Genomic DNA, 55,311 nt, shown 5'->3' with positions numbered 1-55,311 from the left:
GGTGGCGCCAATAATGCAGAGAGTCGGGGCGTTGAGTTTAGCGGGTTAGAGCGGGCGTCTGGCGCGAGTGATCTGCTAACGGGTTCGGCGCTTGCGGATAATTTTGAATTACTAGCCGATGGTACGATTTCGGGTAATGGGATTTTGTTCAATGGCATTGTCGGCGTCAATGCTGGGGCCGGTAATGACAGCGCGGTTGGGCGATCTGGAGTTAGTTGGGCCGTTAACGGCTTAAACAGCGCCGTTAATGGTGGTGTGGTGTTTAACGGGATCGACGCGCTGACGGGTGACTCGCAGTCACTGCTGGTTACTACCGGCGATGACGAGCTGCAGGTCACGGGGCTAGGTAGCGTTAACGTATGGGGGATGGACATTACCTCCACCACCGGGGATGGTTTAACACTGGTTGATATGTCTACGGGTGTCGATACGGTCAGGGCCCGTGCCGGTGAAGATTTTGAATTGTTAGCCGGCGGCCTTGGCGTGCGCACTGATGGCATTGATTTTATCAATGTTGAAAACGCTGATAATGGCGGGATTTACAGCGGCGATAGTGATGGCGTGTTTGAGATTATTGGTACCAAAAGGATTCGATCAGGCGAGATTTATTTTAATAATGTAGAGGAGTTCAATGCCGAGGGTGGTTACGACGTTATCATTGGCTATGCGGGTGAAGCGTGGCAAATTTTGTCGGAAAATTCAGCAAAAAATTACGAAATCGTATTTATCAATATAGAAGAAATTCGAAGTTCCTCAGACCAAATTTATGGATCAACAGGGGCCGATGATTTTGTGTTTATAAATGGCTCACAGCTGCAAGTGGCGGGTATGGAGGTGCTTTTCACTGCAGGCCTCTCGAGCATTGATGGCGTAGCGGGAGAGGATAGCTTTCAAGGCCTTTCCGGCACCCATTACCTATTAAATGAAGATTACAGCGCTGTCTCTGCCGATGGTATAGATCTCCTTAATATCAATGATTTGCAATTAGGTAGTAGTTTGACCGGTCGGGCTGCGACGGATGAATTTTCGGTGTCCAATAGCGGGCAGGTTGCCGTGGCTGGATATACCTTTAGCGCGCTCGACAGCGTCGCCGGAAACGGCGGAAGCGATAGTGTAATTTTTTCTGACGCCAATACGGTGTCAGTCGACAGCACTGGCGCAGTGACTTATACAACTTCTAAAGACCTGCTGTTTTCAGGAATGCAAGCCTATACGGGATCCATTGATACCCTGGTGCTGGGTGCCGATGTGGCCAACGTCGATATTTCCACCGTGGGCCAACTCTCTTTAGCCGGTGTTACGTTTGATTCATCCTCTAGTGCGCCGCTGGCACTCAATGTAGGCTCGACGGCAACATTGCTGAATTACGGTGCCGCGCCAATCACCATTAGCGACGTGTCTGGACAAATAGAATCCGCAGGAGTGGTTGCTAATGGTGTAGGCCGAGCTGATGCGAATTTTGTGCAGGGTGAAGGTGTTGTTTCACTAACAGTTACAGGTAGCGGTACGCTAGAGGCTGCTGGGATTGATTTCACCAGTGTTGCTAGTTATGACGGTTCAAGCAGCAGTGACGATGTATTCGGCGGTGATATTGCGTTGGTGGGCAGTGCAGGGCAGCTGGCGTTTGAAGGGATTGAGTTTACCGCCATTGAGCAAGCGACAACTACTACCGGCCAGGTGTTTGGTTCGAATCAGTCGGATGTGGTTATCTTTAGTGCGGATGGATCAATCACCGCAAATGGTATTTCCTTAACGTCAACCGCGGCCAGTGGCTTCAGCACAGTCGAGCTAGGTGACGGACTGGATCGAGTCACAGTGTCGAATGGTTCTGCGTCACTGACCGGTAATGACAATGAATTTTATGTGGGATCAGTATTTGTCAGCGATGTTGACATCGCCACTTCGGCGGCGATAGAAAGCAGTGTCGATGTAGCATTCGACTACCTTTCAACGCAGAGTTTGCGCGCGCAGAATATTGTCTTTGATGGTCTGTCTTCGGTGACTACCAACAATGCTGAGGGTAGCCTTGCTGGCGCAGGTCATATTCAAGAAAACATTGATGGTTCACTGACAGCGGGGTCTATGAACTTCGTTGGTCTGGATTTCGTGCAAGCTAACAGCCTTCAACTGTCGAGTGCGGACAATGTTATTGATGTTGATGCCAGTGGGAATGTTACCGCCTCAGCCGTTCGCTTTTCTGGCTTGTCGGCGTTAAATACCGGTGGTGGCACCGATCGTATTCATGCCACCTCGACTAATTCCTGGAGCATAAGTGATGACGCACACGATGTTTCCCTCGGCAGTCTAGGCATATCGGGAGCAGAGGTGCTTTCGGGTGTGACGACATTAGAAAGTTCTAGTGCGGGTCAGCGGGTAACGGTTACAGGTGCTGGCGAAGTAAATATAGGGGCTATGTCGATTCGTGATCTTGTCGAAGTCAGTGCCACCGGCAGTGGTTCAATTGTGCAAGAACGTCAGGGCACCGTTTGGCAATTGAAAGACGCGCTATCACAAGTCGTGTCTGACAGCATCGCGTTTAGCGGGTTTTCTGAATTCCTAGCTGATGATTCCACGTTAGTTGCCGATGGCGCTGCTGCCGAAACCTTTGCGGTTAATTCTGATGGCTCGCAGCTGGCGGCGGGCAATGTAGTGTTTGGTGGGGTAACGCAGCTCAATGGTCAAGCAAACGATCAGCTGCGCGTTGCAGACAACACCGCCATTGCACTAACTGGGCAGTCGGCTGTAGTAACGATAAATGAACTGAAATCACAGGGCATCAAACAAATTACCGGCGAAGGCATTGCCATAATCGGGACTGCTGCCGTTGATAACGTAGCGCTAGAATCAGGCGCCAATAATATCTACGCAGACGGAATTCACTTCGAGGGCGTGACACAGTTTGACGCGGGCGGCGGTAGTGATCAGCTATCCGGTGATAACGCCAGTCGAAGCTATGTGTTGGACAGTGCCGCTCAGGTGAGCGTTGCGGGTATTACATTTAAAGGCATCGAAACCGTTAATGCGTTGGGTGCTGAGGATGTGGTGTCCTCGAGTGGCGCAGACTGGTATGCGCAGGCCCAAGGTGGTGCGCTGACAAGCAAAGCGAGCCAAGCGGTTGTTGGCGATGTATCTGTGTTGTTTACGGGTATCGAAACTATCGAAGGGGTAGGTTCGCTCTATGGTGCGGATGTGGGTTCACATTACCAATTGACGGACTTAAATTCCCTCGTCTATGGCGACATTACTTACAAAAATGTCAGCCAGCTGGTGGCCGGGGCCGCCAACGACACCTTGCGTGCGGGTGACACATCGACAAATTGGAGTTTGCAAGCGGCCGGCAATACCGCTGTTAGCGGCAGCCAAACCTTGGCGTTCAGTGGTTTTGAATCGTTACAGTTAGGTAGCGGTGCAGACACGGTTGTGTTTGGCGGGGGCAGTGTTAATCGTATCGATACAGGGGCTGGCTCAGACAATGTAAAACTGATCGGTGGCTCACTGGGGTCATTGCACCTAGGTGCTGGCAATGACCATTTGGTGGTGGTGAATAATGCCTTAGCACCGGCGAGTTTCTTTGGCGGAGCCGGGGAGGATTCACTGTTATCTGAAAGCGGTTTGGCTTGGTCGTTGATCGCCACCGATGCCAACAATGGCTTGGGTGACTACCGCTTTACGGGCTTCGAAACCTTGTTGGATTCGGGCGCTGCAGTGCAAGTCGCCACACAAACGTCGAATTACTTAAACGGTAAGACGCTGGCGTCGGGCGGCATGTCGCTTTCATTTGATTCGGCAAACAGTCTGGATCTCACGGCCGGCGCGCTCGGTGCAGAATCTGTGACCGGTAATCTTGCCATTGATTCGCTGGTGCTTGCTGCTGCTGGCGATGTCAACCTTGGAGTAACAGCGAATAATCTTAGCGTTACTAATCTGTCAGACGCCATTGATGTTCAGTTGGCTATTCAAGGCGATGCTACCGTTAAGAGCATTAACGCGGGTAACGGCGATATTCTGTTAACGAGCAGTCAGGCCGGTTCACTTTACTTTGAAGCCGGCCAAGAAAATTTGACTGCGTCGAATGTACAGCTAGGTACTGAAGCTCAGCCATTTATCGCCATTGGTGATGAATTAAATCCCGCTGTAATCCGCGCTAGCGATAGCGTTAAGTTCGTGTCGTTGAGCTATGTGGAACCACTCTATGTTGGATTTATTCCGACTGTGACAAGTTTTGCGGGTAATCGAATCGAATCAGTTTATGGCGCACAAGCGGCGCAGGGCGTTAAAAGTGCGGTGCAAACTGCGGTTGAAGATTTCGCTCAAGTTGACCCGGCAATTTTTGAAGCGGTGAGTCCTTACAGCACCAGTGCCAACGCTTTGGGCGGCGGAGAGTTCCGCCTGGTGGCAGGGGTCTTACTGCCAGCCGATGCAACGGCCGCAGGTAACGACGAAGAGCTGGAGGATAACGCAGAGCGGGAACAAGCGCCCACCCAGTTAATAGAGTTGCCTGAAGATGCCGTTAAGCCAGAGTTGAAGGAGGGTTTTGAATCCACCTATCAGATCAAAAAAGGTGACACATTTTGGGATATCGCGGAGAAGTTCCTGAAAAATCCCTATAAATGGCAGGACCTTTGGAAGCAAAATCCCAATGTGAAAAACCCCCATAAAATTTTCCCCGGCGATGTCATTAAGGTCATTCTCATCAGGGGCAATGCGTATTTAACCATTCAGGCTGCGCCTCAATCTGAAGATGCACTGTGTACCGCAGGGTGGCCTATGCGTGCAGTTGCGTGGGTGCCAATGGTTACAAATAATGAAAGGTCCTAACCTGCTGCCATAATTCAGTCTGGATGGGAGTAGCCAAAAGAGTGATTCTAAAGAGGCGTGTATGGGAGTTTGTGGGCTTTTCCAAACGTAGAAGATGGTAGATGGTGCTGATTCGTTTTCCCTACAGGCAATCCTAGAGTGCAATTACTAGGTGTTGTGGGTCTGTTCAGGGCGTCCGCGAGCGGTTAGCATGGGCGCCTTAGTTTATTGGACGGCGGCATCATGAAGCGCACTTTCAAATATTTTTTAGTAACACTTGGGCTTCTGGCCGCTGTATACGGTGTGCTGCGTTTCGCTGTGCCCGTATCGCAGGTGAGTCATCCGTATTTTGACAATACGGACTTCGAGGTAATTGCCCACGGCGCGGGGCAGGGCTTACAACCCAAAAATACCTTGGCGGCCGCCATGATGGCCGATCAGGTGGAAGCCGATATTATCGAGATAGATATTCACGCCAGTAGCGACGGTGTGTTGGTGATGAGCCATGATGAAACCGTGGATGACATGACCAATGGTACCGGTTTAATTCGAGAGAAAACCTTTGCTGAGCTGGCCGCGCTAGACGCCGCCACCGGTTTTCGAAAAAGCGACGGTGCGCCGCTGGTCGGTACCGGTATCGGCATTCCCGCGCTAGCCGATGTGTTCACGGCGCTACCCGAGGCCCGCTACATTATCGAAATTAAACAGCTATCTCCCAGCATTGCCAAACCTTTGTGTAGCTTGGTGCGCGAGCGGAAATTGACTGAGCGGGTGTTGATTGGTTCGTTTTTCACTAAGCCTCTGCAGGAGTTTCGAGCAGCCTGCCCCGAGGTGGCTACATCCATGTCACAACCCGAAGTGACTAAATTGGTGGTGTTGCAGAAATTGCGCTTGGCGCATTTGTACGATGTGCCGGGTGTCGCACTGCAGGTGCCCGTTGCCTCGGACGGCATCCACATTGTCAGTCAAAGTTTTGTGGACGACATGCAGGCGCGCGGGTTGAAGGTGCATGTATGGACAATTAACAACGTGGATGAAATGCGCGAGTTAATTGAAATGGGCGTCGATGGCATTATCACCGATTACCCAGATCGACTTAAGGCCGTGTTGCGCACGGCCAATGAATGATCCGCTAGCCGTTTTTTACGCGCGCAACAAATTCCGGGACCTTCATTGTGGCCGGTCCATACCAGCCCTCATCAAAATGTGCCGCATTTGCTGAGGGCTCTAGGTTAATTTCAACGGTTTTGGCACCGTAGGCTTTGGCCTGTTCGCAAAAGCCGGCGGCTGGGTAGACATTGCCTGACGTACCGATGGATACGAACACATCGCAGGCCGCCAGCGCTTGATAAATCTCATCCATGTACAAAGGCATTTCGCCAAACCATACGATGTGTGGTCGCAGCCGTCCGTGAGTGTGGCATTGACCGCACACGTCGGCTGCGTCTAGCGATTGCAGCCAGCGCACCACGGTGCCACAGCGAGTGCAGCGCGCTTGCGTGAGCTCGCCGTGCATGTGCAACAATTGGCGACTGCCGGCCTGCTCATGCAAATTGTCGACGTTTTGGGTTACCAAAAGAAAATTCTGAGCGAGGTGGTGTTCGAGTTCCACCAAGGCCACGTGTGCCGCATTAGGCTGCGTATCTAACAGGGCGCTACGGCGCAAATTATAAAATCGATACACCAATTCAGGGTTTGCAGCAAAGGCCTCGGGTGTGGCCACGTCCTCAATGCGGTGATTCTCCCAAAGACCATCGTTGTCGCGAAAAGTTTTTAACCCGGACTCGGCCGATATGCCAGCACCGGTCAAGACCACCATCTTAGGCGTTGCCACTGAGAACCTCCCGCGTGTCCTGCGCCCACGCCAACCAATTTTGTTCGCTACTAATGCCTAGCTTTAGGGTGAGGTAGGGCAGTTCGAAAAGTTGCTGCTGATCTTTGGTGAGGGCTTGGTATTCTTGTTCAATCCCTTGCAGCTTGCTCAAGCTCTTGCGGTGCAATGCGATGTGCTCATCTAATTCCTTAATCAGTTCAGTGCGGGGCAGGTGGCGACCGCCGTAGAGCTTGATCAGAAACGCATCCTTATACTTGTTGGGTTTAGCGGGCTGAGACAGCCACCGTGTGAGGGCGCCGCGGCCGGCATCAGTGATGGTGTAAACCTTTTTGTCGGGGCGGTCACTTTGAATTTCGGTGTCGCAATCTAGCCAACCTGCGCTGGCCATAGTTTTGAGCTCTTTATAGACCTGCTGGTGGCTGGCATTCCAGAAAAACCCCACAGAACCCTTAAATTGTTGACTAAGGTCGTACCCCGATGCTGGATTGTCGGCCAGTAAAACTAATAAGCTGTGTTTAAGTGACATAGAATCGGTGTCTCAAGCGCTTTTAGTAGTTAGTAGCTACTAGCGCTAATCATTATGGGAATAGCGTCTCATGTGGCTATGCAAATTCTTGCATATTGCTGGGCGCGGCGCTATCTTATGCAAAAAGTTGCATAGCAATGGCGCCCAACATCGGAGACTGGTATGAACGCTCACCCTCAGCCCGCAAAACGCACGGTCCGCACCGGCCGTCGATACCGAACCGGTCGCGCAGCTAATGATTACGACGTTGTGGTTGTTGGCTCGGGCATCGGCGGACTGTGTACTGCGGCGCTCTTGTCTAAATTGGGGCGCAAGGTGTGCGTGCTAGAGCAGCACTACACGGCGGGCGGTTACACCCATAGCTATGAAAATGCTGGATATGAGTGGGATGTGGGCGTGCATTACATCGGCGAAGTGCACAAGCGTAAATCCATTCTGCGACGAATTTTCGATGTAATCAGTGATCGCGGCATACGGTGGCAGGCAATGGATGAGTGCTATGACCGCATCATCCTCGATAATGAAGCCTTTGATTTTAGGGCCGGGCGGGAAAATTTTGTGGCCGATTTAAAGGCCCGTTTTCCCGAGGACACCGCGGCAATCGACGCGTATATGGCGCTGTTATTGCAACTGAGCCGCAAGGTGCCGTTTTTCTTTGCCGCGCAAGCACTGCCGCGCTGGTTTGCACGGCTGTATCGCCCGCTGCGCAAATTCATGCTGCCCGCGTGCGCATTTCAGACAACCCAAGAAGTGCTCAGTGGGCTTACCGACAATCAACAGTTAATCGGCGTGCTGACAGGGCAGTGGGGCGATTACGGCTTGCCGCCGGCGGAGTCAAGTTTCTTAATGCATGCGATGGTGGCCAAGCACTATTTAGCGGGCGCGGCTTATCCGGTGGGCGGCAGTTGGAAAATTGCCGATGCCATCGTGCCGGTGATTCGACGCGCGGGCGGCGAGGTATTCACCTATGCGGGCGTCGATAAAATCATTATTGAGGGCAAGCGCGCGGTGGGTGTTCGACTGCAAAATGGCGATGAAATTCGCGCCCCACAAATTGTGAGCAATGTCGGTTTTGTGCCCACCGTCAAGCAACTGCTTAATAAAAGTGTGCAGTCGGATTTTAAACTGGATACATTGGCTGTACCCCTGTCGTCGGCGCACCTGTGCGTCTACGCTGGATTTAAAGGAGACGCACAATCACTCAATCTAGACTCCACCAACTTGTGGGTTTACCCCGATGCCAATCACGATTTAAATGTGCACGCGCATCGGCAAGATATGAATGCCGACTTTCCATTGGTCTACATATCCTTCCCATCGACCAAGGATCCACAATGGTCACAGCTATTCCCCAATAAAAGCACGGTAGAAATCGTCACCATCGGCAGCTTAAAGCAATTTACCCCCTGGCTTGGCAGCCAGTGGAACAAGCGCGGTCAGGATTACGATGCGCTCAAAAAGGAAATCGCCGAACGGCTGCTGGAAGTGCTTTATAAGCACCGCCCGCAATTGCGCGAGGCGCTGGATTTCTATGAGCTTTCAACCCCCCTGTCCACGCAATGGTTTCAATGGAACGATGCCGGCGAAATCTACGGTTTAGATCACACGCCCAAACGTTTCGAACAACCCCAGCTGCACACAGAAACCCCGGTAAAGGGGCTCTACCTCACTGGCGCTGACGTCGTAACCGCTGGCGTGGGTGGTGCGCTCATGGGTGGCGTCATGGCCGCAGCGCGGATGATGGGGTGGCGTGGATATCAAGTGTTTGGATTGTTGAAGCGGTAGTTGTTTACTAGCAGTGCAAACGAGTTTGCACTGCTGCGGCAACATAGTGATTGCTTCGTGTGCTCAACCTCGATGGTCTCAACTACTAAGAACGATGCCCTGATCAGATAGCGTACCCAGCATAGATAGCAAAACCAGTAGGGCCAATACCGTATGGGCTTTAATGTTTTTCACAAACACCATCGCAAGTAGGCAAAGGCATAAAACACTATTTGCCAGGATGTTTTGAAGGTTTATCTCGGTAGCGGCTAAGTGGCTAAACACCAGTGGAATGATGACTAAATACGCTATTAAGGTGATGTAAAAGGGTTTCACATGATCCATGAAATAGCGCTTCATCACTAGGCCTTCGCGGGGGACATCATGGGGGAGTGCGAGTGCGCTGAAGAAAAACGTTGTGATTGGCAGTAAGCTCAACAGCAGTAGGTCCAATGCATTTTCTATTTGCACCGTGGCGGTGATATGAAACATGCCCCACCAACCATTTATGATCATTAAAAAACACACCAAGGCCCAGAGCAGTGGCAGGAAGTGCCAGTTCACTGCCGCTCTGTTAATTAAAAGTCGATGTAGACTGACCAATAGATCCGCAGCGCTCAGGCTATAGATTATGCTCACAAAGGGCAGGATGTACTCTGATTGTGTCATGGCGATACTGGCCTAATGTTATTGGTTTTATAGAGGATGTAACTTCGCAATTAGCGCAATCTTACCTGAACTTTTGGGTAAAAAACCTGCTTACATATACCGCATCAACATCGCGTAATCGGCTTTATCGCCCAGCTGCACTCCGTCTGGCAATTGAATTTTTACCTGATGACCGCTGCCCGGTGCGGCATCGATGGCGTGGCCTTTTTTGTTTTCAATGGCGCCTAAGTGAAAGCGTTGATTGCCGGCCGGCGTGATCAACTCTACCTGATCGCCCGTTTCAAAACGGTTTTTCACATCCAGCGTTAACCAGTTGCCGTTTACCTCTAAGGCCTCGCCCACAAACTGCTGGTGTACGTTAGCGGAATTGCCCTGGGTGTAGTTCTGGTATTCGCTCGGTATGTGGCGGCGGTAGAAGCCCTCGGTGTAGCCGCGGTTGGCCAGGTGATCCAGTTCCTGCATCAAGTTCATGTCGAAGGGCTTGCCCGCGAGGGCCTCGTCGATGGCGCGGCGGTAGACCTGAGCAGTGCGACCCACGTAGTAGTGGCTTTTGGTGCGGCCTTCAATTTTCAGGGAGTGAATGCCCATTTTGACCAAGCGCTCCACGTGCTGCACGGCGCGCAGGTCTTTGGAGTTCATGATGTAGGTGCCGTGCTCATCTTCGTAGGCGGGCATGTACTCACCGGGGCGGCTCTTTTCCTGCAGCAGCACCGGTTGTACTTCGTCGTTGGGGTCGAACAGCTGCGGCTTGTCGACGGCAATCAAATCGCCCAGTTCGTTTTCTTTCGCTTCGTGGGCGTTGTATTCCCAGCGACAGGAGTTGGTGCAGGCACCTTGGTTGGGATCGCGATGGGTCATGTAGCCCGACAGCAGGCAGCGGCCCGAATAGGCGATACACAGGGCACCGTGCACGAACACTTCCAATTCCATGTCGGGCACTTGCTGGCGGATGTCTTCGATTTCATCGAGCGATAACTCGCGCGACAGGATCACTCGCGAGATGCCCTGCTTGCCCCAGAATTTGACCGAGGCCCAGTTGACGGCGTTGGCCTGCACCGAGAGGTGAATCTCCTGCTCGGGCCACTTGTCTTTGACCAGCATGATCAGGCCCGGGTCCGACATGATGAGCGCATCGGGCTTCATCTCGATCACCGGCTCTAGATCGCGCAGGTAGGTTTTCACCTTGTCGTTGTGGGGCGCGATATTGCTGGCTAAGTAAAATTGCTTGCCCATGCCGTGGGCCTCTTCCACGGCAGCGGCCAAATTTTCCAGCTTGTTAAATTCGTTGTTGCGCACCCGTAGGCTGTAGCGGGGCTGCCCAGCGTAGACGGCGTCGGCGCCATAGGCGAAGGCGAAGCGCATGCTTTTGAGGGTGCCAGCGGGGGAGAGCAGTTCGGTCATGGGGTAACTCATACGTAAATACTAATTGCGCGCTATTCTATCTGAATCCCCTTGAGGGGGCAGCGCTTTGGCCGATATTCATAAGCAGGTGAATTGCCGATGGTACGAGCTTGGACTTAACAGCCGAAAATCAACGATTACAGGCCATTATTGACCGATTAGTGGGGCGGATTGATGAAAATCAACGCATTGCCCACCGGTTTCAGGCCTTTGAGTTCCAATTGCTGGAAGCTGCATCGCTGCCGGAGCTGTTTGAGGTGCTGATTCAACAGGCGCCAGTTCACTTTAACCTACAGGCCATCAGCCTGATTTTATTCGACAAGGATTACGTGTTGGAGCAGCTGTTTGAGGCATTGGATCTCAAGCACTGGGTGCCTAGAGTGCAACTTCGGCACCGCGAAGACTTTTTCGAGCAGCTGTATGGTCAGCGCCAGCAGCCGGTATTGGGCGAGCTGGACACCCTGTCTCAGGGGCGACTATTTCCCGGGGCGAAGCCAATCGGCAGCTGTGCATTGCTGCCGCTGCGTGCGCAGGGGCGGCTGCAAGGCAGTTTACATCTCGCCAGTGAGCAGGCAGACCGCTTTACCCCAGATAAGTCGGCGGATTTCTTACAGCATTTGGCGGCGGTTTTAGGCTTGTGTATTGAGCACTGTGTGGCACAGGAGCAGCTGCGCCGAGAGGGGCGACAGGACCCGCTCACCCACGTGGGCAATCGCGCGGCGTTTGAGCAGGATGTGCATTTAGAGCTGGCGCGGGCGGAGCGCAACCATTTACCGCTCAGTTGCTTCTTTGTGGACTTGGATCACTTTAAGAAAATTAACGACAACTACGGTCACTCGGTGGGCGATATGTGTTTGCGCGAAGTGGCCAAGGTGCTGCAAGCGGAATTGCGTAAAACGGATGTACTGGCGCGCTTTGGCGGCGAAGAGTTTGTGGCGCTACTGCCCGTGTGCGATGCCGATCAAGCCATGGAGACTGCGCTGCGGGTGAGCCAAGCCATTGCAAAGATGAAAGTGGAAACTTCTGCGGGCCAAGCGGTACCTCTCACCGCGTCGATTGGCGTGTGCAGTTGGGAGCCGCGCACCCATAAAATTCCCATGGAGGCCTTGGCCGATGCGTTGTTGCGCCAAGCTGACGCGGCTATGTATTTGGTGAAAAAGGCGGGCCGCAATGGCGTGCGCTGGCAACCCTTGGTGGTGCAATAACGCCGCGCTTTGGCGGTAATTATTCGGGCTGCCAATCCAGTAATTTAATCTCATAGAGCTTGCGCCAATTTTTACCGGTCACCCAAAAAGTTTCGGTTGCCGCGTTAAAGGCGATGCCGTTGAGCGTGGCGTGGTGGGGCAAGCCGTTGGTGTGCAGCTTCGCTTCCGCCTCAATGATTGGGGATAGGTCTACGTAAGCCACCACGTGGCCCGTATCCGGTGCTATGGCCACAATGTGTGGATCAAACCACACGTTAGCCCATAGGGTGCCGAGGGCGTATTCGAGTTCGTTGAGTCGATGCAGCGGCTGGCCGTTAAAACTAACCGCCTGCTGGCGAATGACTTGAAAATTTGCATCGCGCCACGTGAGCTGATCGCTGCCGTCACTCATGATCAAATGTTGACCGTCAAACGCGAGCCCCCAGCCTTCGCCTTTAAAGCGCGCGACTTGCTGTACGGCAAAGTTATTGGCATCTAAACGCTTGGCGATACCCTGCTGCCATGTGAGCAACCACAACCCCGACGCCGTCGCAGCCAGCCCCTCGGCAAAATCTTGGCGGGGTAAGTGGCGCACCTGCGGTTTTTGTGGGGCATCCGCTGCCAAGGCATAGCGCTGTAGGAATGATTTGCCATAGCCGCCACTGGACTCCACAAATTGATCGCCCTCAATTAAGAGCCCCTGGGTAAACGCGAGATTGGGGTGCGCGCGCTCGGACACTAAGGTGTAATTGAGTCGTTGTGGCGTTGCTTGCGCCAGACTTGTCATGACAAGCAAAGCGATAGCCAGTACATTAGGCACGCGAATTTCTCCGGGAGTGTAACTGTGAAACGCATTAAATCATTTATCTGGTTGACCCTGCTAGGTGGTGTGGCGGTGGTCTTACCGCTGTGTATTTTATTGTTAGTGGCGCACTGGTTTTACACCCTGCTCAGTGATTTTTTAGCGCCAGTGAGCGCCTGGTTGGGGCCGTATGTAGGTGTTTCTGCGACGGCGGCCGATGTGGCGGTTATCGCGGGCTTGTTGGTCTGTTTTTGCTTGATCGGTCTGCTTGTCAAGACCGGCGTGGGGGCCTGGATTCATCGCCTGTTTGAGGGTGTGTTGACGCGCGTCGCACCGGGATATAAAACCATTAGTGATGTGGTGGGGCAGTTTTTAGGGGGCGGATCAACCAGTTCACTGTTATCGGGTGAGGTTGCCTTGGCGCGTATTTATGGCCCGGAAGTGCCGGCGACAGTGACAGTCATCGTGACGGCCAAGCACGCCAATGGTGACTATTCGGTGTTTATGCCCACGGCGCCCATTCCAACGTCGGGCGTGGTCTACCACTTGCCGGCGAATTGTGTGCAACTGTTGCCACACGTGAGTGTTGAGTCGGCCATGCGCACGATCATCGCCTGCGGCGCAGGCTCGCAAGCGCTGTTTGACACACCTGTTGCGACCAAACAATGAATTGTGCTGCCTAGTAGTAAAAGTGCCGTCTAGCAGCAAGAGTGCCGCCTAGCAACACGACTGGCGCTCAGGACTCGTGATTTTCCTCTTCGCGTTTCAATACATATTTAATGGCTTCTTTCACGGACTTGCGGACTTTCTCCTGCATTTCTTCCTGCTCTTGTGGCGACAGGAAAAAACTCATATCCACATCGTGGCGAATGTAGCGCGGTGGTAGATGGTTGAGCGCCACACAGGCGACGTCCGCCATAAAATCGGCATCTTCCAGTGCGCGCTCACTGCGCTGCGCAATTTCGTCGAGGACTTGCAGTTCGTAGTAATTGTGAATGGAGTCGACACCCGCAGGTAGCTGATCCCTTCGGCGTCCGGCGTGTAGCAACATGGCGCTTTCCTCTGTGATTGATCTACAGAGTGTAGAAGAGCTTGGCGATCAGCGCTTTCGGCGGGCGATGTCGCGCATTAAAAAGCGCGCCGGATGCAGCGCAAGCGCTAAATCAGGGTGCAGGGGCCATGGGCTGTTATCGGCGATGGATGCCAGCCATTCAGCGCACAGCGGGGTGTAGGCCAAGCCGCGCGAGCCATGGGCCGTGTTGATCAGTAGGTTGGGCCAATAGGCGGGCGCGGCAGCGATGGCGGCGCGGGCGTTGCGACGCAGACCAGCGTAGATGTCGGTCATGGCTTCGGCGTTTGGCACTGGGCCGGCAATGGGCAGGTAGTCGGGCGCGGTACAGCGGAAGCCGACCCGCCCCGACAGGGCATCTTGGTCAATGTCTTCGAGCTCAGGTAGCAGGCTGCGCAGGGTTTGCAGGTTAGTTTGATGATCGATTGGGCACAGGTCTGTGCGGGTATCTTTAAGGTTGAACGTGGCGCCAACGCTGTGTTGGCCCTCGTACAGGGGCGCGGTATAGCCTTCGCGCGTGATTACACAACGCAGGGGTGCCAAGGGCGGCTGGCTCGGCAACCTTGTTACTTGGCCGCGAATGGCTTTGAGCGGCAGGTGATTACACTGTGGAAATTGCAGTGCGTGATGGGCGCAGGCCACAACCACCAGATCCGCCTCCAGTTCGCCACTTTCTGTGGCGGCAGACCAGCGGCCCGCGGGCTGCGGATTCAGCGTCTGCACAGGCGCATTGAACTGCGTTTGAATGTTGGGGTGCTGGAGCAGCCAGTGGCACAGTGCGGTCGGGTTGAGCCAGCCGGCGGAGGGTAGCCAGGTGCCGCCTTCGCTCAGGGCTAAGCCCGCTTGCGCGCTGGCTTCCGGGGCGCTCATCCAGCGCGCAAAGCCCGACGGAAGGGTTGCCAGTGCGGCCCTCTGTTCGGCTTCGGTATCTTTTTCGTGGGCCAACTGCAGTACACCACAAGGCGCGCCGTGTTCAGGTTGGGCGGTCCAAAACTCCCCATAGGTGTTCAAGGCAAATTGCAGTGCCGCTAAATTGAAACGACCTTGCGGGTGGCGTTGCGGCGATAATTTGGCGTAGACCACGCCCTGGGCATTACCCGAGGCCCCATTCGCTGGGCCCGAGCCTGCGTCGACCACAATCACTTGCCAGCCGCGCTTCGCCAGCGCATGGGCCGTGTGACTGCCCGCGATACCTGCGCCAATCACCAGCGCGCGGCGGCCTGCGGGCTGGCACCGGGTGTGCGCCCAGGGGCTTTTGGGTTTGGGGTGGTCCGCTGGGGCCGAGGCTGCGCAGGGCGCGGTGGCCGCCTCGGGGGTGCCGTGGGGCAGTAGGGCGGTAAGCATTTCGCGCTTTTGACCAAACCCCTTGGCTTTTTCGGTTTGAAAACCCGCGGCTTGCAAGCCCCTTCGCACACTGCCGGCGCTGGTAAAGGTGGCCAAGCTGGTGCCCGGCTGAGACAGTGCTACGAGTTGCTGAAACAGCGCGGGCGACCACATGTCGGGGTTTTTAGCGGGGGCAAAACCGTCCAAAAACCACGCATCTATGCGCATTTTCGGGAGTGTAAACTGCGGGTGCTGGCGATGTTCTTGGTGGCGCAGCGCGGCAACCGCTTCGCCAATCATGAGCGTGAGTTTTACCCGACCATTGGCAATGGCGATGGGATAGATTTCCTGCTCGGGTTGGAGCGGGTAGGCGGCGACCAACTGCTCAGCCAGCGGCGCCAGTTGCGGCCACAGAGCGAGCGCCTGGGTTAAATCCGATCGATTAAGTGGAAACTTTTCCACGCTGACAAAATGCAAAGTGGCAGTTGCGGGCGCTGTGTTGAGCCAGAGCTCAGCGGCAGCCAAAAAATTGAGGCCCGTGCCAAAACCTGTTTCGCCGATGGTGAAGTGCCCACGCTCGGGCAGCGACTGCCAGCGTTTGGCCAAATGATTGTGTTGCAGAAACACATAGCGGCTTTCTTCCAAGCCGTTGGCGCTGGAAAAATACACGTCATCAAATTGGCGTGAAAAGGGCTGGCCATCAGCCCAACTCAATTCAACGGATGTTGTGCGTGTTGTATCGGTTCCAGATTTGTGCACGATTTGGCGATTTTCCTGTGGCGTGGCTCTGCATTTGAATTTGCGCGGAGCCAAAGGCTGTAATTTTTTGTTTAATGGGGTAGATTCTGGCACTTGCCTCGGGTGTCACCCCGCAACCATAACACTAAGAATATCGGACGCATTTATGAGTTACCCATTGATTGTTTCGCCCCTGTACATCGCCCTGTGTGGCCTGCTGATTTTGGTGCTGGCCATTCAGGTGGTTCGCCATCGCTTAAAGCACCGCGTCGGTGTTGGCGCCGGTGGCCACCCAGAGCTGGAGCGTGTCATTCGCGTGCATGGCAATGCTACAGAATACGTGCCAATGTCGCTGTTGCTGTTGATGGCCCTTGAAGCCACAGGCGGCGCCGCATGGTTGATTCACGCGTTTGGATGCAGCTTGTTTATTGCGCGCCTTTTGCACCTGTTCGGCCTGGGTAGCAGCGCCGGTCCGTCTAAGCCTCGCCAGCTGGGCATATTGATCAACTGGTTGATGATGCTGGGGTGTGCCGTGTTAATTTTGTGGCGCATGTTACAACTTTAGTTTTAGCTGTAGCCCGCCAAATCTTGGCGGCTTTGGCTCAATAATTTTGAGCTACAGCTGCCAAGCGTCGATCAAGCCGTCACACCAAGCCGCAATGCGAGCCTCGCTGTCTTCGAATTGATTTTCGTCATCGAGCGCCAATCCCACAAAAAATTGCCCGTCGCTGGTTAGCGCCTGCGAGCCCTCAAAACTATAGCCTTCGACGGGCCAATAGCCCGTGGGCAGCGCACCGGCGGCGACGAGCTTGTCGTGCAAATAGCCCATGGCGTCCAAAAACCATTCGGGGTATCCGATCTGGTCGCCCTGACCATAGAGCGCGATGTGTTTGCCCTCAACGGATATTGTGTCTAGCTCCGGCCAAATATTTTCCCAATCTTCTTGCAGTTCACCGTAGTCCCAGGTGGGAATGCCGAGGATTAAGTAGTCGTAATCCTCGGCGAGGTTAATGGGGGTGTCTGCAATATTGAAGCAGGTGACGCGATCGGCGCCGAGACGCAGCTGAATTTTTTCAGCCGTCATTTCGGTGTAACAGGTGGAGCTGCCGTAAAACAGCCCTATGGGCGTTTGACTCATAGCGTGTCAATCCAGCCCTTGAGCCACGCCAGTGCCTGCTCTTGGGGGTCTTCGCCGGTCATGGCGTCCAAAATAAGTGGCTCGCCATCGCGCAGGGCACCGATATCGGCGAGTGCGGCATCCAGTCGATGGCCGGCCTCGGCAAAGGTGGGGTAGCAGCTGTCGCCCAGAATCACCATGCGGTAGTGCTGGCCGGCGATGGCGGGAAATTCCTGTGTGAGTTGCCCGTAAAAATCGAGAATATTATCGGGTAAATCGCCGGCGCCCGTATTGGAGGTACAAAAGATCCACAGCGCGTCTTTGTTGTCTGTGAGGTCTTTGGCTCGAGGGCTCATTTCAACCTGGGCGGTGTGCCCGGCGGATTCCAGTTGTTTGGCCAGCGCTAGCGCCACCCCTTCGGCAGTGCCCATTACGGTGCCCACGAATAATATTACTTTGGCCATGTCGATGCTCTGTTGATCAAAAGGCGGGCATTTTAGTGCCTATTGCGCCCCGGTAAAACCCAATTGACGCCAAGCCTCAAAGGCGACAATGGCCACGGCGTTAGATAGATTGAGGCTGCGCGAGTTGGGCACCATGGGAATACGCAGTAGATTGTCAGTGGGGAATTGGTTGCGAATGTCGGCGGGCAGCCCCCGAGATTCGGGACCGAACACCAGCCAATCGCCGGCTTCAAAGCGCTGCTCTGAGGGCGCGCGCTGGCCCTTGGTGGTGAGTGCAAACATGCGTGCTAACGGCGCTTCTGCCAGCAGCGCTTGCCAATTCGCGTGCTTGCGGACTTGGGCCCACTCGCCGTAATCCAACCCCGCTCTGCGCAACTTTTTATCGTCTAATTCAAAGCCGAGGGGCTCAACGAGGTGCAATTGCGCCCCCATGTTGGCGCAAAGACGGATGATATTGCCCGTATTTGGGGGGATTTCTGGCTCAAATAAAACAATATTTAGCATTTATCTCTCTTTTGGGCAGAATTTCTAGTGATGTGCGAAAGCAGGTTCGGCCAATTAAGTTTTCACCTGACCAACTTGCGGGAAGTTATTGATAAAACTACAGTTATAACGAATTGGTGAATATTTTACGGTAATCGGCACCATTTCTCACCGTCGTTACCCGTGGCTGACCGCCTAGGCTGTCAGTTTCAGTTGCCACCGTCGAGGGTGATGGATTCAAGCAGCGGCTTGGGCGTCTGCCATCGCGAGGCTTTCCCACCCGCCTGTTTCAAGTTTCCGCCAACACGCCGATAACCTTCCGAATATACCGCGTTAACTATTGGGGGCAACTTGCTTAAGTCTTTATGGTCACGATCGCAGCCAGCGGGCTTGGCCGGACTCCAGTTCCGCAGCGGCCAATTAAATCTAGCGCACTGTGTTCGCGCCGATGACCAGCCGCGCCTGCGAATTTGTGAATCGCTCGAGGTGGACGACACGTGGGACGCGCGCGCGCAGCTGTTGGGTGAGCGGGTAAAAAGCCTCAACCTCGCCGGTGTAGGCTGCAATCTGGTATTGGAGCCAGAACACTACCAACTGTTCATGATGGAAGCGCCCAAGGTGCCCGATGAGGAGCTGCGCGAGGCCATTAAGTGGAAGGTAAAAGATCTCATCAACTTCCCTTTGGAGGAGGCCGTGATTGATGTCATGCCACTGCCAGAGGATTGCGGCCGCGAGGGGCAAAAATTAGTGTATGCCGTGGTGGCAAAGCGCGAGTTTATCAAGCCCGCCATTGCCGCAGTACTGGATGCCAAGCTCACACTTAACAGCATCGACATCGATGAAATGTCGGCCCGCAATTTGGCGTTGGCGGCGGCACCCGGGCCCCGCGGTGTGGCGCTGGTTCACATCAATGAAGGGCAGGGCGCGATGACGCTCGTAAAAGAGGACTGTCTATATTTGTCCCGCAGTTTTGCACTGAAATATCAGGGGGGCTTGCTAGATGACTTGCCCGTCGAGGCGCTGATTCTTGAGTTGCAACGCTCTTTTGATTACTACGAGCGTCAACTGGGTCAGGTGCCACCGGCGCAAATATGTTTATTTGGTGAGCATGTCACCGCCGATAAGATCACAGAGGAATTGCGTAAAGCATTCTGGGGCGTGGAATTCAGTGTGCTCTCCATCGCTGAGTTGGTTGCGCCAGATGATCAATATGACGAGGCGATTCTGCAGCATTGTGCAGCCGTTATTGGTGCGAGCCTGCGTCAGGAGGATGCCGCATGAGCTGGCAGCAGATTAATCTCTACCTGCCGGAGTTGCAGCCCAGCAAAGAATTGCTGACGGCAAAAAGCGCGGTGGGGGTGCTGATATTTGCCGTGGTTTTATGCCTTGGGCTCAGCGCGCTCGATATCTTTGAAAATCAACATCAAAAACAAAAGCTACAGGCCCTGAGGGCAGATTTTGACGCAGGCCAGCAGCGCATGACCGAGGTGCTCGCCGCGCTGCCCCGCAGCCAAGCCGCGGTGTTGCAAAAAGAATTAGACGAGCAGCGAGCTGAGCTGGCACGCCGTGAGCGTATCTATCAGTTGATACAAAGCCAAAATCTCGGCAACAGCGATGGATTTTCTGGCCAGTTGCAGGCCCTTGCTCGACAGCATCAGTCGGTGTTGAGTCTTAGCGCATTCAGTCTGCTTCAGGGCGGCCAAAAAATTACCATGGCTGGCGAGGCCAAGATCGCCGAAGCCGTGCCCCAATATCTGCAGCGCCTGCAATACGAACCTGCCTTTGCGCAAGCAGTTTTCGGCAACATGATGATTGAGCGAACGAAAAGCGGTCGCGTGCAATTTAGTTTGACCCACGATGCACAAATAACTCAGGCGGGAGGACGCAATGGACGCCCTTAATCGCTACCGAGAAAAATTTGAAGCCCTGGGTCAGCGCGAGCGTGGACTGGTGTTGGCGGTTGCCTTGGTGCTGGTGTACGCGCTATGGAATTTAATCATTGGCGGTGCACAAACGGCGCAGCTCAAGCAAATTCAATTGGAAATTAGCCAGCTAGAACAAGACCTGCAAGCGCAAAATCAACAGATCAGCGATTTGCAAACGAAGCAGAACCAAGATCCGGATGCGGAGATACGTCGACAAATTGCACAGACGCGGTTGGATTTAAAGAAAGTGGACGACCGCCTGGCCGGCTTGAGCGTGGGCCTTATTGCAGCGGCTGACCTACCCAAAGTGCTGGAAAACGTGTTGCTGCAGACCGAATCTTTAAAGCTAATAAGTCTACAGACCCTGCCCATTCAGCAGCTGCAATTGACGGATGAAGCGGTGGAAGCCAACGCTGATTTGATCACTGGTGTGTTCAAGCACCGAGTGCGCGTCAAGCTGGAGGGCAGCTATTTCGATATCGAAAAATATATGTCGGCCTTAGAGCAGCTTCCATGGCGATTTTTTTGGGCGGATTTGCGCTATAAGGTGACTCGCTATCCCGCAGCAGAAGCGGAGCTGGAAGTGTATACACTCACCACTGAGCGAGGTCATTTTGGTGCATAAGTACTTGAAAACACGCGCTTTGATCCACGCTCTCTGTGGCGGATTTGGTCGCTATGTGTGTGCACTTTGTATCGGATTTTCCAGTCTCGAGGGGTGGGCACAGCCACCCTCTTTATCCGATCCAACCCGGCCATTGAATTACCGGGCCACCGCAACTGCCCAGCAGGGTTACCAACTAAGTTCTATATTTCTATCAGAGCAACGCGCGCGCGCCATCATAAATGGCCAGTTGGTGGGGGTTGGAGATAGAGTCGGTGCAGCAAAAGTGGCCCGCATTGAAGCGGGGCAGGTGGTGTTGCAGACGCCGGATGGCGTTAAGTCGCTCAGGTTACATACACAAATAAAGCGTGCCAAAAACACGCCATAGGATGTCATGTTGATTAACGGTACTTTGTCGAAATTACACCGCTTGGCCCTACAGTGCCGCAGTGGCTGGTACCTGCCGCTCGCTATGATTCTTGCGGGCTGCACGTCGGCAACGCAGGACGATAACTTCCCCTTGGCGAAGGAAATGGCAACGGTCGCTGCCGCGCAAATCCCTGCACGCGCACACGAAGTGCCCGCGAGCGTTAGTGACACATTGTTGGGACACAGTGCTGCCCCAGAGGCAGTGGTGCCTAGATTTGATGTGTCGGTGCGCGATGTACCCGCGCGCGACTTTTTTCTGGGCTTAATTGATGGCACGCAAACCAACGTGGTGGTGCACCCCGGCGTGGCGGGAACCTTGTCACTCAATTTGAAAAATGTGTCAGTGCGTGAAGTTTTGGAAGTGGCTCGTGACATTTACGGATACGAGTTTAAAGAGCGCAGCGGCATCTATACGATTTATCCACTCGAATACCGCACGGAAATGTTTCCCATTAACTATTTGGATATTCGCCGCGTCGGCATTTCTGACATTTCAGTGCCAGTGGGGCGTATGGATTCGGGATCTAGCAATAACAACCAAGGTAATTCAGGCGGCAATTCAGGTGGTCAATCCGCGAGCAGCAACCCGAATTTACTGGGTATGTTTGGCGGCGAAGGTGGTCAGTCCGGAGGCAGTTTATCGGCGGGATCGCAGGTGCAAACCTTATCGAAAACTGATTTCTGGGGCTCGTTGCATGAAACCTTAGTTGCAATTATCGGCGGTGAATCCGATCAGCGAAGAGTTATGGTTTCTCCGCAAGCTGGCATGGTGATTGTCAAAGCGCTACCCGGCGAATTGTTCGCGGTTCGGGAATTTCTAGAGCGCTCTGAGATGACTGTTAAGCGCCAAGTGATAATCGAGGCAAAAATTCTCGAAGTGCGGCTAAGTGATCAGTATGACGCGGGCATTAACTGGAGCGCAATCGGTGGTCAATTGCTGCTCGCGCGCAATGTTTCTGAGTTTGAGTCCGCAGTGAATATTACGCAAGCGTTAGAAAATGGCGAGCTGTTTTCGTCGCTGCTAAAAGTTAACGATATATCACAATTGCTGGATTTGCTGGAAGAGCAGGGCAATGTGCAGGTGCTAAGCAGTCCACGGATATCGACCGTAAACAACCAAAAAGCAGTAATTAGGGTCGGTTCAGATGAATTTTTTGTGACGGGACTGTCGAGTAATACAACGTCTAATGCATCTTCAACAACGAGCACGCCCAACATTGAACTGGCTAGTTTCTTCAGTGGTATCGCGCTCGATGTGACGCCGCAAATTGCAGCTACAGGTGAAATCGTTTTGCATATTCACCCCGTGGTCAGCCAGGTAAAAGATCAGGAGAAGAATCTCACCATCGGCGACGAAAAGTTCTCTCTGCCTTTGGCGGTTCGCGATATCAGAGAAAGTGACAGTATCGTGCGCGCAGAGAGTGGTCAGGTTGTCGTGCTCGGCGGGTTAATGCAAGAGAGTGTGGAGGAGGTGGACGGCAAGACCCCCATGCTTGGCGATGTACCTGGGGTTAGAACATTTTTTAAAAAACGTGATTTCCGAAAAGTAAAAACGGAACTGGTTATCTTATTGAGACCAACAGTCGTAGATGCCAACACCTATCAGAATGATATCGATGCCAGCAATCGCCGCATTCAAGACTTGGGCGCCACTTATCGCGAGATCTTCGACAAGGAGTAGCCTGTGTATAACGATTATTTCGGCCTACAGGAAAAGCCCTTTTCGCTGACACCCGACACGCAGTTCTTCTTCAATAAACTGAGCCATCGCAATGCGCTCAATACCATGCAGGGTGCCATTCAAAATAACGAAGGCTTTATAAAGATCGTGGGCGAGGTCGGCACGGGGAAAACCCTGCTGTGTCGAAAATTGCTGTCGCTGCTGGACGATCGCTACCAGGTGGTGTACATCCCCAACTCCTATCTCACGCCCAATGAGTTGAAAGGCTTCGTGGCTATGGAAATTGGCGCTGACTTTCACGAATCGATGCCCGCCTATCAGTTGATGGGGTCCATCTATCGACGTCTATTGCTCTTGGTTAAACAAGGTAAGCAGGTAGTGTTGATCATCGATGAAGCGCAAGCGATGCCCCGCGATACGCTTGAAGCGTTGCGCCTATTGACCAATCTAGAAACAGATAAGCGCAAATTATTACAAGTGGTGTTAATTGGGCAGCCCGAGTTAGATGACACCCTTGCTCGCTCTGATCTGCGTCAGTTGACGCAACGCATTGTGTTTACCGCGGAACTCACGCCGTTCTCACGGCGTGGCGTCTTGGAATATGTCAATTACCGATTGTGTTCGGCCGGTCGATCGACCCCGCTATTTTCGCCGGTAGCCATGTATATGCTGTACTTGGGATCTGGCGGTATTCCTCGTCTGGTTAATTTATTAGCCCACAAAGCGTTGTTGGTGGCCTTTGGTCAAGGCGACAGTACCGTGGGGCGCCAACACCTTGCGCTAGCGCTTTTAGATACCCCAGAGGCGACTCGATTAGGGCGCGCGAGTGCGCTGGGTGCCCATTGGCTTTGGCCCGTATTAGGCAGTGTGGGCGGCGTGGCAGCATCCAGCTTTATAGCGGGGGGTGCACTATGAGTTCACAGCCCTCTACATTTCGCTTGGAAGATTCGACCCCCATGGCTGAGGATGCCCAGCAGCAGCTGGTAACCATAGCGCCGACCTCGCGAGGTCGCTGGTGGTTGATGGTGAGCGGTGTGGCATGTTTTGTATTCACCTTTGCCGTGCATCAGTCACTGTATTTAACCAGCGCCGCAGATGACACACCCTTGGCAACCGCAGCCCCTGTAAGCCTGCCGCTAGCTGCGCCGCAATCGGCACCGTCACCGACAATTGATGTTGCCATTCAGCCGAAAGAGTCAGCCGCTATTGCAGTGGCATCGGTGCCTGACGATCCAGATCAACAGGCGTTAGAGGCCGCATTATTGGCGCCCGCACCTGCGGCTGGCGCCGAGCAATCTGCAAGTCACAGTGCAAATGTGCAACAGCCATCGGTACTCGACGCGCAAGCGCAAGAAGTTAAGCGATTACAGTTGGCGCTGCTGCATCAAAAAGCTGAAGCTGCATTGAGTCGGGATCGTCTGACAACCCCTGCCAACGACAACGCCGTGCATTACTTCCGTTCTATGCTGGCCCTGGATGGCAATCATCCGACGGCGAAAGCCGGATTGATGCGGGTCGCTGATCGTTACTACGAATTTTATCAACGGTTAATGGCGCGCGGTGAAACGCGAGCGGCACAAAAAATGTTGTCTCAGGCGCAATCAATTGCGCCTGACCGATTGCATTGGGCGGAGCTGCCCAACAAAACCTTGCCCAGTCAGCCCGATGCACCGGTAGCGAACGCGCCTGCAGTTGACGCCCAAGATGCCACCAGTAGGACGACTGCTGTGGCACAGGTGTCGCAATCCACACAGGCAAGACGTGCACAGCTCATTCAGCAAGCTCGCTCAGCCATTGCTGGCGGTGAGCCCAGCGAGGCGATTGGCCTGCTGGCGGCCGAGTTGCCAAATGCCCCTACCAATGGCGATTTAACCGAAGTGTTGCACCAAGCGTATATCGGTGCGGGGCGTACATCGGAGGCTGTCAGTTTGCGCGTGACGCTGCAGGGCGTTGCCCCTAACTACCGATTGGCGCGCATGCAAAGCGCCGAGCTGCTGCAGGCCGGACAATTGGAGCAGGCGGTGGAAGTACTTGAGCGCAACCTGCCGAGTTACAACCAAGACAGTAACTACTATGGCTTTTTGGCGGGGCTCTATTACAAGGCACGTCGCTATAAAGACGCAGAGCAGGCCTACGAAAAACTGTTGGCGATAAATCCCACCTTAGGTAGCTATTGGTTGGGGTACGCCGTTGCCTTGGATGCACAGGGCGATGTTCGGGCAAGGCGAGCGTTTGAACGAGCGACACAAACACTTTCGGACAAAGACGCAGCGCGTGAGTATGCGGTTCAACGCATGCGCGCGCTCGGTCAAAGTTGAGGAATATTCACCGTGGCTGAAGCCCGTCAACGCATTCGTATCGGTGATTTGCTTGTCACCAAGGGCATGATTACCGAGGCTCAACTTGAGCAAGCACTTGCCGAGCAAAAATTATCGGGCCGTAAACTTGGGCGCACGCTAGTTGAGCTGGGATACGTGGATGAAAATGCCATGTTGACCTTACTTTCTACGCAGCTAAAGATTCCCTTTGTGGAGCTTAAACAATTTCGGTTTGATCGAGCACTGATTCAAACATTACCGGAAACCCAAGCACGCCGATTTCGAGTGATGCCGCTTAAAGAAGACGCAAACGGTATCTTGCTCGGCATGGCCGACCCCACCGATATTTTTTCCTTGGATGAGTTGCAACGCATCTTCAAAAAACCGTTGCATCCTGCGGTAGTGCGCGAAGCTGAATTGCTTGATGTTCTGGATATCGCCTATAGCCATCAAGATCAAATTGCCACGCTGGCCGAAGAGCTGGATACCGAGCTTGAGGAAACGGCCATTGATTTAGCGGATGTGGTGACTGACGCCGGCCAAGAAGAAGCGCCCGTTGTCAAATTGTTATTACACATCTTTGAAGATGCGATTAACGCCAAGGCATCCGATATTCACATCGAGCCGGACGAGACAGTGTTGCGCATTCGTTTGCGGATCGACGGCGTGCTAACTGAGCAGGTCATGAATGAGCGGCGCATTGCCGGTGCCTTAGTGGTGCGCTTGAAATTGATGTCCGGCCTCAATATATCTGAAAAACGCCTGCCCCAAGACGGCCGCTTTAACTTAAAAGTGAAGCGTCGCAGTATCGATGTCCGTATGTCTACCATGCCAGTGCAATTTGGCGAATCAGTGGTAATGCGGTTAATCGATCACTCGGACGGTGTTCGCTCGCTGGAAGACGTGGGTATGCCACCGGATCTGCTCAAAACCTTTAGGAATCTAATCCTGCGCCCGAACGGGCTGATACTTGTAACGGGGCCAACCGGTAGCGGTAAAACAACCACCCTCTATGGTGCGCTGGGTGAACTCAATACGCCCGATAAAAAAATCATTACTGTTGAAGATCCCGTTGAATTTCAATTGCCTCGCATCAGTCAGGTTCAACTGCATGAAAAAATAGGTTTGACCTTTGAGCGGGTACTGCGGGCCACCTTGCGACAAGACCCGGATATTTTGCTGGTGGGCGAAATCCGCGATAGTAGCTCCGCCGAGATTGCATTGCGGGCGGCAATGACCGGTCACTTGGTGCTGTCGACGCTGCACACCAACGACGCTGTGTCATCTGCACTGCGGTTGATTGATATGGGTGTAGATCCCTATTTGGTGGCGGCTTCAGTGAAGGCCATTGTCGCGCAGCGCTTGGTGCGCCGGGTGTGTGAAAGCTGCGTCGCACCCTATGAACCCAATGCCAACGAACGGCAATTGGTGGCGATGGGACAGCGCCGTTTCAAGGTGGAATCTATATCCCTTAAAAAGGGATTGGGTTGCCCGCATTGCTTTAACACGGGCTATCGAGGGCGGATTGGTGTTTTCGAATTGCTTGAAGTTAATAACGCCATGGCCGACGCACTGCGCGACAACAATGTGCGCGCCTTTAACGAAGTGGTGCACAGTGATCCCAAGTTCAAAAATCTCATGTTCAGCGCCCTTGAGTATGCGTTGCAGGGGGTAACAACGCTCGAAGAAGTGATGCGTGTCTCGGCCCAGGTTGAAGATGAACCGCCAGAGAGCGAGCTGATTCCGGAAGGCGATAGTACGGCAGAGTCAGACGGGTTGGAGCTGCTCTAATGCCCGCCTATAAATACACCGGCCGCGATCCGAGCGGCAGTAAAATTACCGGCATTTTGGAGGGCAGCTCCACCGACGCCATTGCCGCTGCGCTGGTGAATCGTGGTATCACGCCGTTGCAGGTGGAAGAGGCTGCACAACTTGAAAGCTGGGTTGAACGCATCAATGAAAGCCTGGCCAGCAAGGAAGTGGATACGGCTGACCTGGTCATGTTTTGCCGGCAGATGTTTACCATCACGAAATCCGGCATTCCCTTAATGAAGGGCTTGCAAGGCTTAGCTAAGACCATGAGCCATCGGCATTTTAAGCGGGCGCTGGAAGATATTGTGGAGCGCCTAGAGTCGGGCATGGATATGTCTACGGCAATGCGCTATCACCAAGATATTTTTAGTTCGCTGTTTCTTTCGATGGTCAAGGTGGGAGAGAGCAGCGGTCAGCTTGAACAAGTCTTTGATCAGATGAGTTTTTACCTCGAGCGGGACATGGAAACACAAAAGTCGGTGAAGGCCGCCTTGAGATACCCCATGTTCGTGATGATTGCGCTCGCCGTGGCAATGGTGGCTATTAATATTTGGGTGATCCCCGCCTTTGCGGATATGTTTGCAAAATTTGATGCTGAGCTGCCTATAGCTACCCAAATACTGCTTGGTGTGTCTGGCTTCTTTGTGGCCTTTTGGCCGCATATGCTGGGTGCGACCGTCATTGCCATAGTGGGTGTTAAGCAGTATTTGAAAACGGAAGTGGGGGCGCTCAACTGGGGGCGATATAAGCTCCAGCTGCCCATTGTGGGCGATATTTTGGAACGTGCCACGGTCGCGCGTTACTGTCGGTCTTTTGCGTTAATGTTGAAATCCGGTGTGCCAATCGTTCAAGCGCTGGACCTTTGCGCAAAGGCGATCGATAACCCTTACCTTGCTGCAAAAATCCATAAAATACGTTCAGGTATCGAGCGTGGCGACTCAATGGTAAGAACCCATCAAGCCAGTCAAATGTTCAGTCCACTGGTGATGCAAATGATCGCGGTGGGTGAAGAGAGTGGTCAGGTAGATAGTCTGTTGGAGGAAATGGCGTCCTTCTATGAGCGTGAAGTGGATTACGACCTCAAAAAAGTGGGCGATAGAATTGAGCCCATACTCATTGTCGTTATGGCGGTGTTTGTCGCGATTTTAGCACTTGGGATATTTTTGCCCATGTGGAGTATGTACGATGTTCAAAAAAGATGAACGCGCGTCCGCCCGGTAGGTACGGCTTGTTTGAAATGGTGATCGTGCTGCTAGTCATTGCGATTGTTGCAGGTGCGGGGTTTCGCCATTTCTCCAGAATTATTGATGCGGCATGGGCTGCCAGTATGCAGACCCAAGCGCAAGTCTTTGCATCGGCAGTCGGTCTTATTCATTGGGCTTGGGTTATAAAAGGTGGCAATTACCTGCCAGCGAGTAATAACGAATCGGCGGCGATTATGCTCGAAGATACGTCTATCTATGTGAATAAATTTGGTTGGCCAACGCACACCAATAGAGTGCTAAGCCGTGGCCTACTCACTGCTCAAGGGTGTATGGAGGTCTGGAATGCCATTATGCGAACGCCGGGTGATATTCAAATCGCAGAGAGGGAGTTAAAACCCTCAAAAAAGCTCCAAGTGTATTTAAGTACATCCACGAGCTGCCGATATATACGATATGGGCAAGCTCGCGTTATGCGCTATTTCGATTACGATGTGATAAGCGGGCAGGTTTCGGTTGTGAGCGGCGAGTAATCCTCCAGTTTCTCTAATGTAAACTGTGGAAATTATAATTTTTTATCCTATGCTTGAGAAAAGGATTGCAGTTTTTAGATGGCTAGTTTGCTCGCGATTAAAGAATAGGGTTACAGAGATGGTTTTGATTATTAAGTAATAAAAACCACGAGCTTATGACTTTTTGTATTACCAATTAGATGTTGAATGTAACGGAGATTTTCCATGAATAAAATGCAATCTGGTTTTACCCTGATTGAGCTTATCGCGGTGATAGTCATTTTGGGGATTCTGGCAGCGACTGCGGTGCCAAAGTTTATTAACTTGCAGGATGAAGCTGCGACTGCGGGTACGCAAGGGGTCGCGGGGGGAATCTCCAGTTCGTCTTCCCTTAATCTCGCGTCCTATCAGGCAACAACGGCCCTGGGTACCACGGCTAAACACTTTACGACGTCTGGCGCAACGTGTGCGGCGGCGATTACTGGATTATTAGAAGACGGGTTGCCGGCCGGCTATACGGTGACCGGCGGACCTGTGGGCACTGTAACCGGTGTCGCAACGGACTGCACTATCACTCGGGGTGGCCAGTCTGCGATAGCAAAAGTGCACAGTGTCCCATAACGGGGTGCACTAATTTGCTTCGACTACATGCTGTTAATGCCGCCTCTGGGCGGCATTTTACTTTGGGTTTTACACTCATTGAACTTATCGCGGTGTTGCTGTTGATCGGGATTGTCAGCGCAACGGTCACTTCACGGTTTTTCAGTGCCACCGATGCGGCGCTCTTGGGTAGTCGCGATGATGTGGTGTCTGCGTTGCGATTGGCTCAACAAACTGCCATGGATCAAGCAGGCAGTGTTACTTTTGTTGCAACGTCTACCAGTATTTCTGTAAATATCAACGGCGCGCCGGCCTCAAGCAGCGCCTTCAATTTCCCGCTGTCGCTAAGGCAGGGGGTGAGCTTGTCGCCCGCGGTGACGCTAAACTTTAATCGATTGGGCGAGACGAGTGCCACCACACTGGCGTTAACAGCAGGCAGTGAAACGATCAACGTAACGGTGTCGGCGGCGGGCTATGCGAGGTAGTGCAACGATGACAATGCGTGAATGTCAGCGAGGGGTTTCACTCATCGAACTCATTGTGTTCATTGTGGTTGTCAGCATTGCATTGGTCGCCTTTATTAAAGTGTTCAATCAATCGGTGATCAATAGCGTTGATCCGATTGTTCAAATTACCGGTCTCGAACTGGCACAGTCCAAGCTCGATGAAGTACTGGCCCGTAAATTTGATGAAAATACCCCGACGGGCGGTGTGCCGGCATGCGGATCTGCAGAGCCGGGGGCGAGTGCATGTGCAGGTATTTCAGCCGATGCCGGCTATGACGACGTGGGTGACTTCAATGGCCAAGTGGATACCGCTGTGGCCGGTTATAGTGTGGCAACTACGGTGGTAAATGCGGGCGCAGATTTGGGGCTCGCGGCCGATCAGGCGCGGCGCATAACCGTCGTGGTGAGTTTGCCTAATGGCGAAACCGTGCAGCTGGCAACTTATAAGGTGAATTTTTAATGAGCCGCGGATTTACCTTGGTGGAGTTGATTGTCGTGATGGTTGTGTTTGCCATTATCGCGGCTATGGGCAGCGGCTTTGTGGTAAGTTCTTTCGAATCCTATAATCAAACGGTAGAGCGCAGCACACTGGTGGCGAGGAGCCGCGCTATCGTGGAACGCATTTCTAGGCAGCTGCACATAGCTTTGCCATATTCCGTGCGCGTGAGCGCTTCGGGGCAGTGTCTTGAATTCATGCAGATTACCGGGGGCGCGAATTATTTTGACCCATTGCCCGATACAAACAACGGTGCCCCGGCCACCAGTGCAATCGCTACCTCCCCCTTTAGCCTATCCTTGGGTGGCGCTGTGCATGTGGCGGTAGGGGCCATGTCGGCTGCGGAAGTTTATACAACCAGTACTACGGCCTCGCGCACGACAGTGGCTAGCACCTCCGGCAGTCCTATCAATCAGATCAATCTGTCGGCGCCCCATCGATTTGTTCGAAATTCTGTGAATGAAAGGGTGTATGTGCTGGAGAGCCCAGAGAGATTTTGTGCCGTGGGTGGACAAATGGTGCATTACAGCAATTATGGGTTGATAACTGGTGTGGTATCCGATGGCGATCCGGGTGGAGATAGCGCATTGATGGGCGACGATATTGTAGCCGGGTCCCCCACGTTTAATTTATCGCCGGCAACCGAAACCCGAAATACGTTGATTGGAATCGATTTTTCTGTGACGCGAAATGGTGAATCAATGAATATTTCTCATCAGGTGCAATTGCGCAATGTACCCTAAACGCGTTTACCTGCAGTCGAAAATGACATCGATTAGCGGCCAACGAGGGTTTTTGATGCCGCTGGCGATCTTTATTATTGTGGTCATGGGCGGGCTTGCATTGGCGATTTCCAGAAACGTCGCGCAAACAACCAATAGTGCGGTGCAGTCGATTGTGTCTATTCAAGCTTTTTATGCAGCGGACACTGGCGCGCAGTGGGGTATGAATCGAATGTTTTATGATACTTCTGCCACCTTGACACGTGCACAAGTGGATGCAGGTTGTAATGCAGTGCACGGCCAGTCTCTTTCGTTTTCTACATCGGGGCTCAATAACTGTCAAACGCAATTAAGTTGCAGCGTGAGTACAGATCCGTCAAATACCACAAGCTATTATGTTATCTCAAGTGCAGCACAGTGTGGCGATGCCGCAATTAGCTCTCAGCGCTCCGTTGAAGTCTCGGCGTTTATGCGATGAAAACGATAAATTTATTTTTATTTCTGACTTTTTTATTGTTTTCGTATCGAGTTACGGCACAAACACCAATTGCAGAATATCAATTTGAATCGGATCCTTGGTCCGGCATCGCTGGTGAGGTATTGGATTCTGGCCCGTACGGATTAAATGGCAGGGCCATATCGGAAAATGGCAATCCTTTCCCTGATAAGTTTGATGTAAATGCTGCCATTGTGGGCGATCCCGGCACTTGTCGATATCCGGTTTTTCAAGGGGGCTATAACAATGGCTATCTGCGCATTGAGCACAATAATGTTTTTAATTCATCTAGTTTAACCTGGAGCGCATGGATTAAACCCAGTGCATTACCAACCGGAGGTAACCTCCATACAATCTTATCCAAAGGGTTAGGCTATTCCACCGATGGTATGGCGATATATTTGGATAGTAGTGCCCGTATCAGATGGTATTGGCGCAGTGGTGGCAATAGTTATCTTACAAATACAGGAACAAATTCAGTACAGCTGAATGTTTGGCAGCACATAGCGGTAACATTTACACGGGGTCGACAAGACATTTATATTGATGGCGTATGGGTCGCAGTCACATATCAAAATCGAAATATAAATAGTTCTAGCTATCCAATATTTATTGGTGCTCATACCACTAGCCCGGCCTACGACTATTGGGGTGCGCTAGACGAAGTTAATATATTTAATAGCGCGCTAAATCAAGCACAGATTAATGTCGTTCGCATGAGGACCCATCCCTGTCCATTTTCTGCTACGTTAGGTAGTTTTCAGATAGATGTTGGCGGCGGTGTTGCTAGTGTTTGTGCGGCTAAGGAAATTTCGATTACGGCATTTGATACTAATGGCGCAGTGTTAGCTGACTATAGCGGTACAGTTTCAATATCTACCAGCACTGCGCACGGTGACTGGTCGGCTACCGAAGGCGGCACACCGAGCGGTGATCCTCCCACTAACGCGTTGGCGCCCGGTGCCAATGACAGTGGCGCTGCCGGGTATACCTTTGCAGGTGTCAACGATGGTGGCGCCATCGCTGTATTTTTGAATAACCAGCATGCTGAACAGTTAACCATAACTGTTTCGGATGCTACCGCGGGCGTTAGTACCACGAGTAGCCTGCTCGGGTTTTCGGAAAATGCCTTTGATATCCAAAATACTGATGCGTTGGCGGCAGATATTGTGGGTGGTCGGGATCACAATTTTCGAATCGACATGTGGCGGCGAGACCCATCTTCGGGCGATTGCAGTGTGGCAACTAATTACAATGTGGGCGCCATCAAAATGTGGGTAACCCGCGTGATACCGGATGACCCCAGCGGCGCTGCCCCCAGTGTGCGCACAGGCAGCGGCGTATTTGGTTTACCAAACAGCTCACCCGCGAGTGCTAATGTCACCTTCCCATTTGTTGCCGGCACGGCGAATTTTGAGTTGCTGACCACTGACGTTGGCAAGTATCGGATTGACGTAAGCGACGATGCCAGTGGATTTTCCGACCAGGCTATCCTGGGTGCCACCTCTACGTTAATTGTCCGGCCGTTTGCGCTGGATATTCAGGCAGCGGGCAATCCCGCAGGGGTGACGGCAACTGGGCCTGCATTTATTCCCGCAGGGCAAAACTTCAATGTCACAGCGCGCGCTGTGCTCTGGTCTGCCTCTGACGATGGCAATGATGACGGCATTGCGGATGGTCACGCCGATGGTAACCCAAGCACTGGCGCAATTTTATCGGACAACACTGTCGCGGCAAGTTTTGGTCAAGAAAGTCCCACAGAGGGGGTGCAGCTTTCAGCAACTTTAATTGCACCGCTGGGCGGTGCCGATCCGGGTTTGGGTAATGGGGACTCCCCCAGCGATGGCCGTCAAATTGCGAGCTTTTCCAGCGGAGTCGGCACCAGTGGAAACGTTTTTTTTGCTGAAGTGGGTGCTATAGAAATTAATAGTCTGGTTTTGGATGGTGATTACTTAGCCATGGGGTCGGCGCGCACGCAGAAAATAATCGGTTCGAGCTATGTTGGACGTTTTTATCCAGCCAGCTTTGCATTAACTGCCGGCAGTGTGACGGAAGCGTGCGACACGTTTAGCTATATGGAACAGCCATTTGTTGCCGATTATCAATTGACGGCACTGAATGGTCGGCCAGCGCCCACAACCACAACCAACTATGCCGGTGCTTTTGCCAAGTTGGGCGGTGGCTCCGGTACATTTAATTACGGCGCCCGCGGCAATGCCCAAGACCTGTCTGCTCGCTTAGCGGGCTTGGTTACCACGGTCAGTTGGAGTGCGGGGGTGGGCAGTGTGGTGTTAGATCCCGTCACGTTTACGCGGCAACTCAGTACCGCACCGGACGGACCGATTACCGATTTGGCATTGGGCGTGATTCCACAGGACACCGATGGCGTAACCTTGGCAACCGCATCGCTAGACCTAGATGTTGATGGCGATAGCGTAGACGACCACGGGTTGCTGGGCGGATCGATACAGCGTTATGGCCGCTTGCGGGCCAAAGATGCCTTTGGGCCTGAGTCGGCCAGTATTCCCATGTTTTGGCAAACCGAGTATTACAACGGTGCGCAATTTGTCCGGGCGACGGATGACAATTGCTCGCAGCTGGCGTTTAGTCAGATTAATTTTGTGGGTGCCACCACCAGCGTAAACGCCGGCGCGCAAACCGTGACGGTGTCGCAGGGCGGCGTAGATTCGGTGTTTGATTTTTCCGACCCGCTGGGCAGTCAAACGTGCATGACCGCGTCTGAAGTGGGTTTCTGTCAGGGCTTTGCGGGGGTTGCCTATGGCGCCACGGGCGTTACTGGCAGTTACCCCGTGGAGGTGAACCTCGCTAACTACCCGCATTTACGCTTTGATTGGGATGGTGATGGCAACTACGGCGATACGCAGTTGCCGCGCTTTACCATCAATTTCGAAAACTATCGGGGACACGACCGGATTATTTTTTGGCGCGAGCGGTTATAGCGAATAAGAGTCCTCAGGAGGTGGCGGGGTTGCTTGAACCCCGCGTGCTCTCAGTGTGTAACGGTGGGCTCTGGGATTTCTAATTCGATATCTACCGCCAGTTCATCGGCGATCTGGTCAAGTTTATCCGCCAGTTCATCGAGATCGCTGTCTGCCGGAATCTGCAATATCCCGTTGGCCTCAAAGAGCGGTTCGCCCGACCACGGCATGCTGGAGTAATCGGTTGCCAGCTCTTCAACGTTGATGTTGCGCGCCGCCAATGCTTGCGCCACCTCACGGACAATGCCAGGGCGATCATTGCCCACCAGGTTAAATCGAATTTCCCGCAGCGTTTGCATGTCTTCCGTGTTTTCCGCTAGGTCTACTAGCGTGCGGATACCCTTATCGCTGAGCCCAGCGAGGTCTGTTTTAAGTGCATCCAGCTTCTCGTCTTCGACGGTGATCAGAATCAACCCACTGAATTTGCCACATAAATTTACCATGCGGCTCTCTTCCCAGTTGCCATCGTGCTGGCAAATCACCGCCGCCAGCGTTTCGACAACGCCCGGGCGATCTTTGGCGATGACGGTGACGATTAAGTGTTGTTTCATTGTCTAAGTCCTCAAACAGATAGTTTGAGTGTACCTCAAGCTGAACCACAATTCAGGGCTTTGACTTGCGCGCGGCGAACGGTTTTACTGTATGCCGGTTTAAGACTCCAACTTACTGAGAGGGGCGATAGATGACTAAGAATGTATTCAAAACCTGTTCTGCACTACTGCTGTGGGCCTGTGCTGGCCTCGTTGTAGCGGGCGATTGGAACCCTGTATTGCAGGGAGACCATCGGTCCGAGGCTGCAGTGAAGCGCGATCAAGCCCGCCATCCCGCGGAAACTTTGGCATTTTTCGGTGTGCAGCCATCGCATACCGTGGTCGAAATAACGCCCGGCGGTGGTTGGTACACCGATATCTTGGCGCCCTATGTGCGCAATGAAGGTATGTTGTACGCCGCTCATTTTCCCGCCAAAACGGACGTTGGATACTATCAACGCTCGCGCCAAGGGTTCTTGGAAAAACTGGCTGCGAACCCCGCTGTATTCGACCAAGTGAAAGTCACTGAATTCATTGTCGGTACACCCTCCGCGATGGGACCTGTAGGCAAGGCCGACCAAGTACTCACTTTCCGCAATGTGCACAATTGGATGAAATCAGGTGACGGCGAACAGGCCTTCGCAGCCTTTTACGCGCTGTTGAAAAAGGGCGGTGTATTGGGTGTTGTCGAGCACCGGGCCAAGCCTGGCACAAGTTTAGCGACGATGAAGAGCTCGGGCTATGTCACTGAGGCTGAGGTGATTCGTTTAGCTGAAAGCGCGGGATTTGTGCTCGAGGCGCGCAGCGAAATTAACGCGAATAGCAAAGACACAAAAGATCATCCGCGCGGTGTTTGGACGCTTCCGCCCACCTTGGCGCTGCAGGATGAGGATCGCGATAAATACTTAGCTATCGGTGAAAGTGATCGCATGACATTGAAATTCCGCAAGCCAGAGTAGCGGCGATGATTGTCATTCCACCCGAGCAGTTGCCACCAGAAACATTGCAAGCGTTGATCGAAGAATTCGTAACCCGCGATGGGACTGATTACGGTGAGCAGGAGGTGGATTTGGCCACCAAAGTGACTCAGCTGCGCGAGCAATTACGCCGCAAGCAGGTGTTGATTGTTTACGACCTGGGGGCGGAGCAGGCCAACCTGATGACCCGTGAAACCTATCAACAACAGGTGGAGCAGTTGCAGGCTCAAGCGCCTGATTGACAGACCCGGTCTGTGTTAACAGGTCAATTACGGTAAGATCCCGACCCAAAGAGAGGCTATAATGCCTCTCTTTTTTTGTTAGCTATTTTATGACGATGCGCAATAGACACGACTGCCTGGTCAATTATGCAGAGCGGCCCATGGCGCGCTTGTTGTTAGCCCACGGCGCGGGGGCGCCCATGGACAGCGACTTTATGACCATGGTTGCCGAGGGCCTCAGTCGAAAGGGTATTGAAGTGGTGCGCTTTGAATTTCCCTATATGGCCGAACGACGGCTCACCGGTAAGCGGCGTCCACCGAACCCCATTGCGGCAATTGTGGCGCATTTTGGTGAGCGCGTGGATAGATGGCAGGGGCAGGACTTGCCGCTCTTTGTCGGAGGGAAATCCATGGGCGGGCGCGCCGCGGCTATGCTGTCCTCTCCAGCTATCTGCGCAACGCTGGCGTTCGGCTTCCCACTGCATCCAGCGGGTAAACCCGAACGGTTACGCCTAGCGCCACTTCAGCAGCGAGACAATGATCTGCTGGTGGTGCAGGGGGATCGCGATGCACTTGGCGATCGCCAGGCATTTGAATCAATTGCCATAGATAAGCGCGTGTCGATTTGCTGGTTGCCGGACGGCGACCACGACTTAAAGCCGAGAAAGCGCTCGGGCCATAGCCATGAAGGCCACATGGCGGCGGCCATCGATGCTGCCGCCCAATTTATTGAAGCCCGGATCACTGACTGAGTAACTTATGAATCAATTATTTTTACATTGTCGCGGCGGCTTCGAAGGTGAGTGTGCTGCGGAAATTACCGATCTCGCCGCCGAGCAAGGTATCTACGGTTACGCCAAGGCCAAGGCGCACACCGCGCACGTCCTATTTGTCGCAGATAATGTTGAGCAACTCATTGCCAACTTGGACTTTAGGCGCCTCATTTTTACGCGGCAGTGGTTTGTGTGCGGCGATGCCTTGACGGCGTTGCCGGTGGCGGATCGATTGACGCCCATCATGGCAGAGATCGCCCAACTGCCGCACACCCGCGGTTTAGTGATGGAGACGGTGGACACCAACGAAGGCAAGGAGTTGTCGGGCTTGGCGAAAAAATTTGCCAATCCGCTCCAGCGAATGCTCGAAAAACGCCAAGTGCAGCGCGCTAAGTCCACCTTCAATTTGCACGTGCTGTTTACTCAAACGGACACGGCTTATGTGGGTATCAGCCCCATCGCTAACAGCTCGCCTTGGGCGATGGGGATACCGCGACTCAAGCTACCAAAGGAGTCGCCCAGCCGTGCAACCCTGAAGCTTGAGGAGGCCTGGCATCAGTTTATTCCCCGCGACGAATGGGACAATCAACTGCGTGGCAGCCAGCGGGCCGTGGACTTGGGCGCGGCGCCCGGCGGTTGGACATGGTTATTGGTTCAGCGGGGGATGTTTGTAGAAGCGGTAGATAATGGCCCTATGCAACCTGCTTTGATGGAAACGGGTCAGGTGACCCACCATCAAGCCGACGGTTTTCAATTTGAGCCGCGCAAGCCCGTGGATTGGTTGGTGTGCGATATCGTCGACAAGCCTGCGCGAGTGGCGGCCATGGTTGCGCGCTGGTTTACCGAGGGCTTTTGTCAGCAAGCTATTTTTAATTTAAAGCTGCCCATGAAACAACGCTACCAGGAAGTGCAAAAACTGTTGGAGCGATTAGAGCAAACGTGTGCAGATGCGGGCCGTCCAATTAGGTTGCGTGCGCGTCAGTTGTACCATGACCGCGAAGAGATCACGGTCATGGCCACACGGTGTGACGGCGCGCGGTAAACACCCGTTAGTTTTCTAGCAGCGTGACCTTTTCTGGTTCGGCCAGTGCCGGGTAAATAAGGTTCATCATGAGTCGGCGAGCGTCGCTCTCTGCCCATTGGTGCCAGTCACGCGCTGTACGAAACTTACACACGATGAAGCGATGCATGGGGTTGTTGATGTCGGTAAACGCTTCGCCACGAATGAAACCGGGCGCAGAAAATGCTTGGTGCAGGGTGGAGCGGGCCGCTTGCTCGTAGGTTTGTTCCATGTCATCGGCAATTAGCCGCTCAATTAAAACGTGTATCATAGTGTGACTCTACAGGTGCGTGTAATGGATAAGCGATCCATTAAACGGTGAGCCTCACGGGATTTCAAGCGCCGCAATGGGATTGGACTAACAGTGGATCAATTGAATCAGTTTAAACAGCGTGCACAGCATGAGTTGGACGCGAGCGGGCTCTTTTGCCCAGAACCTGTAATGATGCTGCACAATGTGATGCGCAAAGCTGTCGCAGGCGAGCGAGTATTGGTTATTGCCACTGACCCTTCAACCGAGCGAGATATCCCCAAATTTTGCCAGTTTTTGGGGCATGAGCTGGAAGAAAAAGCCATCGTTGGCGATAGCTATTTCTATTTGTTGGTGAAGGCCTAGCGCAATACCACAAGCGCCTAAGACTCGCGTACTAGCCATGCATGCACTAGCCGCCATCGTCCACCAATGCAGAAATGGCGGCTATGGCCTCTGGGTCTTGGGCTTTAATTTTGTTGGCGATTTGATGCTGAAAATAGTAGCGAAAGATGGGGCAGTCCTCTGCGGTAAACAAACAGTCGTCGCCGGGCAAGACTGGCGTGCTCGCCACTTTGTCGGGATCCACCAGCATGCCGCTAATGTGTCCATCAAAGTAGAGTCGCCAGCTCACAACCTCTGACAGCGTCATGCTGTGAGATCCCCGCTCAGAGAGCACGGCGTGGGTGCCAATGGTGTCTGGGATTTCCTGCACGATGGCGTCGGGCGTTTCTGCGCTGCTTTCGTAGTATTCCGCAGCCGATTCCAGCTCTACCACCTTGTGAATGGGGGCATCAAAGAAGATGTCTTCAAGACCGGGATCATAATACCCCTCAAATTTGCCGTTGAGTGGGTCGTCGATATCGGGGCAGGCGATGATTTTGTCGAGCCAGGGCACTAGCCCAACAACCTCGCCGTTTTCACGCAGCGCCCAACACAAGATCTTTAAGCTAAATAACTTTTGTTTGTCGGTATCGTTGGCGTAGAGCATTTCTAGGCCATCGAGTTCAGGGGAAATGCGAATAAAGCGTTCGCGTTGCGCTTCTAAGAGCGGTTTGCCAGTGAAAAGGTCGATCACATTCGCGTTAGATTGATCAGGTGAGCATCGCATAAAACCACCTCCTGAGTCGGCGACGGGTTAGGCTGTGGCCGTGTTCCGCGCCTGGCTGATCGGGCAGAGTGCTAGCCTTTTCAGGTTGCACCTCACTTCACGTTAATCGTTCGCTATCGGGTACACAAGTGGCAATGATTGCGCCATACTTGCGTTATTCCAACTTTTTATAACCAGTCAAAAGTTTGGGATGCAAGGGTCCAGATTTGTTGCGCTATCCCACAAATAGCACATTTTTTGGACAGCCACGTGGGTGCTGCCGGTACGGAAATCGCCTGCTGTCTCCAGTCTACGTTTGAAAACCCATGGTTATAACTAAAAAATCTAAGCTGCCAGCGAATCGGTGGCTGATCGATGCCTCTATTTATATATTTCGCGCCTATTTTTCGCTGCCGCCCAACTGGCAGAGTGAGGACGGTTACGATACTGAGGCCGTGTATGGCTTCACTAATTTTTTACTCGACCTATGCCTGCAGGCGCCATCGCGAGTGGCCGTGTGTTTTGACGAAAGCTTGGAAACGGGATTTCGCCATCAGCTATACCCCGAATACAAGGCCAGTCGGGCCCTGCCAGATGAGGCGCTAGCCTTTCAACTCGGCGCCTGCCAAGAGGTGGCCGCAGCCTTAGGGTTTGCGTGTTTTGCCAGTGACAAATACGAGGCCGACGATTTAATTGGTTGTTTGCTGGCGCATTTGACCGCGGAGCCCGAGCCCGTGGCTATTCTCACGCGCGATAAAGATTTGGGGCAGTTGTTGTTGCGTGAGCAGGATTACCTCTGGGACTACGCCGCCGATGTTCAACTTTATCGTGGCGATATCTTTGAAAAATTTGGCGTTTGGCCCGAGCAAATGGTGGATTATTTGGCCTTGGTGGGCGACGCCAGCGATGACATTCCCGGTGTCCCCGGCGTGGGTAAAAAAACCGCCGCACAGATGTTGGCCAACAAGCTGTCACTGGCTGCGTTAATGGCAGAGCCTAACCGCTTTGCATCAATGACGTTTCGCGGCGCCAAGGGTATGGCGGCAAAGCTTGCGGAACATGCCGATCAAATTGCGCTTGCACAACAGCTGGCCGCTATTGTGTGTGATGTGGATCTATTGGCGGCTGGTCAAACTTTACAGCCCCGCGAGATAAACTTTACCGACGCAGCCGCGTTGTTGCAGCGCTTAGGGTTGGGGCGCTTAACTAAAAAACTCGACAAGGTTGTCAAGTTGCAGGCAGGCAAATAACACACATGATGCGTAAAAAAATCTTAGTGGATGAAAACGTGCCGCTGGCCGAAGAATATTTTGGCCAGCTGGGGCAGGTCCAACGATTTTCCGGCCGCCGTTTGAGTGCGCCGGATGTGATCGATGCCCATGCCTTAATCGTTCGCTCCGTGACGCAGGTAAACGCGGCCTTGTTGAACCACAGCGCCGTGGAATTTGTGGGCACCTGCACCATAGGCATCGATCATCTCGATACCAGTTGGCTCAATGGTCAGCGTATTCCTTATACCAACGCGCCGGGTTGCAATGCCAACAGTGTGGTGGAATACGTGCTAACTGCGTTGGCACTGTTGGATGTCAATTGGCAGGGGCGCAAGGTAGGTATTGTGGGTTGCGGCAATGTGGGAGGGCGAGTGTTTCGTCGTTTGGCTGCGCTGGGGGCTGAGGTGGCGGGGTACGACCCTTTGCTGCCCGAAGGCTCGCTGCCGGTTAGCGCGCCGCTGACATCCATCTTTGAATCGGACATCGTGTGCTTGCATGCGCCACTGACGACAACCGGCACACACCCCACACGCCATATGATTTCCGAAGACTTGTTGAGGCGTCTGCCCCATGGCGCGGTATTAATCAGCGCGGGGCGGGGCCCTGTTATTTGCAACAAAACACTATTAAGCGTGGCCGACGTGCGCCCCGACGTGCGATGGGTGCTGGACGTTTGGGAACACGAGCCTTGGCTCGACCCTGCGCTGTTACACCGAGCCGCCATCGGCACGCCCCACATCGCGGGGTATTCCTACGACGGCAAAGTCATGGGTACCAAAATGGTATGCGAGGCCTTGGCCAATTATTGGGGACAAACCATTGCGCTGGCCGGTGAGTCCGGCGAGCTAGCGCCAGTGGCGACCGTCGACGTCCCTCGAATGACAGCGGCTGAATGGCAACAGGTGCGCAAGGTGATGTGCGAGGCCTATGACCTTGCCGGCGACGATCGTCGGTTGCGTGAATTGGTGGCGCAAGCACAGCAGAGCGATGACCCCGAGACCCATCTGCGGCGCGGTTTTGATTTGTTGCGCAAACACTACCCAGAGCGCCGAGAGTTTCGGCATTTTCGCTGGGCATCCGAGCATAGGGGAGACCGGGTTGAAACGATGATCAGGGCGCTGGGCTTTGCCGAACCGGTGGAGGTTCAATGTTGATGAACGACAGGCTTCAGTCGACACTTGGACGTCGATTTAAATTGGGATTGATTGTGAACAGTTACGCTGGGTTGGGCGGGCCAGCGGGCTTGAAGGGCAGCGATGGCGACGCAGTGCGTGCTCAGGCCATGGCGATGAATTCGGATTTGCGGGCGCCAGAGCGCGCCTTGCGTGCGCTGACCTGTCTGCGGGGATTGCCTGTGGATGTGTATTGCTTTGCTGGAGAGATGGGGGCCGCTGTGGCCCGCGCCGCCCAGTTAGCGGTGCAGGAAATAGGGCAGGCTGAGCAAACGCCCTCGTCAGCAGCCGATACGATTGCCGCAGCGCGCGCCTGCCATGCAGCGGGGTGTGATTTGATTTTATTTGTGGGTGGTGACGGCACCGCGCGCAACATGGTGGAGGCCGTTGGCTTGGATCAACCGGTATTGGGTTTGCCCAGTGGGGTCAAGATGCACTCGGGCGTTTATGCCATTGCGCCCGAGGCCGCCGCCGCAGTAATACAGCAATTAATTTCAGGTGAACTGGTGGCCCTGGATGCCTGCGAGGTGCGCGACATTGACGAGCAGGCATTTCGTGAGGGCCGTGTGCAATCGCGCTATTACGGCGAGTTGCTAGTGCCGTCGGAACCGCGCTATGTGCAGGCAGTGAAAGAGGGCGGCAGGGAAGTGGAAGCGCTGGTGCTCGATGACATTGCGGCAGAGATAACGGAAACACTGACGCCTGAAACACTCGCCATATTTGCCCCGGGATCAACCACATTTGCCATTACTGAATCCATGGGATTACAGGCCACGTTATTGGGCGTGGATTTAGTGCGTAATGGCGAGCTGATCGCCACGGATCTCAACGCCACCACGTTAGAGCAGCAGGTCATGGCTCACACTGGGCCGGTGGTGCTGGTGCTGACGGCCATTGGCGGGCAGGGCCACGTGTTTGGACGTGGAAATCAGCAGCTGCGGCCCGCGCTGTTGCGTCACATTGGGCGTGAAAATGTCGTCGTGGTTGCCACTAAGTCAAAATTGGAGTCACTCAATGGACGGCCGCTGTTGATCGATACCAATGACCCGGCGCTCGACGCTGATTGGACGGGGTACATACGCGTGATCACCGGTTACCGCGATGCGGTGCTTTATCCCTTGGGCTACCCAGCGCTCGCGGCAAGTGAGGTTCATCGCGACGGAGACCTAGACGATGAGTAATCCCATTGGTGCCGCGCTCGACGATCTAGTGGGCCGAATACAGACTTCCGGGCGACCGTTAGATAGCTATCGACTGTTTCACGGTCGCGGTCAGTGTTTCGACGGGTTGGATTTTATCACCGTCGATTGGTTTGATCCGGTGTTGCTGGTGACCTTGTTTAAAGCCCCGCCGGCTGACTGGCTGCCGCAATTTATTGAAATGCTCAGTGCTCACGCGGCGTTTTCACTGGCAGCTGAAGTGCGCATACAGCATCGCTATCAGGCGGGCGTGCCCACGGCGTTGCTCAAGCAAGCCTCAAGTACGGAATTTACTGCCTTGCGCGCGGGCCTAAAATTTCAGCTCAACGATTTAGCGCATCAAAATATTGGGTTCTTTTTGGATATGGAGCCGGGGCGCCAGTGGCTAGAGCGCCACTGCCGAGGTAAGCGGGTACTAAATCTATTTGCCTACACCTGTGCATTTTCTGTGGTGGCGATGGCGGCCGGTGCCCAATCGGTGGTCAATGTCGATATGAGTCGAGGGGCTTTGTCGCGCGGGCGTGACAATCATCGAATCAATCACCAGCCGCTCGATGGGGTTAAATTTTTAGCGGAAAATATCTTGAAATCCTGGGGGCGCATTCGCCGTGCAGGGCCCTACGATGTCGTTATTTTTGACCCGCCCACCTTTCAGCGGGGCAGCTTTATCGCGGAAAAAGACTATGGCAAATTAGCGCGCCGGCTACCCGAATTATTGCCGGACGGAGGCGAAGTGCTGGCCTGTCTCAACGCGCCAGAGTTAGATTCGCAATTTTTGATATCGACATTTGAGCGCGAGTGCCCAGCTGCGCGTTGTGTAGAGCGATTGCCCGCCAGCGATGACTTCCCCGATCGCGACGCTGAGCGGGCACTCAAATTAATCCATTTTCAGTGCCCGCCCAGCGCGATCGAGTAGGTTTGCGCGTTCAGTGCTGGCGAGAGGTGTTTAGCAGGTACAGCATAAAGTGGCGCAGCTCGCCCGATGTGCCGTGTTTTATCAACTGGCGCATGACGTTAATGTTTGAGAAACGCTCCTGTGCCACGCTGACGGGCAGTTCGTCTGGGTTTTCGTCCCGCCAACGCTGTACTCGCTGGGTGCTCGCGTCGTCTTCACACAGTGCAGACAGCAATGTGAATCCCTTGTGGGTTAACACGGCTTGGTCGATCGCTTCTTGGCGAACGGTATCTTGGTAGTGCAGGTAGCCGGCCGTGGCGAGCCAGAGCATTGCACTAAAAGCCGCCATGTGCCGCTGGCTGTGCAAGCCAAAATCGTCCGGTGTATCTGGCCCGGCGATATCCTCCACGTACACGGCACATGGGCGCGGAAAAAAAGCAAACAGTTGGCTCAGTATTAAACCGCTGTCTTTGTAAAAATCATCGATGTGAATGTCGCTCATTAGTCTTGGCTGTACCGGTCAATAAATTTTCCAAAGCGCGTCAGCGCGTTGGTGATTTCGTCTTCGCGCGGTAAAAATACCACACGAAAGTGATCGGGTGTGGGCCAATTAAACGCCGTGCCCTGAACGATCAGTATCTTTTCCTGCAATAAAAAGTCCAGCACCATTTGCTGGTCGTCTTTTATCGCGTGGTGATTGAGGTCGATTTTAGGGAATACGTAAAGCGCGCCTTTGGGTTTGACACAGCTGACCCCCGGGATTTGTGAAAGTGCATTGTAGGCGGCTTCGCGCTGTTCAAACAGGCGGCCGCCAGGGGCTACGAGCTCGTTAATACTTTGGTAGCCACCGAGCGCCGTTTGAATAGCAAACATCGCGGGCACATTGGCACACAGACGCATGGAGGCGAGCATGTTAAGCCCTTCAATGTAGCCTTTAGCCTTGTGCTTGGCACCGTGCAGGACCATCCAGCCGGCGCGAAAACCGGCCAGGCGATAATTCTTTGAGAGGCCATTAAAACTTAGGCACAGGACCTCTTTAGCGAGTCTGCCGAGGGGAATGAATGCGGCCTTGTCATACAGAATTTTGCTATAAATTTCGTCGGCGAAAATAATTAATTTATGCTCAGTGGCAAGTTTGACGAGTTGTTCCAGCATTTCTTGGCTGTATACCGCGCCAGTGGGATTGTTGGGGTTGATGATGACGATGCCGCGGGTTTTATCGGTAATTTTTGAGCGGATATCATCCAGGTCTGGATACCAGTCAGCGCCTTCATCGCATAAATAATGTACAGGGTTGCCGCCCGCCAACTTTACCGATGCGGTCCACAGGGGATAGTCGGGTGCCGGCACCAATATTTCGTCGCCATTGTTCAGCAGCGCTTGCATGGCCATGACGATCAATTCTGATACGCCGTTGCCAAGGTAGATATCATCGATATCCACATTGGGAATGTTTAAGGTTTGGCATTCCTGCATAATGGCTTTGCGGGCGGCAAATAGGCCTTTGGATTCAGTGTAACCCTGCGCGTTGCGCAGGTTGTAGATAACATCCAGAATGATTTCATCGGGCGCCTCAAAGCCAAATGGCGCTGGATTGCCGATGTTTAATTTCAGGATGCGGTGGCCCTCTTCTTCGAGCCGATGTGCGTGTTCCAACACGGGGCCGCGAATTTCATAGCAGACGCCGTGGAGCTTGTTGGATTTATAGATGTGGTCCATATGCAGTAGACTGCCCGTACAATTTTGTGAAATAAAACATCATTTAATGCGCGTTTAGAGCGCACTTATTGTGTTTGGGGGGCGATTATGGCAGATGAACGCAAAAATAACGATGACCCGTGGCGCGAACGGTTAACGTCTGAGGAATACCGGATATGCCGGGAAAAGGGCACCGAGCGAGCATTCACGGGTCGCTACTGGAATGAACAGCGGCCCGGCACCTACCTGTGTAAGTGCTGTGCCAAGCCCTTATTTGAGTCAGATGCCAAGTTTGATGCGGGCTGTGGCTGGCCCAGCTTTTACGCGCCGCTCGCCAAGGATTCCATCAAGGAAATCATGGATACCAGTCATGGCATGGTGCGCACCGAGGTAACCTGTCGGCATTGCGGCTGCCATTTGGGCCATGTGTTTGCGGACGGACCCGCGCCCACGGGCGAGCGGTATTGCATTAACTCTGCTTCCATTCTGCATGAACAAGATCGTGCGCAATCAAAGGATGATCAATAGTGCGCAGTTTCGCAGACATTAATGCCATTGCGGAAACCCACAAGGGTGGCGCTAAAGCGGTAGCCGCTCTGCTGCCAGAGGTGCGCAGTGACGCAGAATTGCTGGCGTTACCAGACCATCGTTATTTATCTGAAATGGCGAGGCGAGTGTTTCGCGCGGGATTAAAGCACGCCATGGTGGATGCCAAGTGGCCTGCCTTTGAGCGCGCGTTCTGGGGCTTTGACCCAGTCAAGGTTCAATTGATGTCCGATGAGCAGTTAGAGCGCTTGGCCACTAACCCGGACATTATTCGGCATTTAGGCAAAATTCGCTCAGTGCGTGCCAACGCCGCGATGATGGTGGCGCTCGCCGAGACTCACGGCAGCTTCGGGCGATTCATTGCCCAATGGCCAAGTGACGATGTGGTTGGGCTGTGGGCGCTCTTAAAAAAGCAAGGCAGTCAGCTGGGTGGGCAATCGGCTGCTCGATTCTTACGGATGGTGGGCAAGGACACCTTTGTGCTCACCGACGACGTGGTCGCCGGCCTTATCTATGATGGCGTTGTCAGTAAGATGCCTACATCAAAGCGCGATTTGCAAGCGGCGCAAGCTGCGTTTAATCAATGGCAAGTGGAAAGTGGTAAACCATTGGCCCATATCAGTCGTATTTTATCGATGACTGTATTTTCATAATGTTTCACTACTCAATAAGGAACTGAACATGGCTAAGCCTTGGATGCGTTGGATTTTGGTGTTGCAGTGTGTGTTATTGCTCGCCATGTTTGCGGGGATGGTGGCAAATAAATTTGGTCTTGCGCCATTTAGGCCGGCGTTCATGACATTCTATTATGGCTTTCAAGGGGTCATAGTTGTCACTGGCTTAACAGTATTGGCCTGCGGCTTAATTTGGTGGCTGCGTTGGCATGCGGAAAAGCGTTTTGCATTGTGGACTTTGGCGCTGGGCGCCGCGCCAGTGGTAGTGGTATTCGCATTGGTTGGCAAGGGGTTGGGCGTGCCCGCTATTCACAACATCAGTACAGATTTGGAAAACCCGCCTAAATTTATAGCCGCTTATGAGTTGCGCAGCAGCGAGCAAAACAGCCTAGATGCGCCCTCTGATGCAGTAAAAGATTTGCAGCGTGGGCACTATGCCGATTTGGCGCCCTTGATTCTGCCTGAAGAGCCCGACGCGGTGTTCGCGCGCGCACTGGCGACGGTTGCTGACTTGGGGTGGACCTTGATCGCGGCGCATCCAGAGCAGGGGCTCATTGAAGCCTATGACGAGACCTTGTTTTTTGGCTTTAAAGATGATGTGGCGATTCGCATCCAGGCGCAGGCCCAGGGAACTCGCGTGGATGTGCGCTCGGTATCGCGCGTAGGGCGCAGTGATTTGGGGGCCAATGCAAAGCGCATCGCTAAGTTTCAAAAGGCGTTAGAGAAGTAATTGGCGGAGCCGATAAATCGAGCTATTCGTCGTAGACGTTTTTCTTTTTCCAGCTGTCTTTCGTTTCTACGTCGCCCCAGTCATCGCCTTCTTGCTCTGAGTTGGCGGTGGCAGCGGGCTGGATATCTTCCTCAGACTCCAGTTGCGTAATGATCTGCTCGAGCTTTTTCTTTTGCGCGGTGTAGTGGCCCGATTCGTCTCGCTCGATGAGTTTCTTTGCCAGTGAGAAATAGTGGAGTGCCAGCTTATTTTTACCTGCCTGCTTGGCTTGTTTGGCTTGCACCACATAAGAATCCACTGAAATCTTCAAAACAAGGTGTTTGATCTGATCACCGAAATCCTCGGCTTCAGCGCGCTTGATGGTGCCGCGCTTTTGTAGCGTCATTAAAAATTTATACAGTTCCTGCAGGTGCTGTTTAACGTCTTTGACCTGCTGCGGGTTCTGCAGGGTAGGGCGTTTACTCTCATCCTTGCGCTGCTGCGTGGCCTGCAGTTGCTGCGAGATCATCGACAACTCTTCAACGTGTGTCTTTTCTTTGGGTTCTAGACTGGCAAGTTGTTGAAGCACGTCGGTCAGGCAACGCTGTACCAGCATTGTCAGTTCGCGGGTGAGAAAATTAGGCGGGAAGCCGCTCAGGATGTAACGAAATACTTTTGCGCGCTGTTTAAGTGCTGCCACGAGGCGCTGGCGCTGTTTGCGCTTCTTTTCGATGCTCTGGGTAATGAACAGATAGCAGATGACTGCGCCTATGACGCCAATGATGGTGGCAACAATATAAATGGCAGACATAGCGTGTGTGGGCGGCCTCTTGTGATATGGGGCTGACTGACGTCATATCGACGATGCAGCTGGAATTTAGCGCCTCAGAAGCGAGTATAGCCCCTGTAAACCTCTGGCGCACAATAACGGCCTAGGCGAGGTATCGCAAGGCGCTTGAACTGCAGCTGGACGGGCAGTCTTGCTGGCTGTACCAACGGCAGATTTTTAGGTGCTTCGGGCTCCTAAGTCCTTGTTTCAGCAAGTGTAAAAAAGCACATAAAGGTGTTGACAGGGTTACCACCTCTACTTAGAATGCGCCCCACTTCAACGGCAGTGCAACTGCTGATGAAGGTCCGGGTCCCCTTCGTCTAGAGGCCTAGGACACCGCCCTTTCACGGCGGTAACAGGGGTTCGACTCCCCTAGGGGACGCCATTGCGGGAATAGCTCAGTTGGTAGAGCACGACCTTGCCAAGGTCGGGGTCGCGAGTTCGAGTCTCGTTTCCCGCTCCAAATTCAAACATCAGCGAGAGTTGATGTTAATAAGCGCAGCTCACCAAGGCTGCGTTTTTTTTCCTAGGATAGGAAGCGCCAGTTTCCGTCCCCTTCGTCTAGAGGCCTAGGACACCGCCCTTTCACGGCGGTAACAGGGGTTCGACTCCCCTAGGGGACGCCATTGCGGGAATAGCTCAGTTGGTAGAGCACGACCTTGCCAAGGTCGGGGTCGCGAGTTCGAGTCTCGTTTCCCGCTCCAAATTAAAAAAGCCAGCGCTTGTGCGCTGGCTTTTTTTATGGGTCGAAAACGTGCACTTGATTAGAGGCGTTTCCTAGGTGGTCACGATAGGTGGGTACGATAGGTGGGCACGATAGGTGGGTGCGAAAAGGGCACTTGGTCTTGCTGGCGAGTAGTCCGATTATCACGGCCACGTGCGTTTCCTTGGGGCGCTGCGATGACAGTGTATAGACACCAATCGATTCCGAACGGCTCCTTGAATTTTCTAATGTAGCCCAAATATCTTGGCTTTCTCGGTGGCAATGTCAAACGGCTGGTCGGCGCTGTCAGCTACATGGCGCGCTTCATCTAATGCTTGGTAGTTGGCGATTTCCTCATCGGGCATGTACTGCAGGCAGTCGCCGCCAAAAAACCAGAATAGGTCGCGAGAGATGTTTGGGGTAAGTTGTGGCCATGCGGCGACAATTTTTACCAGTATGGATTGCCCCAGCACATAAAAGTCTTCATCAGCATCGGCTTTAGCAAGCTGCTGGAGCTGTTCGTACAGCGCTTCCTGCTGCGGCTCACGCAGGGTGTTCATGGCGAGTAATTTCTCGGCCACGCTGATCAACTCGTTAATTAACGCGATATGGTGTTGTAAGTATGTGGTGGGTTGCGACATGCTTAGACCTATAAAAAATTTTGGACATTGTAACCTGTCTGCCTGAATTTTAGGCACCCTAAATAGCAGAGGCAATATGACTGCACTGACAATCGAGAATCTTGAAAAAACCTATGCCGGCGGATTTCAAGCGCTGAAAGGTATCAGCCTAGAGGTTGCTCCTGGCGACTTTTTCGCGCTCTTGGGGCCCAATGGTGCAGGCAAGTCGACCACTATTGGCATTCTCTGTTCGCTGGTTCGTAAAACGGCGGGTCAGGTTAACGTTTTCGGTATTGATATTGACCAAGATTTTTCTGCGGCAAAGCGTGAAATTGGCGTGGTGCCGCAGGAATTTAATTTCAATCAGTTTGAAAATGTGTTGGATATCGTCGTCAATCAGGCCGGTTATTATGGGTTGAGCCGCGCCGTGGCGCACCAACGGGCAGAGAAATACCTGACCAAGTTGGGGCTTTGGGATAAGCGCAATCAGCCTTCAAGAAACCTTTCGGGGGGCATGAAGCGTCGATTGATGATCGCGCGCGCATTGGTCCATGAGCCGCGCTTATTGATTTTGGATGAACCCACTGCGGGTGTCGATATTGAATTGCGTCGATCGATGTGGGAGTTTCTAAGGGAAATTAATGCCGCCGGCACCACCATCATTTTAACCACCCATTACTTGGAAGAGGCGGAAAGTTTGTGTCGCAATATCGCCATTATTAACCATGGCGAAATCGTCCAAAAAACCAGCGTTAAGGCATTGCTAAAGCAGTTAAATAAAGAAGTTTTTATCATTGATACGCGCGCGCCCTTAGCTGCAGCACCTCAGGCTAGCGGCTATGTCGTTAGGCAGCTAGACGAGCATACCTTAGAGGTCGAGGTCGAAAGAGGGCAATCCTTAAACGATGTGTTCAAAGCGCTTGAGGCACAAAAGATCGAGGTGGTAAGCATGCGCAATAAGGCCAATCGCCTAGAAGAAATGTTTGTATCACTCATCAAGCAGCAGGAGGGGTGAATATGCACATTTCTGCACAGTGGATTTCCTTCAGCACCATCGTTCGCAAAGAAATTCGTCGCTTTATGCGCATCTGGGTGCAGACGCTATTGCCGCCGGCAATCACCATGGCGTTGTACTTTGTTATTTTCGGCGCATTGATTGGTGCGCGCATCGGTGACATGGGTGGTTTTAGCTACATGGAATTTGTGGTGCCTGGGCTGATTATGATGTCGGTGCTCACGAACTCCTATTCCAACGTGGTGTCCTCCTTTTATAGTGCCAAATTTCAGCACAGTATTGAGGAGTTACTGGTATCGCCGACACCCAATTATGTCATTTTGGCGGGATATATCGTGGGTGGTGTATGTCGCGGTTTGGCGGTGGGTCTGATCGTTACCTTGATGTCTCTGTTTTTTACTGATTTGCAAGTCCATAGCCTCTCAGTCACGGTCTCTATTGTGGTGCTCACCAGCGTTTTATTTAGTTTGATGGGGCTAATCAATGCTGTTTTTGCCAACAGTTTTGATGACATTTCAATCATACCCACCTTTGTTTTAACTCCTTTAACGTATTTGGGTGGAGTTTTTTATTCCATCGATTTATTGCCAGAGTTTTGGCAGGGGGTATCGCAATTGAATCCCATTTTGTACGTCGTCAACACCTTTCGCTATGGCATCTTAGGGGTGAGCGATGTGAATATAGTGACGGCATTTCTTGGAGTTTTGGCATTTATTGTAATCTTATTCGCTGCCAGCCTTTGGTTACTGAATAACGGTAAACGTCTGCGCTCTTGATTGGGCCGTTGATCCGTATTCCATTGCCGGTGGTAGACATCAGTCGCAAGCTGATAACCACGTAAACTTATTTGAATTGTGGGTGTGGTGCGCGTGCCACACCCTGCAGTCATCAGGGTGAAATATGACGGATAACCCGGTTGAACGCCATGGTCCGAGCCACCTCGGCAAGACCACAAATTACATTGATAAATATGATCCCAGTATTTTGGATCCTATTCCTCGCAGTTTGGCGAGAGAAGCGTTGGCGCTAGGCGAGGTATTGCCCTTTACGGGCGTGGATCGCTGGACTGGTTACGAATTGTCGTGGCTCAATGAGAAAGGCAAGCCTGTTGTGGCGCTCGCGGAGTTTGAGTTTCCCTGCAGTAGCCCGAACATCGTGGAATCCAAGTCTTTTAAACTGTACTTAAACTCGTTTAATCAAACGGCGATTGAGTCGACTCGCGCGTTGGTCGATCGACTTGAGAGCGATCTCAGTCAGGCGGCTGGTGCGCCGGTGCTCGTGCATTTAATGGATATGCGTCAAGCCATGACGCTGGGCGTCGGCCATTTTGCGGGCGTGTGTCTCGATGAAATGGACGTCTACTGCGATAGCTATTTGCCCGAGCCGGGGCTATTAAGGTTAGTGGAGGGTGGTGCCGAAGTGCATGAAACACTCTACTCAGATTTATTAAAATCTAACTGCCCGGTGACGGGGCAACCCGACTGGGCGAGCATTGCCATAAGGTATGCCGGGCCCGCCATTGATCGCACGTCTCTGCTGCAGTACATAGTGTCATTTCGAGATCATCGGGATTTTCATGAGCATTGCGTGGAGCGCATTTTTTCAGATATTTCCGAGCGACTAAAACCCCGAGAGTTGACTGTGTACGCGCGGTATACCCGCAGGGGTGGGCTGGATATTAATCCATTTCGCACTAATTGCGGTGACGTTCCGGAGGAATTGCGATTAGTGCGTCAGTAGCGCCAGAGGGTGTGGCTTAGGGAATGATTTTATCCCTAAGTCGCTCTGAAATTTCAGCCAAAGTTTGTAGAACCTGCTCTTTGTCATAATTGCGGATTTTTTCGATATCCAAATACATCGTAAAGCCGTCGAAATTTTTCTCGAAGTAGGTTTGATTGGCGCCCAGGTTTTTCCGTAAATCCACAACCTGATAAACCTTGATCGGGTGGCTAAACCCTTTCACCAATATATTGCCTTTATCGCGGCACATGATGGTGTCTTTTACCAATCCCCAAGTCTCATGGGAAACCAAGATTTCACCCGGTTCGGCCGCAGATTCAAGCCTGCTGGCGAGATTAACGTGCGCGCCTAGCGCGGTATAGTCGAGATGATTGGAGGTGCCGAACGTACCCACCGTACAATAGCCGGTATTAATGCCCATGCGTATTTGCAGGGGGCGCTTAATTCCTTGATGGTGCCAGTGCTGCTGCAAGGCTTTCATACGTTTGCGCATGGCAAGGCTCATGGACAGGCAGCGCAGTGCATCATGCTTGACGCCTTTCGAATTGCTGTCGCCAAAGAGCACCATAATGCCGTCACCCATGAACTTGTCGATAGTGCCACCGTATTGGTGCACGATTTTCGTCATTTCGGTGAGGTAGGTGTTGAGCAGTTCGGTGAGGGCTTCCGCCTCCATTTCTTCCGCTAACTCACTAAAGTCCTTAATGTCGGAAAAGAAAACGGTGAGTCGCTTGCGTTCCGTTTGTAGCGATTTGTCACGCCCTTCATTAATCGCTTTCCAAACCGGTGGTGGCAAATAGCGAGACAGCTTGTAGGTGCGCATTTTATGCAGCTGTTGCTCTTGCTCGAGCCGCTTGGCTTCGAGATTTAGCTTGTTCATGCGCGCATGGGTAAACAATGCGTAGGCGCAGAAATAGGTAATCACGCCAATTAAACTGGCAGCACTAATTTCGAGCCTGCCAGACAACACCCATTGCGGTTCGTAGATTACGAAGCTGCCCAATATGCCGACCACGAACGCCGCATTATCCTCACCCCATTTTCGAACACCGCCATTTAACAGGGCGTTGAATTGGATCATGGTCAGGAACAGAATGCAGGGCAAAATGCTGAAGTCGATTAAGCTCAAGGACGCCCCAATTAAACCGGCGTCTGTCCAGGCCAGAATCTTGGAAAGCTTTAATAAATGTTCGCTGCTGATGTGCTTGGTTAAATAGAACGCGACGTAGGTGTAGGCGAGCAGCACAACGATAAAGATGGGCTGCACAATATTGATATTGCTCCACTCAATATCCGCAGCCAAGGTGCCCGCCGCAGCGAAACAAATAAGCGCACGAAAATAGTATTGAAAGAGCGGTGTAGAGTCAGAGCTGGTCATGGACAGGCTTTTAGCTTTATAGGTGAATTTTGTCGTTATTGCCCTGTTTAGGGAGTCCCTTTGGTTTATGTCTATCCTTGGTGTCTGGCCACTATTAAAAGAGTTTCGGGTCGGTTTGTCTATTGAATAGGGTGATATTTGTTGTTTTTTTAATCGCTAATGGCTATTTAAGGCAGGTTTTAACGGTTATGGGTGGTTTGTCTTGTGAGTAAGTTTTGCGGCGATACTTTGTAGTACCCGTTCCGTCAGTAAATAGCGGTTCGGTTGAGTGCCAGTGATATTGGCCATTGCGCATTAAGTCTTGGTCGCAGAGTAGGGCAGTTGGGTATTGCTGGATCATGGATGTATTGTTTCGAACCACAAAAACTGATTACACCTAGGCGCCAGTCTGCTGAATGCCGACTCAGATTGATTTGTTCTCGTCGCTAATTTTAGGTTTGACTGTGTTAATTCACTGTGGGTGTTGAACGTGTGAGGTGGACTGTGGCTTCATTTGTTCACATTTAGAGCACTAATATTTCTGCTCGGGTGCTTCCGGGCTGTAGCTAGTGAGCGATTTCTCGATTGTCGTCGTTAGCAGTAGATTTTGTTGGTTGTGGCATGGCGCCAAGTGGTTAGTGGCGATTTATGCCGCGGCACCTGCAGATAAAATGGTAAGCTAGTTGGCTTTTAATTTGGGGGCGGACAGCGTAACTATGGATGCAATTACAGCGTTAACTCGACGAGTTTCAGTGGCCAAGCTGATGGCTCCGGCGCCCACAGAAGCGCAATTAACAATCATTCGCCAAGCGGCATTGCGGGCGGCTGACCACGGCAATTTGCGGCCGTGGCGCTTTTTAGAGGTCAGCGGTGAAGGGTTGCATCGTTTAGGTGCGCTTTACCTTGCCGCCATGCAATGCAAGAAGGCGCTCTCAGAGGCTCAGCAACAACGCTTTAAAGCGTTGCCGTTACGCGCGCCTATGGTGATTGTTGCAATAGCCCAGTTCACCGACCACCCCAAAGTGCCCAAAGAGGAGCAGCGTATTGCAGCGGGTTGCGCGGTACAAAATATGCTCAACGCTGCATTTGCGCTTGGGGTGGGTGCTTATTGGCGAACCGGCGAGCTGGCGGACGACCTGCAGGTGGCGAAGGGCCTAGGGCTCACAGAGAGTGAGGTCATTGTAGGATTTCTCTATCTAGGGCAACCCGATGGGCCGCTCAAGAGATGCCCGGAGCTCAACCCAAAAGAATATTTCCAAGCTTGGCCATAACCGGTTGTTTGGTCTTGTGTTCCCATCCACCATTGTGTAGAGTTGCGCCCTCGAAATTTGGGGTGCCTAATGTGCGCCACGAGCAAGCAGGTAGCAGACTTGACGCTCGCTAAACCATCTAAAAATTCTGCCCAGTTTTATGGTGAGGTGTCCGACTAATCTGACAGGATCAGATTAGGACAGCAGGCCAAAGACTGCTGCCCCGAAGGGGTGAGGCGCAGGACGCGCCGAATCAATG

At 53.0% G+C, this 55,311-nt stretch carries 55 protein-coding genes, 4 tRNA genes and 1 pseudogene; 42 read left to right on the top strand and 18 right to left on the bottom strand.

Annotated features, from left to right (window positions below; all coding sequences use genetic code 11):
- Both FHS30_RS09740 and FHS30_RS09735 read left to right on the top strand, forming a co-directional pair.
- A partial coding sequence (locus FHS30_RS09740; RefSeq protein WP_183910233.1) for a LysM peptidoglycan-binding domain-containing protein occupies positions 1–4,818 on the top strand: 4,818 nt, incomplete at its 5' end.
- 222 nt (positions 4,819–5,040) lie between these two features.
- The gene (locus FHS30_RS09735) at positions 5,041–5,925 is read left to right on the top strand and encodes a glycerophosphodiester phosphodiesterase family protein (protein ID WP_183910232.1); all 885 of its coding nucleotides are present in this window, start codon (positions 5,041–5,043) and stop codon (positions 5,923–5,925) included.
- A gap of 4 nt (positions 5,926–5,929) precedes the next feature.
- Here the strand turns inward: FHS30_RS09735 and cobB are convergent, their stop codons facing one another.
- Both cobB and FHS30_RS09725 read right to left on the bottom strand, forming a co-directional pair.
- A complete protein-coding gene (cobB, locus tag FHS30_RS09730) occupies positions 5,930–6,631 on the bottom strand; it encodes a Sir2 family NAD+-dependent deacetylase (protein WP_343049012.1) in 702 nt (233 codons plus the stop codon).
- Entirely contained in the window at positions 6,618–7,157 is a 540-nt protein-coding gene (locus FHS30_RS09725) for a PadR family transcriptional regulator (RefSeq protein WP_183910231.1), read from the bottom strand. Before FHS30_RS09725 ends, cobB begins: the two co-directional genes overlap by 14 nt.
- A gap of 162 nt (positions 7,158–7,319) precedes the next feature.
- Here FHS30_RS09725 and FHS30_RS09720 point away from each other — a divergent pair, with 162 nt between their 5' ends.
- The gene (locus FHS30_RS09720) at positions 7,320–8,942 is read left to right on the top strand and encodes a phytoene desaturase family protein (protein ID WP_183910230.1); all 1,623 of its coding nucleotides are present in this window, start codon (positions 7,320–7,322) and stop codon (positions 8,940–8,942) included.
- A gap of 78 nt (positions 8,943–9,020) precedes the next feature.
- On the opposite strand, the gene FHS30_RS09715 is transcribed toward FHS30_RS09720, so the two are convergent.
- Together FHS30_RS09715 and trhP are read right to left on the bottom strand one after the other, a co-directional pair.
- The gene (locus FHS30_RS09715; RefSeq protein ID WP_183910229.1) at positions 9,021–9,590 is read right to left on the bottom strand and encodes a hypothetical protein; all 570 of its coding nucleotides are present in this window, start codon (positions 9,588–9,590) and stop codon (positions 9,021–9,023) included.
- 90 nt (positions 9,591–9,680) lie between these two features.
- On the bottom strand, positions 9,681–10,991 hold the full coding sequence (gene trhP, locus FHS30_RS09710; RefSeq protein ID WP_183910228.1) for a prephenate-dependent tRNA uridine(34) hydroxylase TrhP: 1,311 nt from the start codon (positions 10,989–10,991) through the stop codon (positions 9,681–9,683).
- A gap of 110 nt (positions 10,992–11,101) precedes the next feature.
- On the opposite strand from trhP, the gene FHS30_RS09705 reads away from it, so the two are divergent.
- Positions 11,102–12,196: a GGDEF domain-containing protein gene (locus FHS30_RS09705; RefSeq protein ID WP_183910227.1), complete on the top strand. Its 1,095-nt coding sequence runs from the start codon at positions 11,102–11,104 to the stop codon at positions 12,194–12,196.
- Positions 12,197–12,215: 19 nt separating this feature from the next.
- Here the strand turns inward: FHS30_RS09705 and FHS30_RS09700 are convergent, their stop codons facing one another.
- Entirely contained in the window at positions 12,216–12,995 is a 780-nt protein-coding gene (locus FHS30_RS09700; RefSeq protein ID WP_183910226.1) for a glutaminyl-peptide cyclotransferase, read from the bottom strand.
- Between the two features lie 24 nt (positions 12,996–13,019).
- Between FHS30_RS09700 and FHS30_RS09695 the strand changes: the two genes are divergently transcribed.
- Complete coding sequence (locus FHS30_RS09695) at positions 13,020–13,646, top strand: DUF502 domain-containing protein (RefSeq protein ID WP_183910225.1); 627 nt, start codon at positions 13,020–13,022, stop codon at positions 13,644–13,646.
- Positions 13,647–13,713: 67 nt separating this feature from the next.
- On the opposite strand, the gene FHS30_RS09690 is transcribed toward FHS30_RS09695, so the two are convergent.
- Both FHS30_RS09690 and mnmC read right to left on the bottom strand, forming a co-directional pair.
- Positions 13,714–14,028, bottom strand: a complete 315-nt coding sequence (locus tag FHS30_RS09690) for a late competence development ComFB family protein (protein WP_183910224.1) — start codon at positions 14,026–14,028, stop codon at positions 13,714–13,716.
- Between the two features lie 48 nt (positions 14,029–14,076).
- On the bottom strand, positions 14,077–16,128 hold the full coding sequence (gene mnmC, locus FHS30_RS09685) for a bifunctional tRNA (5-methylaminomethyl-2-thiouridine)(34)-methyltransferase MnmC2/FAD-dependent 5-carboxymethylaminomethyl-2-thiouridine(34) oxidoreductase MnmC1 (protein ID WP_183910223.1): 2,052 nt from the start codon (positions 16,126–16,128) through the stop codon (positions 14,077–14,079).
- 145 nt (positions 16,129–16,273) lie between these two features.
- On the opposite strand from mnmC, the gene FHS30_RS09680 reads away from it, so the two are divergent.
- Positions 16,274–16,672 carry an MAPEG family protein gene (locus FHS30_RS09680; protein WP_183910222.1) on the top strand — a complete coding sequence of 133 codons (399 nt, stop codon included), beginning with the start codon at positions 16,274–16,276 and terminating at the stop codon, positions 16,670–16,672.
- A gap of 51 nt (positions 16,673–16,723) precedes the next feature.
- Here the strand turns inward: FHS30_RS09680 and fldB are convergent, their stop codons facing one another.
- Genes fldB through trmL form a run of 3 tightly spaced genes read right to left on the bottom strand, consistent with a single transcriptional unit; the run spans position 16,724 to position 18,192 of the window.
- Complete coding sequence (gene fldB / locus FHS30_RS09675; RefSeq protein ID WP_183910221.1) at positions 16,724–17,245, bottom strand: flavodoxin FldB; 522 nt, start codon at positions 17,243–17,245, stop codon at positions 16,724–16,726.
- On the bottom strand, positions 17,242–17,688 hold the full coding sequence (locus tag FHS30_RS09670) for a flavodoxin domain-containing protein (RefSeq protein WP_183910220.1): 447 nt from the start codon (positions 17,686–17,688) through the stop codon (positions 17,242–17,244). The genes fldB and FHS30_RS09670 overlap by 4 nt, the downstream gene beginning before the upstream one ends.
- Before the next feature lie 39 nt (positions 17,689–17,727).
- The gene (trmL, locus tag FHS30_RS09665; protein WP_183910219.1) at positions 17,728–18,192 is read right to left on the bottom strand and encodes a tRNA (uridine(34)/cytosine(34)/5-carboxymethylaminomethyluridine(34)-2'-O)-methyltransferase TrmL; all 465 of its coding nucleotides are present in this window, start codon (positions 18,190–18,192) and stop codon (positions 17,728–17,730) included.
- A 330-nt stretch (positions 18,193–18,522) separates the two neighbouring features.
- On the opposite strand from trmL, the gene FHS30_RS09660 reads away from it, so the two are divergent.
- The 16 genes and pseudogenes from FHS30_RS09660 (at position 18,523) to FHS30_RS09590 (ending at position 34,434) form a co-directional block, all read left to right on the top strand.
- On the top strand, positions 18,523–19,452 hold the full coding sequence (locus FHS30_RS09660; protein WP_183910218.1) for a type IV pilus biogenesis protein PilM: 930 nt from the start codon (positions 18,523–18,525) through the stop codon (positions 19,450–19,452).
- Positions 19,449–20,072 carry a hypothetical protein gene (locus FHS30_RS09655; RefSeq protein WP_183910217.1) on the top strand — a complete coding sequence of 208 codons (624 nt, stop codon included), beginning with the start codon at positions 19,449–19,451 and terminating at the stop codon, positions 20,070–20,072. Before FHS30_RS09660 ends, FHS30_RS09655 begins: the two co-directional genes overlap by 4 nt.
- Entirely contained in the window at positions 20,059–20,721 is a 663-nt protein-coding gene (locus FHS30_RS09650) for a hypothetical protein (RefSeq protein ID WP_183910216.1), read from the top strand. The genes FHS30_RS09655 and FHS30_RS09650 overlap by 14 nt, the downstream gene beginning before the upstream one ends.
- Before the next feature lie 376 nt (positions 20,722–21,097).
- Positions 21,098–22,810, top strand: a complete 1,713-nt coding sequence (gene mshL, locus FHS30_RS09645; protein WP_246341232.1) for a pilus (MSHA type) biogenesis protein MshL — start codon at positions 21,098–21,100, stop codon at positions 22,808–22,810.
- A 3-nt stretch (positions 22,811–22,813) separates the two neighbouring features.
- Entirely contained in the window at positions 22,814–23,725 is a 912-nt protein-coding gene (locus FHS30_RS09640; RefSeq protein ID WP_183910214.1) for an AAA family ATPase, read from the top strand.
- Complete coding sequence (locus FHS30_RS09635; RefSeq protein ID WP_183910213.1) at positions 23,722–25,128, top strand: tetratricopeptide repeat protein; 1,407 nt, start codon at positions 23,722–23,724, stop codon at positions 25,126–25,128. Before FHS30_RS09640 ends, FHS30_RS09635 begins: the two co-directional genes overlap by 4 nt.
- 66 nt (positions 25,129–25,194) lie before the next feature.
- A complete protein-coding gene (locus FHS30_RS09630) occupies positions 25,195–26,919 on the top strand; it encodes a GspE/PulE family protein (RefSeq protein ID WP_221197250.1) in 1,725 nt (574 codons plus the stop codon).
- The gene (locus tag FHS30_RS09625; protein WP_183910211.1) at positions 26,919–28,142 is read left to right on the top strand and encodes a type II secretion system F family protein; all 1,224 of its coding nucleotides are present in this window, start codon (positions 26,919–26,921) and stop codon (positions 28,140–28,142) included. Before FHS30_RS09630 ends, FHS30_RS09625 begins: the two co-directional genes overlap by 1 nt.
- A 26-nt stretch (positions 28,143–28,168) precedes the next feature.
- Entirely contained in the window at positions 28,169–28,675 is a 507-nt protein-coding gene (locus FHS30_RS09620) for a type II secretion system protein (RefSeq protein WP_183910210.1), read from the top strand.
- Positions 28,676–28,879: 204 nt separating this feature from the next.
- On the top strand, positions 28,880–29,275 hold the full coding sequence (locus FHS30_RS17295) for a prepilin-type N-terminal cleavage/methylation domain-containing protein (protein ID WP_183910209.1): 396 nt from the start codon (positions 28,880–28,882) through the stop codon (positions 29,273–29,275).
- A 62-nt stretch (positions 29,276–29,337) separates the two neighbouring features.
- Positions 29,338–29,739 (top strand): type II secretion system protein, encoded by a 402-nt coding sequence (locus FHS30_RS09610; protein WP_183910208.1) that lies wholly within the window; start codon positions 29,338–29,340, stop codon positions 29,737–29,739.
- Between the two features lie 7 nt (positions 29,740–29,746).
- Positions 29,747–30,220 (top strand): type IV pilus modification PilV family protein, encoded by a 474-nt coding sequence (locus FHS30_RS09605; RefSeq protein ID WP_246341231.1) that lies wholly within the window; start codon positions 29,747–29,749, stop codon positions 30,218–30,220.
- The gene (locus FHS30_RS09600; protein ID WP_183910207.1) at positions 30,220–30,999 is read left to right on the top strand and encodes a PulJ/GspJ family protein; all 780 of its coding nucleotides are present in this window, start codon (positions 30,220–30,222) and stop codon (positions 30,997–30,999) included. Before FHS30_RS09605 ends, FHS30_RS09600 begins: the two co-directional genes overlap by 1 nt.
- Before the next feature lie 55 nt (positions 31,000–31,054).
- Positions 31,055–31,456, top strand: coding sequence for a hypothetical protein (locus FHS30_RS09595; protein WP_183910206.1), 402 nt, complete (start codon positions 31,055–31,057; stop codon positions 31,454–31,456).
- A pseudogene (locus FHS30_RS17450) lies at positions 31,453–32,169 on the top strand (LamG domain-containing protein); the annotation flags it as partial. The gene FHS30_RS09595 and the pseudogene FHS30_RS17450, both read left to right, overlap by 4 nt.
- Before the next feature lie 21 nt (positions 32,170–32,190).
- Positions 32,191–34,434: a DUF6701 domain-containing protein gene (locus FHS30_RS09590; protein WP_246341230.1), complete on the top strand. Its 2,244-nt coding sequence runs from the start codon at positions 32,191–32,193 to the stop codon at positions 34,432–34,434.
- Positions 34,435–34,484: 50 nt separating this feature from the next.
- Here the strand turns inward: FHS30_RS09590 and FHS30_RS09585 are convergent, their stop codons facing one another.
- Positions 34,485–35,024: a glycine cleavage system transcriptional repressor gene (locus tag FHS30_RS09585; protein WP_183910204.1), complete on the bottom strand. Its 540-nt coding sequence runs from the start codon at positions 35,022–35,024 to the stop codon at positions 34,485–34,487.
- Positions 35,025–35,155: 131 nt separating this feature from the next.
- Here FHS30_RS09585 and FHS30_RS09580 point away from each other — a divergent pair, with 131 nt between their 5' ends.
- The 4 genes from FHS30_RS09580 (at position 35,156) to rlmM (ending at position 38,016) form a co-directional block, all read left to right on the top strand.
- Positions 35,156–35,962, top strand: coding sequence for a class I SAM-dependent methyltransferase (locus FHS30_RS09580; RefSeq protein WP_183910203.1), 807 nt, complete (start codon positions 35,156–35,158; stop codon positions 35,960–35,962).
- 5 nt (positions 35,963–35,967) lie between these two features.
- Positions 35,968–36,222: a YheU family protein gene (locus FHS30_RS09575; RefSeq protein ID WP_221197216.1), complete on the top strand. Its 255-nt coding sequence runs from the start codon at positions 35,968–35,970 to the stop codon at positions 36,220–36,222.
- Between the two features lie 140 nt (positions 36,223–36,362).
- Positions 36,363–36,953 (top strand): alpha/beta family hydrolase, encoded by a 591-nt coding sequence (locus tag FHS30_RS09570; protein ID WP_183910202.1) that lies wholly within the window; start codon positions 36,363–36,365, stop codon positions 36,951–36,953.
- A 7-nt stretch (positions 36,954–36,960) separates the two neighbouring features.
- Positions 36,961–38,016, top strand: coding sequence for a 23S rRNA (cytidine(2498)-2'-O)-methyltransferase RlmM (rlmM, locus tag FHS30_RS09565; RefSeq protein ID WP_183910201.1), 1,056 nt, complete (start codon positions 36,961–36,963; stop codon positions 38,014–38,016).
- A 7-nt stretch (positions 38,017–38,023) separates the two neighbouring features.
- Here rlmM and FHS30_RS09560 read toward each other — a convergent pair whose 3' ends face one another.
- Positions 38,024–38,305, bottom strand: coding sequence for an antibiotic biosynthesis monooxygenase family protein (locus FHS30_RS09560; protein ID WP_183910200.1), 282 nt, complete (start codon positions 38,303–38,305; stop codon positions 38,024–38,026).
- Positions 38,306–38,407: 102 nt separating this feature from the next.
- Between FHS30_RS09560 and tusA the strand changes: the two genes are divergently transcribed.
- Positions 38,408–38,650: a sulfurtransferase TusA gene (gene tusA / locus FHS30_RS09555; protein ID WP_183910296.1), complete on the top strand. Its 243-nt coding sequence runs from the start codon at positions 38,408–38,410 to the stop codon at positions 38,648–38,650.
- 46 nt (positions 38,651–38,696) lie between these two features.
- On the opposite strand, the gene FHS30_RS09550 is transcribed toward tusA, so the two are convergent.
- Positions 38,697–39,395 (bottom strand): hypothetical protein, encoded by a 699-nt coding sequence (locus FHS30_RS09550; protein WP_183910199.1) that lies wholly within the window; start codon positions 39,393–39,395, stop codon positions 38,697–38,699.
- A 305-nt stretch (positions 39,396–39,700) separates the two neighbouring features.
- Here FHS30_RS09550 and FHS30_RS09545 point away from each other — a divergent pair, with 305 nt between their 5' ends.
- The 4 genes from FHS30_RS09545 to FHS30_RS09530 are packed head-to-tail and all read left to right on the top strand — an operon-like array spanning position 39,701 to position 43,932.
- Positions 39,701–40,624 (top strand): 5'-3' exonuclease, encoded by a 924-nt coding sequence (locus tag FHS30_RS09545; protein WP_183910198.1) that lies wholly within the window; start codon positions 39,701–39,703, stop codon positions 40,622–40,624.
- A gap of 5 nt (positions 40,625–40,629) precedes the next feature.
- Entirely contained in the window at positions 40,630–41,799 is a 1,170-nt protein-coding gene (locus FHS30_RS09540; RefSeq protein ID WP_183910197.1) for a 4-phosphoerythronate dehydrogenase, read from the top strand.
- A complete protein-coding gene (locus FHS30_RS09535; RefSeq protein ID WP_246341229.1) occupies positions 41,793–42,998 on the top strand; it encodes an ATP-NAD kinase family protein in 1,206 nt (401 codons plus the stop codon). The genes FHS30_RS09540 and FHS30_RS09535 overlap by 7 nt, the downstream gene beginning before the upstream one ends.
- Entirely contained in the window at positions 42,991–43,932 is a 942-nt protein-coding gene (locus FHS30_RS09530) for a class I SAM-dependent methyltransferase (RefSeq protein WP_183910196.1), read from the top strand. Before FHS30_RS09535 ends, FHS30_RS09530 begins: the two co-directional genes overlap by 8 nt.
- Positions 43,933–43,942: 10 nt before the next feature.
- On the opposite strand, the gene FHS30_RS09525 is transcribed toward FHS30_RS09530, so the two are convergent.
- Entirely contained in the window at positions 43,943–44,413 is a 471-nt protein-coding gene (locus FHS30_RS09525; protein ID WP_183910195.1) for a hypothetical protein, read from the bottom strand.
- A complete protein-coding gene (locus FHS30_RS09520) occupies positions 44,413–45,630 on the bottom strand; it encodes a pyridoxal phosphate-dependent aminotransferase (protein ID WP_183910194.1) in 1,218 nt (405 codons plus the stop codon). Before FHS30_RS09520 ends, FHS30_RS09525 begins: the two co-directional genes overlap by 1 nt.
- Positions 45,631–45,717: 87 nt before the next feature.
- Between FHS30_RS09520 and msrB the strand changes: the two genes are divergently transcribed.
- From msrB to FHS30_RS09505, 3 genes are read left to right on the top strand one after another with little or no spacing between them, the layout of a single operon-like run.
- A complete protein-coding gene (msrB, locus tag FHS30_RS09515; protein WP_183910193.1) occupies positions 45,718–46,137 on the top strand; it encodes a peptide-methionine (R)-S-oxide reductase MsrB in 420 nt (139 codons plus the stop codon).
- Positions 46,137–46,808, top strand: coding sequence for a DNA-3-methyladenine glycosylase I (locus tag FHS30_RS09510; protein WP_183910192.1), 672 nt, complete (start codon positions 46,137–46,139; stop codon positions 46,806–46,808). The genes msrB and FHS30_RS09510 overlap by 1 nt, the downstream gene beginning before the upstream one ends.
- 28 nt (positions 46,809–46,836) lie before the next feature.
- The gene (locus FHS30_RS09505) at positions 46,837–47,559 is read left to right on the top strand and encodes a DUF1499 domain-containing protein (protein ID WP_183910191.1); all 723 of its coding nucleotides are present in this window, start codon (positions 46,837–46,839) and stop codon (positions 47,557–47,559) included.
- Positions 47,560–47,581: 22 nt separating this feature from the next.
- Here FHS30_RS09505 and FHS30_RS09500 read toward each other — a convergent pair whose 3' ends face one another.
- Positions 47,582–48,349, bottom strand: a complete 768-nt coding sequence (locus FHS30_RS09500; protein ID WP_183910190.1) for a hypothetical protein — start codon at positions 48,347–48,349, stop codon at positions 47,582–47,584.
- 327 nt (positions 48,350–48,676) lie between these two features.
- Here FHS30_RS09500 and FHS30_RS09495 point away from each other — a divergent pair.
- The 4 genes from FHS30_RS09495 (at position 48,677) to FHS30_RS09480 (ending at position 49,071) form a co-directional block, all read left to right on the top strand.
- Positions 48,677–48,752, top strand: a tRNA-Glu gene (locus FHS30_RS09495).
- A gap of 2 nt (positions 48,753–48,754) precedes the next feature.
- Positions 48,755–48,830 (top strand) — tRNA-Gly (locus FHS30_RS09490).
- Between the two features lie 87 nt (positions 48,831–48,917).
- Positions 48,918–48,993, top strand: a tRNA-Glu gene (locus tag FHS30_RS09485).
- A 2-nt stretch (positions 48,994–48,995) separates the two neighbouring features.
- Positions 48,996–49,071 (top strand) — tRNA-Gly (locus FHS30_RS09480).
- 244 nt (positions 49,072–49,315) lie between these two features.
- Here FHS30_RS09480 and FHS30_RS09475 read toward each other — a convergent pair.
- On the bottom strand, positions 49,316–49,711 hold the full coding sequence (locus FHS30_RS09475) for a PA2817 family protein (protein WP_183910189.1): 396 nt from the start codon (positions 49,709–49,711) through the stop codon (positions 49,316–49,318).
- Positions 49,712–49,787: 76 nt separating this feature from the next.
- Here FHS30_RS09475 and FHS30_RS09470 point away from each other — a divergent pair, with 76 nt between their 5' ends.
- The 3 genes from FHS30_RS09470 to queF all read left to right on the top strand — a co-directional run bounded on the left by FHS30_RS09470 (position 49,788) and on the right by queF (position 52,445).
- The gene (locus FHS30_RS09470) at positions 49,788–50,705 is read left to right on the top strand and encodes an ABC transporter ATP-binding protein (RefSeq protein ID WP_183910188.1); all 918 of its coding nucleotides are present in this window, start codon (positions 49,788–49,790) and stop codon (positions 50,703–50,705) included.
- A gap of 2 nt (positions 50,706–50,707) precedes the next feature.
- Entirely contained in the window at positions 50,708–51,481 is a 774-nt protein-coding gene (locus FHS30_RS09465) for an ABC transporter permease (RefSeq protein WP_183910187.1), read from the top strand.
- 124 nt (positions 51,482–51,605) lie between these two features.
- Positions 51,606–52,445, top strand: a complete 840-nt coding sequence (queF, locus tag FHS30_RS09460) for an NADPH-dependent 7-cyano-7-deazaguanine reductase QueF (protein ID WP_183910186.1) — start codon at positions 51,606–51,608, stop codon at positions 52,443–52,445.
- 16 nt (positions 52,446–52,461) lie between these two features.
- Here queF and FHS30_RS09455 read toward each other — a convergent pair whose 3' ends face one another.
- The gene (locus FHS30_RS09455) at positions 52,462–53,823 is read right to left on the bottom strand and encodes an adenylate/guanylate cyclase domain-containing protein (RefSeq protein ID WP_183910185.1); all 1,362 of its coding nucleotides are present in this window, start codon (positions 53,821–53,823) and stop codon (positions 52,462–52,464) included.
- Between the two features lie 695 nt (positions 53,824–54,518).
- Between FHS30_RS09455 and FHS30_RS09450 the strand changes: the two genes are divergently transcribed.
- Positions 54,519–55,073 carry a nitroreductase family protein gene (locus tag FHS30_RS09450; protein ID WP_183910184.1) on the top strand — a complete coding sequence of 185 codons (555 nt, stop codon included), beginning with the start codon at positions 54,519–54,521 and terminating at the stop codon, positions 55,071–55,073.
- Positions 55,074–55,311 lie beyond the last annotated feature (238 nt).

Source organism: Simiduia aestuariiviva (genome assembly GCF_014192475.1).
GTDB lineage: Bacteria > Pseudomonadota > Gammaproteobacteria > Pseudomonadales > Cellvibrionaceae > Simiduia > Simiduia aestuariiviva.
This window is presented reverse-complemented; position numbering and strand designations above follow the sequence as displayed.

Coding starts and splice junctions, on each gene's coding strand:
- FHS30_RS09655 (WP_183910217.1), top strand. CDS start 19,449: ATGAGCTGGCAGCAGATTAATCTCTACCTGCCGGAGTTGCAGCCCAGC.
- rlmM (WP_183910201.1), top strand. CDS start 36,961: ATGAATCAATTATTTTTACATTGTCGCGGCGGCTTCGAAGGTGAGTGT.
- FHS30_RS09450 (WP_183910184.1), top strand. CDS start 54,519: ATGGATGCAATTACAGCGTTAACTCGACGAGTTTCAGTGGCCAAGCTG.
- FHS30_RS09545 (WP_183910198.1), top strand. CDS start 39,701: ATGGTTATAACTAAAAAATCTAAGCTGCCAGCGAATCGGTGGCTGATC.
- FHS30_RS09550 (WP_183910199.1), bottom strand. CDS start 39,395: ATGCGATGCTCACCTGATCAATCTAACGCGAATGTGATCGACCTTTTC.
- FHS30_RS09690 (WP_183910224.1), bottom strand. CDS start 14,028: ATGTTGCTACACGCCGGACGCCGAAGGGATCAGCTACCTGCGGGTGTC.
- FHS30_RS09520 (WP_183910194.1), bottom strand. CDS start 45,630: ATGGACCACATCTATAAATCCAACAAGCTCCACGGCGTCTGCTATGAA.
- FHS30_RS09715 (WP_183910229.1), bottom strand. CDS start 9,590: ATGACACAATCAGAGTACATCCTGCCCTTTGTGAGCATAATCTATAGC.
- FHS30_RS09585 (WP_183910204.1), bottom strand. CDS start 35,024: ATGAAACAACACTTAATCGTCACCGTCATCGCCAAAGATCGCCCGGGC.
- FHS30_RS09635 (WP_183910213.1), top strand. CDS start 23,722: ATGAGTTCACAGCCCTCTACATTTCGCTTGGAAGATTCGACCCCCATG.
- FHS30_RS09600 (WP_183910207.1), top strand. CDS start 30,220: ATGAGCCGCGGATTTACCTTGGTGGAGTTGATTGTCGTGATGGTTGTG.
- FHS30_RS09500 (WP_183910190.1), bottom strand. CDS start 48,349: ATGTCTGCCATTTATATTGTTGCCACCATCATTGGCGTCATAGGCGCA.
- queF (WP_183910186.1), top strand. CDS start 51,606: ATGACGGATAACCCGGTTGAACGCCATGGTCCGAGCCACCTCGGCAAG.
- FHS30_RS09470 (WP_183910188.1), top strand. CDS start 49,788: ATGACTGCACTGACAATCGAGAATCTTGAAAAAACCTATGCCGGCGGA.
- FHS30_RS09475 (WP_183910189.1), bottom strand. CDS start 49,711: ATGTCGCAACCCACCACATACTTACAACACCATATCGCGTTAATTAAC.
- FHS30_RS09605 (WP_246341231.1), top strand. CDS start 29,747: ATGACAATGCGTGAATGTCAGCGAGGGGTTTCACTCATCGAACTCATT.
- FHS30_RS09525 (WP_183910195.1), bottom strand. CDS start 44,413: ATGAGCGACATTCACATCGATGATTTTTACAAAGACAGCGGTTTAATA.
- msrB (WP_183910193.1), top strand. CDS start 45,718: ATGGCAGATGAACGCAAAAATAACGATGACCCGTGGCGCGAACGGTTA.
- FHS30_RS09580 (WP_183910203.1), top strand. CDS start 35,156: ATGACTAAGAATGTATTCAAAACCTGTTCTGCACTACTGCTGTGGGCC.
- FHS30_RS09650 (WP_183910216.1), top strand. CDS start 20,059: ATGGACGCCCTTAATCGCTACCGAGAAAAATTTGAAGCCCTGGGTCAG.
- FHS30_RS09455 (WP_183910185.1), bottom strand. CDS start 53,823: ATGACCAGCTCTGACTCTACACCGCTCTTTCAATACTATTTTCGTGCG.
- FHS30_RS09505 (WP_183910191.1), top strand. CDS start 46,837: ATGGCTAAGCCTTGGATGCGTTGGATTTTGGTGTTGCAGTGTGTGTTA.
- FHS30_RS09530 (WP_183910196.1), top strand. CDS start 42,991: ATGAGTAATCCCATTGGTGCCGCGCTCGACGATCTAGTGGGCCGAATA.
- FHS30_RS09680 (WP_183910222.1), top strand. CDS start 16,274: ATGAGTTACCCATTGATTGTTTCGCCCCTGTACATCGCCCTGTGTGGC.
- FHS30_RS09725 (WP_183910231.1), bottom strand. CDS start 7,157: ATGTCACTTAAACACAGCTTATTAGTTTTACTGGCCGACAATCCAGCA.
- FHS30_RS09630 (WP_221197250.1), top strand. CDS start 25,195: ATGATTACCGAGGCTCAACTTGAGCAAGCACTTGCCGAGCAAAAATTA.
- FHS30_RS17295 (WP_183910209.1), top strand. CDS start 28,880: ATGAATAAAATGCAATCTGGTTTTACCCTGATTGAGCTTATCGCGGTG.
- FHS30_RS09590 (WP_246341230.1), top strand. CDS start 32,191: ATGAGGACCCATCCCTGTCCATTTTCTGCTACGTTAGGTAGTTTTCAG.
- FHS30_RS09625 (WP_183910211.1), top strand. CDS start 26,919: ATGCCCGCCTATAAATACACCGGCCGCGATCCGAGCGGCAGTAAAATT.
- FHS30_RS09670 (WP_183910220.1), bottom strand. CDS start 17,688: ATGGCCAAAGTAATATTATTCGTGGGCACCGTAATGGGCACTGCCGAA.
- FHS30_RS09570 (WP_183910202.1), top strand. CDS start 36,363: ATGGCGCGCTTGTTGTTAGCCCACGGCGCGGGGGCGCCCATGGACAGC.
- FHS30_RS09595 (WP_183910206.1), top strand. CDS start 31,055: ATGCCGCTGGCGATCTTTATTATTGTGGTCATGGGCGGGCTTGCATTG.
- trhP (WP_183910228.1), bottom strand. CDS start 10,991: ATGACCGAACTGCTCTCCCCCGCTGGCACCCTCAAAAGCATGCGCTTC.
- FHS30_RS09535 (WP_246341229.1), top strand. CDS start 41,793: ATGTTGATGAACGACAGGCTTCAGTCGACACTTGGACGTCGATTTAAA.
- fldB (WP_183910221.1), bottom strand. CDS start 17,245: ATGAGTCAAACGCCCATAGGGCTGTTTTACGGCAGCTCCACCTGTTAC.
- FHS30_RS09560 (WP_183910200.1), bottom strand. CDS start 38,305: ATGATACACGTTTTAATTGAGCGGCTAATTGCCGATGACATGGAACAA.
- FHS30_RS09465 (WP_183910187.1), top strand. CDS start 50,708: ATGCACATTTCTGCACAGTGGATTTCCTTCAGCACCATCGTTCGCAAA.
- FHS30_RS09575 (WP_221197216.1), top strand. CDS start 35,968: ATGATTGTCATTCCACCCGAGCAGTTGCCACCAGAAACATTGCAAGCG.
- FHS30_RS09735 (WP_183910232.1), top strand. CDS start 5,041: ATGAAGCGCACTTTCAAATATTTTTTAGTAACACTTGGGCTTCTGGCC.
- FHS30_RS09540 (WP_183910197.1), top strand. CDS start 40,630: ATGATGCGTAAAAAAATCTTAGTGGATGAAAACGTGCCGCTGGCCGAA.
- trmL (WP_183910219.1), bottom strand. CDS start 18,192: ATGCTAAATATTGTTTTATTTGAGCCAGAAATCCCCCCAAATACGGGC.
- FHS30_RS09720 (WP_183910230.1), top strand. CDS start 7,320: ATGAACGCTCACCCTCAGCCCGCAAAACGCACGGTCCGCACCGGCCGT.